Source organism: Martinezella rhizogenes (genome assembly GCF_007002745.1).
GTDB lineage: Bacteria > Pseudomonadota > Alphaproteobacteria > Rhizobiales > Rhizobiaceae > Agrobacterium > Agrobacterium cucumeris.
Window position 1 is genome coordinate 344,685 of the sequence record NZ_SGNY01000005.1, and the last position, 44,542, is coordinate 389,226.

41 protein-coding genes (1 of these 41 running past the window's edge) are annotated in these 44,542 nt (G+C 59.5%); 20 read left to right on the top strand and 21 right to left on the bottom strand.

All coding sequences use genetic code 11. The annotated features are described in order from the left end of the window. On the bottom strand, positions 1–1,226 hold the 5' portion of the coding sequence (locus EXN68_RS17280) for an NAD-dependent succinate-semialdehyde dehydrogenase (RefSeq protein WP_142842035.1). 253 nt of this gene lie to the left of the window's left edge; only the first 1,226 of its 1,479 coding nucleotides appear in the window; the start codon lies at positions 1,224–1,226; the stop codon falls past the left edge of the window. 121 nt (positions 1,227–1,347) lie between these two features. On the opposite strand from EXN68_RS17280, the gene EXN68_RS17285 reads away from it, so the two are divergent. Then, on the top strand, positions 1,348–1,815 hold the full coding sequence (locus EXN68_RS17285; RefSeq protein WP_142842036.1) for an Lrp/AsnC family transcriptional regulator: 468 nt from the start codon (positions 1,348–1,350) through the stop codon (positions 1,813–1,815). A gap of 157 nt (positions 1,816–1,972) precedes the next feature. Here EXN68_RS17285 and EXN68_RS17290 read toward each other — a convergent pair whose 3' ends face one another. Beyond that, positions 1,973–3,181 (bottom strand): MFS transporter, encoded by a 1,209-nt coding sequence (locus EXN68_RS17290; RefSeq protein ID WP_142842037.1) that lies wholly within the window; start codon positions 3,179–3,181, stop codon positions 1,973–1,975. A 137-nt stretch (positions 3,182–3,318) separates the two neighbouring features. After that, on the bottom strand, positions 3,319–3,732 hold the full coding sequence (locus tag EXN68_RS17295; RefSeq protein WP_142842038.1) for a tautomerase family protein: 414 nt from the start codon (positions 3,730–3,732) through the stop codon (positions 3,319–3,321). Positions 3,733–3,821: 89 nt separating this feature from the next. Between EXN68_RS17295 and EXN68_RS17300 the strand changes: the two genes are divergently transcribed. From EXN68_RS17300 to EXN68_RS17315, 3 genes are all read left to right on the top strand, one after another. Further along, a complete protein-coding gene (locus tag EXN68_RS17300; protein WP_142842039.1) occupies positions 3,822–4,664 on the top strand; it encodes a LysR family transcriptional regulator in 843 nt (280 codons plus the stop codon). Between the two features lie 192 nt (positions 4,665–4,856). Beyond that, the gene (locus EXN68_RS17305) at positions 4,857–5,060 is read left to right on the top strand and encodes a CsbD family protein (RefSeq protein ID WP_142842040.1); all 204 of its coding nucleotides are present in this window, start codon (positions 4,857–4,859) and stop codon (positions 5,058–5,060) included. Positions 5,061–5,299: 239 nt separating this feature from the next. Beyond that, positions 5,300–6,382 carry a hypothetical protein gene (locus tag EXN68_RS17315; RefSeq protein WP_142842042.1) on the top strand — a complete coding sequence of 361 codons (1,083 nt, stop codon included), beginning with the start codon at positions 5,300–5,302 and terminating at the stop codon, positions 6,380–6,382. Positions 6,383–6,438: 56 nt separating this feature from the next. Here EXN68_RS17315 and EXN68_RS17320 read toward each other — a convergent pair whose 3' ends face one another. Beyond that, positions 6,439–8,208, bottom strand: a complete 1,770-nt coding sequence (locus EXN68_RS17320; RefSeq protein WP_142842043.1) for a diguanylate cyclase — start codon at positions 8,206–8,208, stop codon at positions 6,439–6,441. 286 nt (positions 8,209–8,494) lie between these two features. After that, on the bottom strand, positions 8,495–9,346 hold the full coding sequence (locus EXN68_RS17325; RefSeq protein WP_237681424.1) for a ferritin-like domain-containing protein: 852 nt from the start codon (positions 9,344–9,346) through the stop codon (positions 8,495–8,497). A 177-nt stretch (positions 9,347–9,523) separates the two neighbouring features. Here EXN68_RS17325 and EXN68_RS17330 point away from each other — a divergent pair, with 177 nt between their 5' ends. The 7 genes from EXN68_RS17330 to EXN68_RS17360 are packed head-to-tail and all read left to right on the top strand — an operon-like array spanning position 9,524 to position 18,351. Then, positions 9,524–11,797: a NosR/NirI family protein gene (locus EXN68_RS17330; protein WP_142842044.1), complete on the top strand. Its 2,274-nt coding sequence runs from the start codon at positions 9,524–9,526 to the stop codon at positions 11,795–11,797. 23 nt (positions 11,798–11,820) lie between these two features. Beyond that, positions 11,821–13,734, top strand: a complete 1,914-nt coding sequence (gene nosZ / locus EXN68_RS17335; RefSeq protein ID WP_142842045.1) for a TAT-dependent nitrous-oxide reductase — start codon at positions 11,821–11,823, stop codon at positions 13,732–13,734. Beyond that, entirely contained in the window at positions 13,731–15,110 is a 1,380-nt protein-coding gene (locus EXN68_RS17340) for a nitrous oxide reductase family maturation protein NosD (RefSeq protein ID WP_142842046.1), read from the top strand. Before nosZ ends, EXN68_RS17340 begins: the two co-directional genes overlap by 4 nt. Further along, a complete protein-coding gene (locus tag EXN68_RS17345) occupies positions 15,107–16,027 on the top strand; it encodes an ABC transporter ATP-binding protein (protein ID WP_142842047.1) in 921 nt (306 codons plus the stop codon). Before EXN68_RS17340 ends, EXN68_RS17345 begins: the two co-directional genes overlap by 4 nt. Next, positions 16,024–16,851: an ABC transporter permease gene (locus tag EXN68_RS17350; protein WP_142842048.1), complete on the top strand. Its 828-nt coding sequence runs from the start codon at positions 16,024–16,026 to the stop codon at positions 16,849–16,851. Before EXN68_RS17345 ends, EXN68_RS17350 begins: the two co-directional genes overlap by 4 nt. Beyond that, positions 16,848–17,396 carry a nitrous oxide reductase accessory protein NosL gene (locus EXN68_RS17355; RefSeq protein WP_137087952.1) on the top strand — a complete coding sequence of 183 codons (549 nt, stop codon included), beginning with the start codon at positions 16,848–16,850 and terminating at the stop codon, positions 17,394–17,396. Before EXN68_RS17350 ends, EXN68_RS17355 begins: the two co-directional genes overlap by 4 nt. Beyond that, entirely contained in the window at positions 17,389–18,351 is a 963-nt protein-coding gene (locus tag EXN68_RS17360; protein ID WP_142842049.1) for an FAD:protein FMN transferase, read from the top strand. The genes EXN68_RS17355 and EXN68_RS17360 overlap by 8 nt, the downstream gene beginning before the upstream one ends. Before the next feature lie 379 nt (positions 18,352–18,730). On the opposite strand, the gene EXN68_RS17365 is transcribed toward EXN68_RS17360, so the two are convergent. After that, positions 18,731–19,126, bottom strand: a complete 396-nt coding sequence (locus tag EXN68_RS17365; RefSeq protein WP_142842050.1) for a hypothetical protein — start codon at positions 19,124–19,126, stop codon at positions 18,731–18,733. A 391-nt stretch (positions 19,127–19,517) separates the two neighbouring features. Here EXN68_RS17365 and catB point away from each other — a divergent pair, with 391 nt between their 5' ends. Then, positions 19,518–20,147: a type B chloramphenicol O-acetyltransferase gene (gene catB / locus EXN68_RS17370; protein WP_142842051.1), complete on the top strand. Its 630-nt coding sequence runs from the start codon at positions 19,518–19,520 to the stop codon at positions 20,145–20,147. Positions 20,148–20,243: 96 nt separating this feature from the next. Here the strand turns inward: catB and gstA are convergent, their stop codons facing one another. Continuing rightward, on the bottom strand, positions 20,244–20,879 hold the full coding sequence (gene gstA, locus EXN68_RS17375) for a glutathione transferase GstA (protein ID WP_142842052.1): 636 nt from the start codon (positions 20,877–20,879) through the stop codon (positions 20,244–20,246). Positions 20,880–21,029: 150 nt separating this feature from the next. Between gstA and EXN68_RS17380 the strand changes: the two genes are divergently transcribed. Then, positions 21,030–21,359: a winged helix-turn-helix transcriptional regulator gene (locus tag EXN68_RS17380; RefSeq protein WP_161991371.1), complete on the top strand. Its 330-nt coding sequence runs from the start codon at positions 21,030–21,032 to the stop codon at positions 21,357–21,359. A gap of 92 nt (positions 21,360–21,451) precedes the next feature. On the opposite strand, the gene EXN68_RS17385 is transcribed toward EXN68_RS17380, so the two are convergent. The 6 genes from EXN68_RS17385 to EXN68_RS17410 all read right to left on the bottom strand — a co-directional run bounded on the left by EXN68_RS17385 (position 21,452) and on the right by EXN68_RS17410 (position 28,656). After that, positions 21,452–22,699, bottom strand: coding sequence for an oxalate decarboxylase family bicupin (locus tag EXN68_RS17385; protein ID WP_142842053.1), 1,248 nt, complete (start codon positions 22,697–22,699; stop codon positions 21,452–21,454). 1 nt (position 22,700) lies between these two features. After that, on the bottom strand, positions 22,701–23,180 hold the full coding sequence (locus EXN68_RS17390) for a hypothetical protein (RefSeq protein WP_142842054.1): 480 nt from the start codon (positions 23,178–23,180) through the stop codon (positions 22,701–22,703). Positions 23,181–23,491: 311 nt separating this feature from the next. Next, positions 23,492–23,866, bottom strand: coding sequence for a response regulator transcription factor (locus tag EXN68_RS17395; RefSeq protein WP_142842055.1), 375 nt, complete (start codon positions 23,864–23,866; stop codon positions 23,492–23,494). Between the two features lie 66 nt (positions 23,867–23,932). After that, positions 23,933–24,589 carry a response regulator transcription factor gene (locus EXN68_RS17400; RefSeq protein WP_142842056.1) on the bottom strand — a complete coding sequence of 219 codons (657 nt, stop codon included), beginning with the start codon at positions 24,587–24,589 and terminating at the stop codon, positions 23,933–23,935. Continuing rightward, on the bottom strand, positions 24,582–26,162 hold the full coding sequence (locus tag EXN68_RS17405) for a PAS domain-containing sensor histidine kinase (protein WP_142842057.1): 1,581 nt from the start codon (positions 26,160–26,162) through the stop codon (positions 24,582–24,584). Before EXN68_RS17405 ends, EXN68_RS17400 begins: the two co-directional genes overlap by 8 nt. A gap of 199 nt (positions 26,163–26,361) precedes the next feature. Further along, positions 26,362–28,656 carry an FdhF/YdeP family oxidoreductase gene (locus EXN68_RS17410; protein WP_142842058.1) on the bottom strand — a complete coding sequence of 765 codons (2,295 nt, stop codon included), beginning with the start codon at positions 28,654–28,656 and terminating at the stop codon, positions 26,362–26,364. A 411-nt stretch (positions 28,657–29,067) separates the two neighbouring features. Here EXN68_RS17410 and EXN68_RS17415 point away from each other — a divergent pair, with 411 nt between their 5' ends. Beyond that, positions 29,068–29,586 (top strand): Dps family protein, encoded by a 519-nt coding sequence (locus EXN68_RS17415; RefSeq protein ID WP_142842059.1) that lies wholly within the window; start codon positions 29,068–29,070, stop codon positions 29,584–29,586. 19 nt (positions 29,587–29,605) lie between these two features. After that, on the top strand, positions 29,606–30,586 hold the full coding sequence (locus EXN68_RS17420; protein ID WP_142842060.1) for an alpha/beta fold hydrolase: 981 nt from the start codon (positions 29,606–29,608) through the stop codon (positions 30,584–30,586). A 277-nt stretch (positions 30,587–30,863) separates the two neighbouring features. Here EXN68_RS17420 and EXN68_RS17425 read toward each other — a convergent pair whose 3' ends face one another. The 7 genes from EXN68_RS17425 to EXN68_RS17455 all read right to left on the bottom strand — a co-directional run bounded on the left by EXN68_RS17425 (position 30,864) and on the right by EXN68_RS17455 (position 38,069). After that, positions 30,864–31,280, bottom strand: coding sequence for an organic hydroperoxide resistance protein (locus tag EXN68_RS17425; protein WP_142842061.1), 417 nt, complete (start codon positions 31,278–31,280; stop codon positions 30,864–30,866). Between the two features lie 149 nt (positions 31,281–31,429). Further along, a complete protein-coding gene (locus EXN68_RS17430) occupies positions 31,430–32,746 on the bottom strand; it encodes an ATP-binding protein (RefSeq protein WP_142842062.1) in 1,317 nt (438 codons plus the stop codon). After that, positions 32,743–33,483, bottom strand: a complete 741-nt coding sequence (locus EXN68_RS17435; RefSeq protein ID WP_142842063.1) for a response regulator — start codon at positions 33,481–33,483, stop codon at positions 32,743–32,745. The genes EXN68_RS17430 and EXN68_RS17435 overlap by 4 nt, the downstream gene beginning before the upstream one ends. A gap of 95 nt (positions 33,484–33,578) precedes the next feature. After that, a complete protein-coding gene (locus EXN68_RS17440; RefSeq protein ID WP_142842064.1) occupies positions 33,579–34,625 on the bottom strand; it encodes an alpha/beta fold hydrolase in 1,047 nt (348 codons plus the stop codon). 201 nt (positions 34,626–34,826) lie between these two features. After that, on the bottom strand, positions 34,827–35,585 hold the full coding sequence (locus EXN68_RS17445) for an alpha/beta hydrolase (protein ID WP_142842065.1): 759 nt from the start codon (positions 35,583–35,585) through the stop codon (positions 34,827–34,829). Positions 35,586–35,630: 45 nt separating this feature from the next. After that, positions 35,631–37,379, bottom strand: a complete 1,749-nt coding sequence (locus EXN68_RS17450; protein WP_193559531.1) for a cytochrome c biogenesis protein DipZ — start codon at positions 37,377–37,379, stop codon at positions 35,631–35,633. Positions 37,380–37,559: 180 nt separating this feature from the next. Next, positions 37,560–38,069: a cytochrome P460 family protein gene (locus EXN68_RS17455; protein ID WP_142842067.1), complete on the bottom strand. Its 510-nt coding sequence runs from the start codon at positions 38,067–38,069 to the stop codon at positions 37,560–37,562. Between the two features lie 375 nt (positions 38,070–38,444). On the opposite strand from EXN68_RS17455, the gene EXN68_RS17460 reads away from it, so the two are divergent. From EXN68_RS17460 to EXN68_RS17470, 3 genes are all read left to right on the top strand, one after another. Further along, on the top strand, positions 38,445–39,791 hold the full coding sequence (locus EXN68_RS17460) for an enoyl ACP reductase FabMG family protein (protein WP_142842068.1): 1,347 nt from the start codon (positions 38,445–38,447) through the stop codon (positions 39,789–39,791). A 106-nt stretch (positions 39,792–39,897) separates the two neighbouring features. Then, positions 39,898–40,413, top strand: a complete 516-nt coding sequence (locus tag EXN68_RS27920; protein ID WP_237681425.1) for a helix-turn-helix domain-containing protein — start codon at positions 39,898–39,900, stop codon at positions 40,411–40,413. Continuing rightward, entirely contained in the window at positions 40,410–40,802 is a 393-nt protein-coding gene (locus EXN68_RS17470; protein ID WP_237681426.1) for a HipA N-terminal domain-containing protein, read from the top strand. Before EXN68_RS27920 ends, EXN68_RS17470 begins: the two co-directional genes overlap by 4 nt. 411 nt (positions 40,803–41,213) lie before the next feature. Here EXN68_RS17470 and EXN68_RS17475 read toward each other — a convergent pair whose 3' ends face one another. After that, entirely contained in the window at positions 41,214–41,813 is a 600-nt protein-coding gene (locus EXN68_RS17475; protein WP_142842069.1) for a TetR/AcrR family transcriptional regulator, read from the bottom strand. 102 nt (positions 41,814–41,915) lie between these two features. On the opposite strand from EXN68_RS17475, the gene EXN68_RS17480 reads away from it, so the two are divergent. Together EXN68_RS17480 and EXN68_RS17485 are read left to right on the top strand one after the other, a co-directional pair. Further along, a complete protein-coding gene (locus EXN68_RS17480; RefSeq protein WP_142842070.1) occupies positions 41,916–42,539 on the top strand; it encodes a class I SAM-dependent methyltransferase in 624 nt (207 codons plus the stop codon). Continuing rightward, positions 42,532–43,551 carry an NAD-dependent epimerase/dehydratase family protein gene (locus EXN68_RS17485; protein ID WP_142842071.1) on the top strand — a complete coding sequence of 340 codons (1,020 nt, stop codon included), beginning with the start codon at positions 42,532–42,534 and terminating at the stop codon, positions 43,549–43,551. The genes EXN68_RS17480 and EXN68_RS17485 overlap by 8 nt, the downstream gene beginning before the upstream one ends. The last annotated feature ends 991 nt before the right edge of the window (positions 43,552–44,542 follow it).

Below are 44,542 nucleotides of genomic sequence, written 5' to 3' on the forward strand. Positions count from 1 at the left end.
TCCTGCTCATCGTCGAACGGCAATATGGCGGCGACCGGCCCGAAGGTTTCCTCGCGGGCGATCAGCATGTCGTCGGTAACGTCGGCAAGAACCGTTGGCGTAACAAAATTGCCGCCCAGAGGACTATCCTGCCCGCCGCAGACCAGACGTGCGCCGGCTGACAGAGCCTGGGCGGTCTGCTGACGGCATTTCTCGGCGACAGAAGCGCGTGTCATCGGGCCGATATCAATATCGGGTTCAAGCCCGTGGCCGACCACAAGTTCGGACGTCGCTTTGGCAAACTGGTCGATGAACCGTTCGTAAACTGCGCGTTGAACGTAGATGCGGTTTGCCGCAAGGCAGTCCTGTCCCGATGTGGCGAATTTGGCGCCGAGGCAGCCTTTGACCGCCTGGGACAGGTTGGTATCCTCGAACACGATGAAAGGCGCATGGCCACCAAGCTCAAGCGATGCTTTTTTGACCGTTGCCGCCGATTGTTCGAGGAGGATTCGTCCGACCTGCGTCGAACCGGTGAAGGAAAATGCGCGAACATCCGTGTGGTCCAGAAGGCGGCGCGCCAGCGGGGCGGCTTCGCCGGGCAGCACCTGTAAAACGCCTGATGGCATTCCCGCCTCTTCCGCAAGCTTTGCCAGAGCCAGAGCCGAGAGCGGCGTTTCCGGTGCCGGTTTGACGATCATGGTGCACCCGGCGGCAAGGGCGGCACCGGCCTTGCGGGTTATCATGGCGGAAGGGAAGTTCCATGGGGTGATTGCCACGGTAACGCCGATTGGCTGCATCTGCACGGACAGGCTACCGCCCTTCAAATGGCTCGGGATGGTTTCACCATAGGATCGTTCGCCTTCGCTCGCGAACCAGTCGAGAAAATTGGCGGCATAGGAAATTTCGCCAAGGGATTCAGAAAGCGGTTTACCCTGTTCGGCGGTTATGATGGTGGCGAGATCATCCGCGTTTTCACGCATCAACCTGCTCCACGCGCGCAGGATATCGCCCCGTTCGACGGGCAGCCGTTCGCGCCAGTCGAGAAAGGCCTTGCCGGCGGCATCGATTGCGACATCGACATCGTCGAGCGAGCAGGATGTCACGCTGGCGAGGTGGTCGCCGGTGGCCGGATCGATAACGCTCAGTTTCTCGTCACGCGCCACCCATGCCCCATCAAGAAAGGCACGATGCTCGACCAGATCGGGCCGATGCAGACTTTTTAGCGCCGCGCTGGCGATATCTTTCATGAGGAGGCTCCCTTTTTATTTGCAAGGAGCTTAACGGCGCGGCATCATCGAGCGGCGGCGTTTGTTCCTGTCGTTACGCAGGAATAGCGCTTAGTTTCTCATATTGACGCAGGAATTCTGCATGACCACCATAGATCGAGCCGACAGGGCGCTGCTTGACGCCGTGCAGAAGAACAACCGCCTGACATCGGAAGAACTGGCGCAGATCGTCAACCTGTCGCCCACGGCATGTCAAAGGCGGCTGAAGCGCCTGCGCGAGGAGGGGGTGATTGAAGCGGATGTGGCAATCATCTCACCCAAAGCCGTCGGGCGCGGCATCACCATGATCGTTCTGGTGTCGCTGGAGCGCGAGCGGGCGGACATCGTCGATCGCTTCAAGGCCGCCATTCGCGCCACGCGGGAAGTCATGATCGGCTATTATGTGACAGGCGACGCCGACTTCATCCTGGTCATCACGGCAAAGGACATGGAGGATTACGAGGCCTTCACCCGCCGGTTCTTTTATGAAAACCACGACATTAAAGGCTTCAAGACCATGGTTGTGATGGATCGGGTTAAAGCCGGTTTTGCCTTTCCAATCGAAGCGTGATTGGAGCGCCTCTGGTTTTCCGCTGAGCGTTTCGGGTGCCGTTTGAATGAACCCGCACCAGCGGTCTTAAACTCTTTTGAAGGAAAGCGTTAAAAACGCGCGTGCTGGCGTATGTAACGCCAGCACAATTTCTGGATCAGCTCCGGGCTCCGAATGATCAGTCGGGACGCTGCAGCAGAGCGAGACCGACCGTGGATGCGGCGAGGATGGCTGTGAGAGCCAATGGCGCAGTAGCCCCATAGGAATCAACGATGTAACCACCGAAAACCGCACCGATACTGATGGCCACCTGAAAAGAAACGACCATCAGGCTGCCGGCTGCCTCCAGGGCGTCGGGTGCGCCACGGGAAAGGTTGGTCGGCAGCACCACGGGCGCCATGCCGAAGGCAAGGCCCCAAAGGGCGACGAGTGCAAATGCGGCACTGGTATGAGCACCCCAGACAACGAGGGCGATCGTCGCAAATGCCATCAGGGCGGCGGTGACGATGAGTGCAAGGCGGATACTGGTGTCAGCCATTCGGCCGCCCAGCACATTGCCGATCACCGACGCGACGCCAAAGCCGAGCAGGGCAAGAGCAATCGGCGTGGTTTCAAGCAACGTCACCTGTTCGAGGAACGGACGCACATAGACCGAGCCGGCAAAATGCCCCGTCATCAGCAGCAGGATCGCAAGCATCCCCAATTGAACGCTGCGCCGCCGCGTCAGCCGCAGAACATCGGAAAGACTGTTGCTCGTACTTGCCGGCAGCGACGGCAGGCTGAGGATCTGCAGCAGCATGGCAATGATGGCAAGTCCCGCCGTCATCGACATGGCGATGCGCCATCCCAGCCAGTCGCTGATCAAGGCGCCCATCGAGGGTGCTGCGATGGTGGCAAGTGAAACGCCGAGGGTGACGATGGCCATGCCGCGCCCGGTGGAATTTGCGCCGACGAGCCGCGCCACGACGGCAACGGAAAGAGCCCAGAAGCCGCTGAGCGCGATACCCAGTCCGGCCCGGCCCACCAGCAATAGCCAGAAATCGGCAGCAACTGATGCGAGAATGTTGGAGCCGATCGCCAGCGCGCTAAGACCGACAAGCACGGTCTTGCGGTTCAGTTTGCCGATGAGAACATTGCTCAGCAAAGCCGTCACGGCGCCCACGGAAGCTGTCGCCGTGACGACCTGCCCGGCGGTTCCCTCGGTGATGCCTAGATCGCGCGCCATGGGCGTCAACAATCCCGCTGGCAGGAATTCGGCCGATACCAGCGCAAAGCTGGTGGCCGCCATCGAAAGAACCGCAAACCAGGTCGCAGCCGTCCATGCGGGTTCCTCGGCGGCCTCCAGGCCAATTGTTGCCCCATCAAATTCTGATGTCGTGTCCGTCATGGTGTCTCTCCTTGAGTTGGGAGAGTTTTAGACGAATTTTTCCGGATGATATGTATCTAAAAATCCGAATTTCATGCCTATTCCTCCGAAATTTGTGCGTTGCACAACATTCGGCACGTTGATCCAAAGTGATCCTTTCATCCTCTCACATTCGTGCGGCTGCGCGACCATCGCTGATTCTGGGTTTGCCCGCCATAACCATAGGCGTCGCCATCAACGGCGTGAACCAGAACATAGCTGGCCTCATGCACCGGGCCAATCAGCGCATTCATTTCGTCATAGACGCGCCGGACCCATTCGGTCGTTTCATCCTTGATATTGGTGTGGTCGGTAATCGAAACCTCGACATAAAAGGTGCCGATCTTCTGGTCTGCGACACTCGATCCGGCAATGATCCAGTCGGCGGGATCAGCACTTTCGACGAGGACTGCGGTGACGCCCGGATCCTTGTGCAGGATTTCCGCCGTGAGGCGAGACAGCAAGGCCGCGACCTCCTGTTTTGGGTCGTTTCCGTTCTGCGGTCTGGTGTATCGGGCTTTGATCATGGGCATTGGTCTATCTCCTTGTTGCGGGATGACCTTGCGCAAATTTCATCATAATGAGAAGATGATGATAAATATTCCATACATAGTGATTTCATATGATTGATCTCGAAAGCGTTCGCCTGTTCATTCTCTGCGTCGAACTCGGCAGCCTGACAAAGGCGGCCGAGGCGGCGGGAACCGTGCAACCTGTCGTCAGCCAGAAACTGAAGTTGCTGGAACAGCGCATCGGCAGAAGGCTGATCGACCGCTCGCCCCGCCACCTGCGGCTCACGGAGGACGGTCAGGTCTTCCTGCCGAAGGCGCGCGAGCTACTTGCCAAACACGAGGAAGCGCTTGTTTTCAGCGATGAAACCCCGCTGCATTTCAGCCTTGCCGCCAGTGACCACGCGATTGGCAGCCGTCTTTCGACAGCCATACGGGCGATGCGCGCGGCGCTGCCCGCCAATGCGGTGATTGAGGTGGAAATCGGCTTTTCGCGGCGCGCGAAGGATCGTTTTGCGTCCGGGCAGGCCGACGCCGCCATTATCCGGCGCAATGGCGGTGGCCCCGAGGGAGAAATCCTTCGCACCGACAGGATGGGATGGCGGGCCGCACCGGACTGGCGGCGGCGCGCAAACGGCGCCGTCCCGCTGGTTTCACTGGGGTCTGAATGCGCAGTCCGGGAGATCGCGGTATCGGAGCTTGGAAGGGCAGGCGTAGAATGGCGTGACGCCTTCACGGCCGGAAGCTGTTCGGTGTTGCATGAAGCACTTCTTGCAGGGGCGGGCGTCGCGCCGCTTGGCGACATCAGCGCCCGTGGGCTGCCCGACAGGGGTGCCGAGCTGGGACTACCTACGCTGCCGCCCTCCGACATCGTCCTGCTTTCACGAGCGCGAACACCAGCCCACGCGTCGGCAATCAGGGCGCTGGCCGCCGCCGTATCGGGCGCTGGCGACTAGGCAAGGCAGCCGGGGTCTCTTCCCTGTTCGGCTGTGGTCAATCTCTGGTGCGTCGTCCCGCTATTCACACATCTGCTCAGACTGCCTGCCCACATATTCCGCGATTGAAATGTCGCGCTGGTGATCTATTTCGGAACCTCTGCGATGTGCGGTCATTTACATGGTGTAACCACAAAGCAAAGGGAGGCCTAAATGGATTGGAATCGTGTCGAAGGTAACTGGAAGCAGATGAAGGGTAAGGTCAAGGAGCAGTGGGGCAAACTCACCGACGACGACCTTGACGTCATCAACGGCAAGCGCGAGCAGCTCGAAGGCAAGCTCCAGGAACGTTACGGTTACGAGAAGGATCGTACAAAGAAGGACGTTGACGACTGGTATGGTCGTCAGAACTGGTAACCAACAGACCCCGCTTCGGCGGGGTTTTCTTTATCCGAACCTGCCGTCGTGAAACTTTTTCAGGTGCTGCGAGTTTGGTCTGTAGAGCAATCAGCTCGCACCTGTCACCAGCACATAATCAACCGCTACGCGGAGGATTTATCGTCCTTTCGGAGGGGATACCCTATGAACTCTATCATCTATCTCGTCGGGCTCGTCGTAATCGTCTTGTTCATTCTTTCACTGCTGGGGTTACGCTAATGGTCGATTCAATCGGTACTGAAACCAATCGCAGCTATGTCGACTGGCCTGCCATTTTCGCCGGCGCGGTCATTGCGTCTGGGGCCATGGCGGTACTAACCACCTTTGCCGGCGGATTGGGTCTGAGTTCAATCTCGGTGGATGATGGCGGCGAGGTCAGCTCGATCTGGCTGATCATAACCGGCCTGTTCGTTATTATTTCCATGGTCGGTTCTTACATGCTGGGCGGCTACATCACCGGCCGTATGCGTCGTCCAGCCGGTCAGGCTGATCGAAACGAACAGACGGTTCGAGACGGTCTCAATGGCCTGGTGGTCTGGGGGATCGGCACGGTCGTCTCCGCTTTCCTTGCGCTCGGCGTGCTGTCCGGCGGAGCGAAAGCCGTGGGAAGTGTGGCGCAAACCGCAGTTGAAGCCACCGGATCGGCGGTTGGCGGAGTGGTGCAAGGCGCCGGTCAGGTCGCAGGCGGCTTGATTTCGGGAGCCGGCAGTGCCGCGGGCGGTATCGCGCAAGGTGCCGGTCAGGCTGCAGCGCCCAGCATCGAGCAGATGCTTCCGCAGGGCATGAGGGCAAATCCCATCGACTACTTCACCGATACATTGTTGCGAACGGATGCGCAGGCCACCCAGCCGCAGGGTGAGCAAACCGCTGGCGATTATCAGCGGCAGATCAGCGGCATTCTCGGTAATCTGCTCACGACCGGTGAGATTTCTGATGCAGACAGAACCTGGCTCACAAATCAGATCGCGGCTCGCACCGGCATCAGCCAGACCGATGCGCAGGCAAGGGTAAACGAGACGGTTGAACGCGTTCAGGCCGTGCGAACCGAAGCGCAGAAAAAGGTCGATGAAGCTCAAAAGCAGATCGATGACATGAAGGCCCAGGCTCAGAAGGCACTGGACGACGCCAAGACAAAGGCAGCTGATGCGGCTGAGAAGGCACGCGTTGCAGGCATCCTCACGGCATTCCTGCTGGCGGCTTCAGCCATTGTGGCATCTGCCGCGGCCTATATCGGTGCCGTTCATGGCGGTCGACATCGGGATGAAGGGCGGATTTGGGGCGGTCTCGCCTATCGGAAATGACCGGCTTTGAATAGCAGACAGGAGCCTCCAGCCTAACGGGTTGGAGGCTCTTTAGTTTATAGTTCGTCCGATGAAACCCACCGGTTTCGGCCTGTCTGCTTGGCGTTCAGAAGCGCGGCGTCCGCGCGTTCCAACACGCTGCTGACGGTCCCCGCATCCGGTGATGTCGCGATACCGATCGATATGGTGATTGGGTCAAGCAGGCGACCTCGGTAGGTGAAAGGCGCGCGCTCGACGGCGTGCCGCAGTTTCTCCGCCACCTTGATCGCATCTTCAACACCGGCAGCCGGCATGAGCACGGTGAATTCCTCGCCGCCAAAACGGAATAATTCACCCAGACCACCGATCGCTTCTGACAGGACCTGGGCAACATATTGCATCACTGCATCTCCGGCGTCATGGCCAAAGCGGTCATTGAAGCGCTTGAAATGGTCTATGTCGAGCATCAGGCACGCGAGATTTTGGCTTGGCTTCTCAATATGCCTGTTCAGTTCCTCATCAAGAGACCGGCGGTTCAGGAGACCCGTCAGGGCGTCCTGTCTCGCCATGCCGACCAGTCGCTGCCGAAGCTGGAGATTTGCGACGGCAAGGCCGACATTCTCGGCGAGGAGTTCCAGATATAGTCTCTCGGTCTCCAGTGTCTCGTTACCCTGCGGAATTTCAAGATATAACAGGCCAACGGTGTCACCCAGTGCCGTGAGTGGTATACACAAGCCTGTTCCGACGCTGCCCTTGATGTGATGGCAGGCTACGTCGTCTCCATCAGGGTTACTGGCATGGGGACGCCCGCGCCGGAGCGCCCAGCAATCGTCGATCGAAAACTCCGGAGCGGAAAACGACGGATTGGACCACTGCCCCGTCGATTGGAGAACCGAGCTGTGTTCTTTGATGACAAGCAGGCGCCCGGCGATGGCGGGGAAAATCTGCGGCATGAATTTCGAAACGACGTCGGACAATTCATCCTGATTTTGACATGCCTGAATCCGGTGCATCATTTGCAGGATCAGGTCCTTTATGCGCTGGTTCTTGCGGTGCTCCGCGTCAAGCCGGTCCCGCTCAAGGCCGTTGCTGCGGAAGATGCGTATGGCCTGGTTCATGTCGCCGATTTCGTCACGACGCCCCTCGTCGGGCACATCGATACTGTAGTCCTGCCTGGCAAGGCGCGTAACGATATTGCTCATCCGGATAAGCGGCGCGGCAACACGTCTGGTCAGGACGAAATAAAGCACGGCCACAAACATCAGGGCGGTGAGCGCAAGCATCGCCTTGGCGATCGATCCATAGAAATCGCTCCGGCTTTTTGCCTGGTCAACCGTTGCCTGTGAGCGGGCCGCGATACCCTCTCTCAAACCAGCGACGGTGTTTATAAGCCCCGCATGCAGCCGATAATGCTCATCGCCGAACAGGATCTGCTGTGCATCGTTCTGGCGGCCGGATCGATAGAGGCTGATGGCCTCACGCTCCATCCTGTCCAGCGCGTCAGCGCTCTTGCGGATCTCCTGAAATGAGCCTGCCTCTTCCGGCGAAACACCGAGCGCGGAGAGCTTATCCAGGGCGTTTTCGAGGTGCTTTTCCTGATCGTCGTCGACGTAGAATTTCGCCAGGTGCTGCTCGTCGCCGCGCATGACGTAAAGACGCGCCTCCTCGGTACGCTCGTCCGCAATGAGCGCCAGTTCCTCGGCAAGATCATTCAACTGGAGGTGATCCTGGATGGCCACCCGTTCTTGAGAAGCGCTTCTGGCTGACAGAATGAATGTGGTCGCCGATACCGTCGTGAGCACGAGGGTCACGGCATAGGCCAGGTTCGTGATGGTGCTAAGTCGCATGATGGCGCCGTGTGCTTGCCGCAAGCCATGATAACCGGGTGCGGCGAATCCAATATCAGAATCCGCTTATTTTAGTGCATCGCGTCAAAACGGGAAGTTAACCTGCTGGAGATTATCGCGTGAGCACCGATCGCCTGAAAATCCGCCAGGGATTTCACTTTCACATGGCGGTTTCGGCAGGGCTATCTCGCCCAGCGGCTTGTCGTGGTCAATCGCATCCGGTTGCACAATGCAGGTGAAGTTTCGAGTGCTTCTGCCGCCTGTTCGCGACGGGCGCTGAACGTCATCAAGCCGCGGAAGCGAGGCTGCGCAGGAAGGTGAGGCAACGGACGAGCTGCGACGCGGCGGTAGCGCAGAAATCCAGAGCCGGTTCGGATTTTTCGCAGTTCATCCCGTCGAGATAATAGTCGAGCAGGATGCCGCAAAGCGTAACCGGCTGACCAAGCACCAGATCCAGTTGCCCGGACAATCGTGGCTTGCGACGAAATGTGAGGCCGGGGATGGACCTGATCCGCGCCTGCGTTTCCTCGATAAATGCCCTTGAGGTCTGATCGTCCTGCCATTCTGCCACAGCTGTGAGGAGTTTTAAAAAATGCTCCTCCAGCCCGAGAATATCCGGCGTGTCTCCCGGTGGTGCGGCGACCCTTGCGGCATGAAACGCCTGCCGCCTTTCCCGGCGCATCGTCGCGACATGGCCGAGTTCCTCGCGCGCCATTTTTTCCGCCGCCTGCCGCACGTCGGCGCTGGGCGCCTGGGCGGCAACGTAGCTCCAGAACACAAATGCCCGTTCCTCGTTCCTGACGGCGGCCGAAAAAGCGCGGTAGGCGTCGAGCGTTTCTGGCGGCACCATATCGGCGCCTTCGGCATCGAACATGGGTGAAAGGTCCGGGGCGGCGATGGTGGCCGCGGTGTCGGTCGGCACCGTCTCGGCAGCCCATACGCCGACCTGACGCAGATGGGTTTCCTCCTCGGCAATCAGCCGTTCGAAAACGGCGGCAAGCGCCGGCTGGTTTTCATCCAGCATTCGTTGTCTGAGGGCGACATAGCCATCGATTGCTTCCTGTTCCATGCGGGCTGCGGTTTCCAGCACGGCGTGCATCGTCGTCAGAACGGGCGGTTCGGCATTCAGTCTAGACATGGGTTTCTCTTCAAAATCCTTGTCCCACACTGCCACATCAAACAACGCGGTATTTGTTCTGGATCAATGAGGCATCCGGCGGCGCGACTATTTTGCATTCAACCCACCGAGGCCCGACCGATGCGACATGGCCGAGCGTGGGAGTGAACGTCGTGTCGCACCCCGATGGAATGCCCAATGCCGAAAAATACTCATATCGGGAAACAAGGTCTGGCTGTTTTTCTTTCTTTTCTGATCGCGCTTTTCACCCTCGCAGGCCAGGCCTTCGCTGCCGGCAGTCTTGTCGATTATCTCACCAAGGTTCAGCCGGCGGAGCTGTTTGCCGCGGCCGACCGCTTCGGCGAGCCGGTGGGGGAGCCTGCCATCGTGCCCGTCTACAAGGGCAGTGATATCGCCGGTTACGCTTACCTCAACTCGGATTTCACCAATTCGACCGGCTATTCTGGAAAACCGATTCACATCGTGGTCGGCATTGACAGGGCCGGCGTCGTGCGTGGTCTGAAGCTTGTCGATCACAAGGAGCCGATCGTGCTGATCGGCATACCGGAAACCCGGGTGGTGGCTGCGCTGAATTCGGTGATCGGTCGCGATCTGGCCAAGGTCGCTACCGGTGCGGAACGCCCGCCACAGGTCGATATCGTCAGCGGCGCGACGGTGACCGTTCTTGTAATGGGCGACAGCGTCGTCCGCTCGGCGGTCAAACTCATTCGCAGCGGCAGGCTGGGAGATGGCACAAGTGCTGCAGTCGCGGCTGCGTCGCCGCAGCCGGTCAAAAAACTCGATGTTTCGAAACAGGAGGTTTCCGACTGGCAGACGCTGCTCGGCGATGGTTCCATTCGCGCCCTGCGCCTCAGTGTCGGTGAAGTCTCGGATGCCTTTGCAAAGGCCGGCCAGCCGGATGCGGCCCGGACACCCGAAGCGCCCAATCCGCAGGACCCGTTCATCGATCTCTACGTCGCTCCGGTCAGCGTTCCCGCCATCGGCCGCAGCCTGCTGGGTGAAGAAGGTTACGGAAGGCTGGTAAAACGCCTGAAGCCGGGTCAGTCCGCCATTCTCGTGGCGGGTGACGGCGCCTATTCGTTCAAGGGGTCGGGTTATGTACGAGGCGGTATTTTCGACCGTATCGAGCTGCTTCAGGACGGGCAGGGCATTCGCTTCCGCGATCGGGATCACACGCGGCTGACGCAGATCGCCGCCGAGGGCGCGCCGCATCTGCGTGAAATCGCCCTTTACGTGATCCCTGACAGCTTTGCCTTCGACGTGACGGAACCTTGGGAGTTACAGTTGCTGGTACAGCGCACCACGGGTGTGCGCGACAAGGCGACGATGCCATACGATCTCGGCTACACGCTGCCCGCCGGCTACGTCAGCATCGAGACGCCGGCAGCCCCACCCGTGGCCCCACCGGCAGCCGCAGCAACGACGCCGGCAGATGTGCCGTTCGATCTCGAAAACGCGCCGCTCTGGGTCAGCATCTGGGAAATGAACCGCGTCTCGGTCGCCATAACCTTTGCCGGGCTGCTGGTTCTCACCGCCATCTTTTTCTTTCAGGACTGGCTGGTCAAACGGCCCAGGCTGTTCGGCTGGATCAGGCGCGGCTATCTGCTTTTCGCGCTGGTCTGGCTCGGCTGGTATGCCAATGCGCAGCTTTCGGTGGTCAATGTCCTGACTTTCATCAATGCGCTGATCTCCGGTTTCCACTGGGATTTCTTCCTGTCCGCGCCGTTGATCTTCATTCTCTGGGCAGCGGTTGCAGCGGGTCTGCTGTTCTGGGGGCGCGGGCCCTTCTGCGGCTGGCTCTGCCCCTTCGGTGCGCTTCAGGAACTGACCAACGGCGTCGCGAAATGGCTGAAGGTGCCGCAGGTCAAGCTGCCATGGGGCCTGCATGAGCGCCTCTGGCCCGTCAAATACATCATCTTCCTCGGCCTCTTCGGCCTGTCGCTTTATTCGCTGGCACTGGCGGAGACCTTTGCCGAGATCGAACCCTTCAAGACGGCGATCATCCTGAAATTCGCCCGCGAATGGCCCTTCGTGATCTTTGCGCTGACGCTGCTCGCCGCCGGTCTTTTCATCGAACGTTTCTACTGCCGGTATCTCTGCCCACTCGGCGCAGCACTCGCCATTCCCGGTCGCCTGCGCATGTTCGAATGGCTGAAACGCTGGCCGGAATGCGGCTCGCCCTGCCAGCGCTGCGCCAAGGAATGTCCCGTGCAGTCGATCCACCCCGAAGGGCAGATCAACGTCAACGAGTGCATCTACTGCATGCATTGCCAGGAGCTTTACCAGGACGACCACCGCTGTCCGCACATGATTCAGGTGCGGCTGAAGCGGGAAAAATTCGTGGCGCTCTCCACCCCTCCGGAAAAGGGAAAAGAGCGTCCGAAAACCGTGGTTACCCACAAGGGCAAACCGATCGGCACAGATGAAGGAGTGGCTGGCGAACAGGCCTGAGCCACCATCAAAGGAGAGAAGACATGTCGGATCGAAATATCGAAACTGGCCTCAGCAGGCGCCAGCTTCTCGGCTCCACGGCGGTTGCCGCGGTGGCGGGCGCGGCGACGGTCGGCGGCGCGCTGGCGGTTTCCAGCATCACGGCGGCGCCGGCGCTCGCCGCAGGCGGACAGGCCTTCGAGGTCAAGCCCGGTGAACTGGACGAATATTACGTCTTTTTCTCAGGCGGCCATAGCGGTGAACTGCGCATTCTCGGCCTGCCGTCGATGCGTGAACTGATGCGTATTCCGGTCTTTAACCGCGATAGCGCCACGGGCTGGGGCCAGACGAATGAAAGCCGCAAGATCCTGACGGAAGGGCTGCTGCCTGAAACGAAGGAATATCTGAAGGACAAGGGCGACATCTACCTCAACGGTGACCTGCACCACCCGCATCCATCCTTTACGGAAGGCACCTATGATGGCCGTTATCTCTTCGCCAATGACAAGGCCAATACCCGCGTCTGCCGCATTCGCCTCGACGTGATGAAATGCGACAAGATCATCCAGCTGCCCAACCAGCACACCGTTCACGGCCTGCGCGTGCAGAAATATCCGCGCACCGGTTATGTTTTCGCCAATGGTGAGGACCGCGTGCCGATCCCCAATGACGGTTCGGTTCTCGATGATCACAAGCAGTATCACGCGATTTTCTCGGCCATTGACGGCGACACGATGAAGGTTGCCTGGCAGGTCATGGTCGACGGCAATCTCGACAATGTCGATGCCGACTATCAGGGCAAATATGCCTTCGCCACCTGCTACAATTCCGAAGAGGGCGTGAACCTTGAGGAAATGATGGCGAAGGATCAGGACTGGATCGTCGTCTTCAACCTGAAGCGCATCGAGGAAGCCGTCGCCAAGGGCGAATTCAAGGAAATGGGCGGTGTGCCGGTTGTGGATGGTCGCCATGGGTCGCCATTCACCCGCTACATCCCGGTGTCCAACGGCCCCCACGGCATGAACACCGCGCCGGATGGTATCCACGTCGTTGCCAATGGCAAGCTGTCGCCGACGGTCACCGTCTTCGACGTCCGGCTGTTCGACGACCTTTTCGCCGACAAGATCAAGCCGCGTGATACCGTGGTTGCCGAACCCGAACTCGGTCTTGGGCCGCTTCACACGGCCTATGACGGTCGCGGCAATTGCTACACGACGCTGTTCATCGACAGCCAGATCTGCAAGTGGAACCTTGAGGATGCCAAACGCGCCTACAAGGGCGAGAAGGTCAATCCGGTCCGCCAGAAGCTCGATGTGCAGTACCAGCCCGGCCACAACCACACATCCATGGGCCAGACCAAGGATGCGGACGGCAAATGGCTGATCTCGCTCAACAAGTTCTCGAAGGACCGGTATTTGAACGTCGGTCCGCTGAAACCGGAAAACGATCAGCTGATCGATATTTCCGGCGACGAGATGGTGCTGGTTCACGACAACCCCACCTTTGCCGAGCCGCATGACGCCACCATCGTCCATAATTCCAAGATCAACCCGGTCAGCATCTGGAGCCGCGACGACAGCTTCTTTGCCGATGCGGTCGCCCAGGCGAAGGCCGACAATGTCGATCTGCTGATCGATTCCGAAGTCATTCGTGACGGCGACAAGGTTCGCGTCTACATGACCTCGGCGGCGCCCGCTTTCGGTCTGGAAAGCTTCACCGTCAAGCAGGGTGATGAGGTGACCGTCTACGTCACCAATATCGATGAGGTGGAAGACCTGACCCATGGCTTCTCGATCATCAATTACGGCATCAACATGGAAGTGGCGCCGCAGGCCACGGCATCCGTCACCTTCAAGGCCGATAAGCCCGGTGTGTGGTGGTATTATTGCTCGTGGTTCTGCCATGCCATGCACATGGAAATGAAGGGCCGCATGCTGGTGGAGCCGAAAAAGGCATGAGGCATCCAAAAGATGCGGCGAGATGGGGGATGGTGGCGATTGTCGCCGCCATTCCCGGCCTGGCGGGTGCTGAAACCATCCGCCTTTCCGCTGCCGCGACCCCTATACTTCAACAAGCCATCGACCGTGCACAGACGGGCGACGAACTGGTGCTGGAAAGCGGCGATTTTTCCGGGCCTGTGATCATTGGCACGTCCATTACGCTGCGCGGCGAGCCGGGTGCGGCCATTCGCGGCGCCGGTCAGGGCAGTGTCGTCACCATCACCGCCGAAGACGTGATCTTCAGCGGCATTATCGTATCCGGCTCGGGCGGTTCGCTGGAAGACATGAATTCGGGCGTCTTCGTCGCCCGCACCGCCAAACGGGCGATTGTTGAAAACAGCCGCTTTGAAGGAAATCTGTATGGCGTCTATCTGCATGGCGCAGACGATTCCATCGCGCGCAACAATGTCATTATCGGTACTGGTGAAGGCCGTTTAAGCGAAACCGGCAACGGCGTGACCCTGTGGAACGCGCCCGGCGCACGCGTCACCGGCAACGACATCAGCTTCGGGCGCGACGGCATCGCCACCAATGCCAGCAAACGCAACGTGTTCAGCGGTAACCGGTTCAGCAATCTGCGATTTGCCATCCACTACATGTACACCAACGACAGCGAGATCAGCGATAATGTCTCCAGCGGCAATTCGGTGGGATACGCCATCATGTTTTCCAGCCGCCTGAAGATCACTGGAAACGTCTCCGATGGCGACCGGGACCACGGCCTGCTTTTGAATTACGCCAACAGTTCCACCGTCACCGGCAATACGGTGCGCGGCCATATGCAGCCCGCATCGCGCTGGAGCGAACGCGGCATCCGCTCGCAGGAACATGGTGTGCCGGCCGCCGATGACGAGACTGCCGCGGATACCTCGGGAATGCGACCCGGCCCGGAAAAATGCGTCTTCATCTACAATGCCAACCGCAACCGCCTGCGCGACAACCGTTTCGAAGGTTGCGATATCGGCATTCATTTCACCGCCGGTTCGGAAGGCAACATGATGAGCGGCAATGCCTTCATCGCCAATCGCAACCAGGTCAAATATGTCGGCACGCGTTATGTCGACTGGTCGGAAAAGGGGCGCGGCAATTACTGGAGCGACAACCCCGCTTTCGATCTGGATGGTGACGGCATAGCCGACAATCCCTATCGCCCGAATGATCTGATTGACCGCGTGCTGTGGACCGCGCCGCAGGCGCGGGTGCTGACCAGCAGCCCCGCCGTGCAGGTGGTGCGCTGGGCGCAGGCGCGGTTTCCAGCCCTTTTGCCGGGCGGGGTCACCGACAGTCATCCCTTGATGTCGCCGCCGCAGCCTCCCAGGGAGCCACGCTCATGAGCACGACCGTAAGCGTTCACGATGTGACCAAGACCTATGGCGGCAAGGTCAATGCCCTGCGCGAACTGAGCTTTAACCTTCATGAAGGGGAGACCGTAGCTCTGGTCGGCCACAATGGCGCCGGAAAAACCACGCTGATCAAATTGCTGCTCGGGCTTATTCGCCCGACGTCGGGGCATGTGGAGGTGCTGGGCGAGAACCCGGCGAATGGCGATTTCGCCGTGCGTCAGGCGCTTGGTTACCTGCCGGAAAGCGTGTCTTTCCACCTGGCGCTGACGGGGCGGGAAACGCTTGCCTTCTACGCCCGTCTCAAGCGGGTGCCCATGCAATCCGCCGACAGCCTGTTCGAGCGTGTCGGCCTTGCCGCCGTGGCCGCCGACCGGCCCATTCGTACCTATTCCAAGGGCATGCGGCAGAGGCTTGGCCTTGCCCAGGCATTGCTCGGCGCACCAAGGGTTCTGCTGCTCGATGAACCGACCAGCGGCCTCGACCCGGCCCTGCGGCGCAATTTCTACAACCTCGTCGATGAATTGCGGGCAGGCGGCGCGACGATCCTCCTGTCGTCGCATGCGCTGGGGGAACTGGAGGATCGGGCCGGACGCGTCATCATCGTCAATCGTGGCGTGCGCATTGCCGATGGCACGCTGGATGATCTGAGACGGATCGCCAGCCTGCCGTCGCGTATCCGTATCCGCCCGACTGGCGGGGGCGGAGCCGCAGCACCTGCCGATCCCGCGGCGCAATGGACCCCGACCGGAGACGGCGCTTACGAGACGGAGGTGGCGCATGCCGCAAGGCTGCCGCTGCTGCACCGCCTCACTGCGGCTGCTGCCGGTATCGAAGCCCTGAGCCTCATCGAGCCGACGCTCGATGATCTCTATGCCCATTTCCTGAACAGCCAGGAGGCCGCGTCGTGAGCAACATCCTGATCATTGCGGGAAAGGAAATTCGCGAAGGCATGCGCAATCGCTGGGTGCTGGCCACGACATTGCTGCTGGCAATGCTCGCCCTGACGCTGACGTTTCTCGGCAGCGCGCCGACCGGCAATGTCGGCGCCAGCCGCGTGGATGTGGTCATCGTCAGCCTCTCCAGCCTGACGATCTTCCTTGTGCCGCTGATCGCGCTGCTGATTTCCCACGATGCCATCGTGGGTGAGGTGGAGCGTGGCACCATGCTGCTGCTGCTCGCCTATCCGGTGGGGCGCAGCCAGATCGTTCTGGGCAAATTTCTCGGCCACATCGCCATCCTCTGCTTCGCCACCACCTGCGGATATGGCACGGCGGCGCTTGCGCTGGCGCTGATGGGCGGCGCGACCGGCCTTGAGGGCTGGCTGTCGTTTATTTCCATGACGGCATCGTCCGTGCTGCTCGGCGCGGTCTTCGTCGCCATCGGTTATCTCGTCAGTGCGCTATCTTCGGAGCGCAGCACGGCCGGCGGCGTGACGATCGGCATCTGGCTGTTCTTCGTGCTGATCTACGACATGGCCCTGCTTGGCGGGCTGGTGGCGGCGCAGGGCCGTTCGCTGCCCGGCGGATTGCTGGATTTCCTGCTGCTCGCCAATCCGACGGATGCCTATCGGCTCCTCAATCTCGGCAGCGGCGGGGCGGCGGCCCTTTCCGGCATGGGCGGGCTTGCCAAAAACTCCATTCTCACCGGTGGCGTGCTGCTTGCCGCCCTTTGCGCCTGGACGGTTGTTCCGCTCGGCCTAGCTTCGCTGTTTTTCTCAAGGAGGGACGTATGAAAACGGTCCGTTTTGCCCTTGTTCTTGTGGCTTCGCTGCTGCTTGCCGCCTGCGAAAATGAGCAGCAGGCGGAAACGCCGCCGCCCTTTTCGCTCACCGCCGAGGCCATGGGGCGATATTGCGGCATGAACGTGCTGGAACATGCCGGGCCGAAGGGGCAGATCATCCTGCGCCAGATACCGGAAGCCATATGGTTCTCTTCAGCCCGGGACACGGTGGCCTTCACCATGCTGCCGGACGAACCGAAGGAGATCGCGGCGATTTACGTGTCCGACATGGGCAAGGCAGCAAGCTGGGAAAAGCCCGGCGCGGAAAACTGGATCGACGCGCGCAAGGCCTTCTTCGTGATCGGCAGTTCCCTGCGCGGCGGCATGGGCGCGGAGGAAGCCGTGCCCTTTTCCGAAGAGGCGGCAGCAAGGCAATTCGTCGGCAAGAACGGCGGCGAAGTCGTTAAATTCAACGATCTGCCCGAGAATTACATTCTTGGCGCCGGTGGCGAGGCGGCGGACGATCCGGCCGCGGAAGGGGCGCATGATCATGGATAACAAACCAGGCCGCCGCCGCTTCATCACGCTCATGGCTGCCTTTGCGGGCCTGCCGCTTTTACCTGACAGGGGTTTTGCCTCAGTCTCCCCCGTTGTCTGGCGGGGACAGGCACTCGGCGCGCCGGCAACGCTTGTGCTCAATCATCAAAACCCTGCAGAGGCGGAGCGCCTCCTGCGCAGGGTGGTGGTCGAGGTGGCGCACCTCGAGAGTATTTTCAGCCTGTTTCGGCCGGAATCGGCGCTGAGTGAGCTTAATCGCACCGGTGCCCTTGCCGCGCCGCCCTCCGAAATGGTGGAGCTGCTGGAATTGTGCCGCAGCTTCCACGGGCTTGGGGACGGACGTTTCGATCCGACGATACAGCCGCTCTGGCTGCTGCATGCCCGGCATTTTTCGAGCGACGGTGCCGATCCCGCCGGCCCATCCGCACGGGATATGAGAAAGGCATTGGCGCTGGTGGGCTTCGACAAGGTAAGTTTCGACGCGAACCGTATTGCACTGGGGCAGCGCGGCATGGCGCTGACGCTGAACGGTATTGCCCAGGGCTATATTACTGACCGCATCGTTGCCCTGTTGCGGGATGCGGGTGTGACCAGCAGCCTGGTGGATATGGGCGAAAATCGCGCCATCGGCAATAATGCGCGAGGCGCGCCGTGGCGCATCGGTCTTGCGCAATCGGAAGATGCCACCCTTCCTGACATGGTTCTCGACATCACCGACCGTGCCGTGGCGACCTCGGCGGGCGCCGGGTTCCAGTTCGACCGCGCCGGCAATTTCAGTCATATCCTCGATCCGCGAACGGGCCTCAGCGCGCGCCGTTATGCGCGGGTCTCGGTGGTTGCCGACGATGCGGCCACGGCCGATGCGCTATCGACCGCCTTCAGCCTGATGGACGAGCGGGAGGTGGAAACGCTGCGCGCATCGCTTCGCAATGTCGAGGTGTATCTGCGCGCCTGAACCCGCAGGTTTCAGAAGCGGTTTTCCGGACGTGGCGCGTGTCGCGCCGCGAGATTGAGGTCGTGCATCGCCATCAGAACCAGTGTCGAGGGATCGTCACTTCCCGGTCCCGCAGGCCTTTTGCGGCAATATTGGCCTATGCCGGAGATGCAAGGAGCACGCCAGCAAGTGCCAGCCGGAAAGTGCGTGTCGCCTGCCAGCCCGTCCGATCCCGGCGCCCCGCCGATCAACGTGGCGGAAGAGCCGGAAATCCGGCACCGTTCCGGAAAAACGGCTGCCATGGCCGGCCTTTGGGGCGGCATCGGGGAGGGAAGGAGAGAAACCCATCTGCCGGCCCGCAGGACCTCAGGGCTGTCGCAGGGACACGCCTTTCATGCGGTCAGGCGGAAAGAGGTGGTGCGCGCGGCGCGGCGCTCATCAGAAGAACGGATGGCCTGAACGCGGCCGTATCCGCCACGAAACCTTCACCGGTCTCGATGAGGAGCGGCCTGCCGGTCATATCGGCCGGTTGCGGCAGCAGGATGCCGGCCACGATCCGGCAAACCTCGCAGAGGGGAACAACGGCGTGCCGGTCGGGGTGGGACTGGCCATCGTCGTGATCGAAAATGTGGCAAAGATCCGGCAGGCTGCCATCAGGCAGCATATAGGCGGAGATTTCAGTTGCGGCGAAACCGGCTTCTGTCACCGGCACGCGATGGGCGAAACCGATGGCGAACAGGGCAAGAGCGCACAGAATGCGCATCCCCTTCTGCCATGTCGTCGCCTTTGTGATCATTGCCGGAATTCCCGCCCGAACACTCTCTGAAATTCGCTTTATATTCCCATCCCGTCGATTCACCCGAGACGGACAATTGTCACGGCGGGGATGACATGACGTTACGGAGGTACTCTGTGGCATCGCGCGTGCTTCGTCTGTGCGATAGGTCAAACAGCTCCAAGTTTGGTGACGAGCGCCAGGCGATTTCCCGCACACTGCCGGTCAGCATGGCTTGGCCTTCGAGGCTTTTTGCGCTAATCACACCGGATGATAAAAACCTCGAGTATCACCTGCATCTAGCTCCCGCCGCAGCGCGAGGAGCATCGAGCGGGAAGCCGGCCGGCTTCACGCTTGGCGTCGGCTTGCCTGAAGGCAGGCGAATGCGAACACATGCAGTGAGACTAACTCGATGGAAAATTATTTCGAAAGCCCCTTCCGGGGCATCACGCTCGACAGGCAGGTAAAGAACCCGAACCTTGTCGTCGGTAAATACAGCTATTATTCCGGCTATTATCACGGCCACAGCTTTGAAGATTGCGCCCGTTATCTGCTGCCGGATGAGGGTGCGGACAGGCTGGTGATCGGAAGCTTCTGCTCAATCGGTTCAGGCGCCGCCTTCATCATGGCGGGCAATCAGGGCCATCGGAACGAGTGGATCAGCACCTTCCCGTTCTTCTTCATGCCGGAGGTGCCGGAATTCGAGGAAGCCGAGAATGGCTATCTGCCGGCGGGCGACACCGTCATCGGCAATGATGTCTGGATAGGTTCGGAAGCGATCATCATGCCCGGCATCAAGATCGGCGATGGCGCCGTCATCGGAACCCGGGCGCTGGTGACGAAGAATGTCGAACCTTACGCGATCGTCGGCGGCAACCCCGCCAGAACCATTCGCAAGCGGTTTGATGACGATGACATTGCCCGCCTGCTGGAGATGAAATGGTGGGAGTGGCCGGCGGAAAGGCTCAAGGCCGCAATGCCGCTCATGACCAGCAGCAATGTCGCGGAGCTGTATCGGTTCTGGCAGTCTGACATTCTGTAGATATAAAATTGCCGGCTCGTCTGCTTGAGGCGGGCCGGCGATCGCTCCTGACCCAGGAGCTGTTTCCGGATATGTGAAGGCCAGACACCCACTCTGTCAGTGCAATTCCAGGCCTTCCTGAAGAATGGATTTTTGAACCGCCTCGCGCCCCTTCACGCGGCTGTACCAGGCTTGCAGGTTATGCAGGTGATCGAAGTGGATTGGCGCATTGTAATATGATTTCAACCATGGGGCCTGCCCCCAACCCGCCAGGGCAAACAGATAAGCATCAGCGACCGTGAACCTGTCCCCCATCAGAAAATCCTTGTCCGCAAGATGCTCGTTGATCCACGCGAAGCGTTTCTCCAGCTTCGGCCTTGCCGTCTCGATATAGTCACCAGCCTGACGCGCATAAAGGAGCGGGATGAAGCCCTTGTGGATTTCGGTCGAAAGAAAGCTCAGCATCTCCTGCAGCCTGTAGCGCGCAAAGGTTCCATTCGCCGGCGCAAGGCCCGCCTCGGGCTTCTGGTCTGCAAGATATTGAACGATGACGGGACCTTCCCGCAGCACGTTGCCGTCTTCAAGCTCCAGCGCCGGAATATAGCCATGCGGGTTGATGTTGTAGAAGTTCTTCCCCTGATCCGTTGTGCGATCATTCTGATCGACCTTGATGAATTCGACGTCGAGACCCAGCTCGTTTGCGACGATATGGGGAGAAAGCGAGCAAGCGGCGGGCATGAAATACAACTTCATTCTGATAGGTCTCCATGGATTTCGGCACCATTCTTCCGTTGCAGGAAAGGCGTGACTTCCATGTAGGTCAGGCGGTATAAAAACGTAAGAACGCAAAAACTTGTCATCTAGGTACATAAATTATACCTGGTGCAGCTGAAAGGCTAACCGATGAAGGACACCGTATCGGGCTGCTCCGTTGAACAAGCCATGCATCTGCTCGGCGGGCGCTGGCGTCTGCTCATCGTGTCTTATCTCGTGGACGGGCCGAAGCGGTTCAACGAACTCAGGAGACTGGTGCCGGGCATTTCCCAGAGAATGCTCACCCTCGATCTCCGCGCACTTGAAGACGCAAAACTCGTGGCGCGCACGGTCTATCCGACCACGCCAATCAAGGTGGAATATGCTCTGACGGAGGAAGGCCGGCGGCTGGAGAAGGTGGTGGCCGTTGTTCAGGAATTCGGCCTGTGGCTGAAGGCGCGGGACGCTGCGTCAAGTTGAATGGCCATTCGGGTCAGATGTCGCCTTGTCTCGGTAGGCAAAGACCGGCGGATCGGACATGCCGAAATGCCGGTCTTTGGGCTCATGGATGTTCAGCCCGGCATCATCGCCGGCTGGTTTGCGGGAAATTTTGCCACATCCTCAATGCTGACATTGAGATGCTGGGCCACCAGCGCCGGCGGGGTGTGCGTGAGCCATGAGGACAGGCTGACCTCCTGATATTCGGCAGTCTTGAAGACCGCGACGAATTGCAGGTCGGTCGTCCCGGTATTTTCGATGATGTGGCCCTGGCTTCTTTTCACGTAACCAATATCGCCGGCGCGGAAGTCGGCCGTCTGGCTGCGCGGGCCCGCGTCGAACACGGTCATCCGGCCTTCGCCCTTGATCCAGTATTGCCATTCATCCGCATTGGGGTGCCAGTGCATTTCGCGCACACCGCCGGGCTTGATCGTTTCAATGGCGGCGGCGATGGTTTTGGACACGGTGAAGGCGCTGCTGTCCGCAAGGCGAATAATGCCCGCGGCATTTTCCTTCAGCGGTTTTGATGCAGCGAGTTTATAGGTGAACGGGAACGGGGGAAGACCGGCACCGGCAACGGCCTCCTGATCCCCGGAGAGCGGTCCTGGCTCCTTGCCCTGGAAAATCCAGAGGTTCTGCAGCGGAATGTTCCGGAACACGTCCTGCGCGACGCCGAAATTCTTGGCCAGCAGTTCCGGTGAGGTATGCGCCAGCCAGTCAGTGAGAAGCAGGGTGCCATATTCGGACTGATCGCCTTCATCGAATACGATGACGAATTCGCATCCTTCAGGGCCAAGCCCCTGCAGCGAATGAGGGTAACCGGCCGGAAAATACCAGAGATCACCGGCCTCGACATCCTGTACATAGGCGCGGCCCTGCGTATCGAGCACCGTGATGCGGCAACGCCCATTGGTCATGATCGCCCATTCTGCGGCGCGGTGCCAGTGCATCTCGCGAATGCCGCCCGGTCCCAGCCGCATGTTGACGCCGGACACGGCATCCGAAATCGCGAAGTCCGACTTGGTGACCTGGCGTGCCCATCCGCCGTTCTGGATACGTTTGGCGGCATTGTTGAACGAGCCCCAGAAGAGCTGCATGTCGCCCACATCGGTTGCCGGCGGGCTCTGGAAGGATGGGAACTGGTCGTTGATCGCGGGGTTCTTCGGGCCGGGATCGCTGAGGCCCGCGGCATTGGCATTGATTGCGCCTTCGGCGGGCTGATCAGGATTGCCGAAAGATGCTGCTCCGGCCGTGCTGGCGGCAAGAGCAGTGCCGCCGACGGCGCCGATTGCGAGGACTGCGCGTCTGGTCAATGTTTCCATTTCAGAACTCCTTGTTCATGGCGAATTGGGCCGAGGTGTCGGCCGAGGTGTCGATAGAGCGGGTCTGCGATGCGAGCTGGAGCACGGCGATGCGGTCGATCAGCTCGGCATTAAAGAGGCGGTGTTGCAGCTGGCAGAAGGCTTTTGGATCGAGCGCGTCGCGCCGGTCGGTTTTCCGGGTGGTGCGGGTGGCGATGCAGGATGTCTTGTCCAGTGCCGGAACAGCCTGTGTGCCTTCGGACGTTTCACTGAGCGCCGGCACGGGAGCGGAAAGTCCGCCCAGCCTGTCAATCGTCTGCGGTGTGAGGATGCGGAAGGCGCTGGCTGATGCGACGTCTTCGGAGACTGCAAGCACCGGTTCGCTATTCCTGATCAGGAAAGCATTGCCACCGAGCACGGCAACCGTACCCAGTGCCAACACCGCTGCGACTTTGAGACGACGGGGTCTCTGCTGGTCGGCATTCTTGCTGATGGAGGTCATGCCCTGCTCCTAAAAAGGGGTGATGGTGTCGTCAGGAACGTTCGGTGGGGAAGCGCTTGACTGGAGCAAAGGCTACGGCGGAGGAGCGGAGCCGGCATCTATACAGAGGTCTAGTTCGTATAGCGGAAGGTGTTGGCGGCGGGGTAAGCGCCGAGAGGTATCCGCTCAACGGCAATGCCTGCCCGGACGCCAGGCGTCGGAGCATGAAGTGGCGACGGATTTTACCTGAGAGGATGCAGTTAAAGCGATGGAAGGCTTGCCTGCGAGCGGATATGGGCTGGCTCACTTGCCCGGTGGCGAAGCGTCAGCCGTCAGGACGGCCGGGCGAGAACGGATTCCAGGCATCCGATCAGACTGACGATGTTCACCGGCTTGCCGAGAAAGGCCAAAGCGCCACCGTTCAAGGCCGCATTCCGGGTGCGCTCATCCTGATAGGAGGTGACGAAGATCATCGGCGCATGCTCGCCGCGCCGGTTCAACTCACTCTGCAATTCGATGCCGGACAGTCCGGGCATCTTCACATCCACGATGATGCAGTCGATGTCCGTCTGCTGCTGCGCTTCCAGAAAGTGTTCGGCAGAAGCATACAGGCGGCATTCGTAACCGAAGGACATGATGAGATCATCCATGGCTTCGCGAATGGCGGGATCGTCGTCGACGACGGCAATGACGGGAACGGGGGGCAATGAAAGCGACCTTTTCTGTTTTTCTTTCATCTTCTATGCGCGCGTGCCCCTGCGAAAGATACCATACTAAGATACAGGTGGCCTGGGCTTCTCGCCGATCAGCTCTGCTTTCCGCACGAGGTCGGCGACCGATCTGGCCTCCATTTTTCGCATGACATTGCCACGGTGCAGTTTCACGGTAACTTCGCTGATGCCGAGTTCATAGGCGATCTGCTTGTTCATCAGGCCGCGGACAACAGCGCCCATGACCTCGCGTTCCCTTGGTGTCAGCTGTTCGGCAAGGGAGGTGACGGCCTCATTCTGGGCGCTTTCGCGGCGTTGCGACGCATCCCTTTCCATCGCTGCCGCAACGGCGTCAAGAATGTCCTGTTCCTTGAAGGGCTTGGTCAAAAAATCGACGGCGCCGGCCTTCATCGCCCGTACGCTCATGGGGATATCGCCGAATCCGGTCATGAAAATGATCGGCATCCTGTTTCCGACGCGTTCCAGCTGCATCTGGAAATCAAGGCCGCTTATGCCCGGAAGCCGCACATCAAGCAGCAGGCAGCCGGGCCGGTTCAGATTGGCTTTTTCGAGAAAGGCGGCAGCGCTGTCGAAAGCTTCGGCATCGAATTTCATGGAGCGGAAAAGATCGGTGAGTGCTTCGCGCATCGACAAATCGTCGTCGACGATGAACACGATGGGTGATGGTGGCTCCTTTGCCGACTTGCGCAATTCAGGCATGTTCCATCTCCTGGCTAACCGGCATGGAAATGGTAAAGACCGCCCCGCCGAGAGGATGATTGTCACCGGTAAGCCTGCCGCCCCGTGCTTCCAGTGTCGTGCGGCAGATGGAAAGCCCCATGCCCATTCCGGTCTCCTTGGTCGTGAAAAACGGAGAGAACAGCTTTTCCTTCATCTGCACCGGGAAACCCGGTCCATTGTCGTGAACGGCAATATGGATATTGTCGCTGTCTTCGCGCTCCTTTCGCACCGTAATGGTGCGATTATCGGTGCCCGCCTCGTCCATGGCCTGAATGGCATTGGTGAGAAGGTTGATGAGAACCTGCTGCAACTCGATCCTGACAGCCATTATCAGCGGCGTGGCGGTTTTTTCCACATATACCGTGGTTCCGCTGCGTTCCAGCTCATGTTCCAGAAGACTGAGCGTTTCATCGATGAATTCATCCAGGTCGAAGGTTTCCATCTTGCCGCTCGTATGGGCGAGCAGGCTGCGTGTGTTCTGGATGATTTCACTGGCGCGCTGCCCATCGCGGATCATGCGTTCGGCCGACCGGCGGGCGGCGGCAATATCCGGCGGATCGCGATCGAGCCACCGCAGCAATGTCTGCGCGTTGACGATGATGGCGCCAAGTGGCTGGTTCAGCTCGTGGGAGAGCGATGCGGACATGGCGCCGACGGCCGCCGCCTTCGAGGCCTTTGTCAGCTCCGCCTGCGCCTCCGCCAGTGCTTTCAACGCCATTTCGCGCTGGGTGATATCCACCATGCTGACCACCACACGGTTGAAGGAGGCCGCTTCCGCAGGAAAACTGATGGAAAGAAGCACCAGCTTGTCTTCGCCGGTGTCTGTGCGCACCACCACCTTGTCTTCGAAGACAGGCCGGTTGTCGATGATCGCCTGCAGGACATCGACGAATTTGCCGGAAGAAGAAACGACCGATTGCTGGAGAGTGCCGCGGATTGAGGAGTCGTAACCCAGCATTTCCTTTCCGGCCTCATTCGACGCAACGACGGTTATGAGATCGATGCAGTGCTGCGCAAAGTCCGGATTGGCGCGGGCATGGGCGCGCATGTCGGTGATGCCCTGTTGCTTGAGGCCCATCAGTAGGGCGTGAAGTTTCGAATAGTCGCGTTCCCAGAGTGCGACGCGCGTGCGGTCGAAGATAGAGCGATAACGCTCTTCGCTTTCCTTCAGTGCCGTATTGACCGACACCATCGCTAACCGGGCGGTCTCCGTTTTCAGAAGCAGCACGGTCGTGACGGCAAGCGCTGCAAGGGCGACGACCAACCGAAGGGCCGACTGGAAATCCGCGTCCTGCGCATGGGTCGCTGCATAGGACAGGAGGGAGAGAATGGCGCAGGCGCAGGAGATCGCGATCAGTCCCGACCAGCTTACAGCCTGCGCGGCCAAAAGCATCGTGATGACATAGAGGACGGCAATCGCCCCTTCTATGTCGGTATAGGTATCGACGTAAAATACCGCGGCCGCCAGCGCCAGCGCCCCAAGGCCAAAGGCCAGATGGTGCGTCCCGCCTTCCGGCTCACGCGCGCGAAACATCCTTGACGCAATCGACATTGTTCCCCCGATGCGATTTTTGCCGACAATACGGTTTTTTCAGCACAACCTGACCTATACATAGGTCTTGGTTGTTTCCGTCGTCCAAGCATCAGGATAGCGGGAAATGGGTGCGGTGTTATATGCAAAAATCTGCATGTAATACCTTTCGTCCACAGGCGCGCACCGATGTCTACGGTGCGCGCGTGCGCTTCGCTGGTCAGACCGTTGCAGCGCTTACGGTGATTGGTACGCCCTTGTAGGAGGGTGTTCCAGAAAGACGGTCGTAATGGCCGAGCGCCACCACCGCATTCATCTCGGGATAATAACCCGCGGCCGAACCCTTCGGGATATTATATTCGACGGCGGTGAAACCATGCACGAGGTGGCGTCCCTCGCTGTCTTTGCCGATGCCGTGAATGTCGATGCTGTCGCCATCCTTCAGGCCACGTTCGGCAAGGTCGTGCCGGTTCATGAAGATAACGTCCCTTCTGCCAAAGACGCCGCGATACCGGTCATCCATGCCATAGATCGTCGTATTGTACTGATCGTGGCTGCGGATGGTGGTCAGCACAAGGGCGTCGGGATTGGAGATGCGCGGATCTTCCTCAAGCCCGGTGGCGAGGAGGAAGTTGGCCTTGCCGCTCTCCGTATTCCAGCGACGGAATGAGGCCGCGACATCAAGGCGGAAACCGCCTTTCACCCGGACCCGGCTGTTGAAATCCGTAAAGTCGGGGAAGACCTTCTCGATCTTGTCGCGAATGCGGTCGTAATCGGCAATCAGCCAGTCCCAGTCAATTCCGTGACGATTTCCGATCGTCGCCCTGGCGATGCCGGCGATGATGGCGGGCTCTGACCTCACCAGTTCACCCGGCGGTTTGAGGAAACCGCGGGACGCATGCACCATCGACATGGAATCCTCGACTGTGACCGCCTGCGGACCGGACGCCTGGCTATCCAGATCGGTTCGGCCGAGACAGGGCAGGATCAGTGATGTTCTGGCGGTCAGAAGGTGGGAGCGGTTGAGCTTCGTCGCGATGTGGACGGCGAGATCGAGTTTGCGCATGCCCTTAAAGGTCGCGCCGGTGTCCGACATGGCGACAGCGAGGTTTCCGCCAAGACAGATGAGCGCCCGGGATTTTCCGGCGATGATTGCCTCCACGGCCTCTATGGCATTGTGACCCTTCTCCGCAGGGGGGCGAAAGCCGAAAGCGCGCTCCATGCCGTCAAGCAGCGCCTTGTTCGGGATCTCGGTGATGCCGACGGTGCGATCCCCCTGAACATTGGAGTGGCCGCGAATGGGCGCGATCCCGGCGCCCGGACGGCCCATATTGCCGCGCAGCAGCAACAGGTTTGCGATCTGCTGCACGTTGCCGGTACCCTTGGCGTGCTGTGTAATGCCCATGCCGTAACAGATGATAACGTTCGAGGCTTTCACATAAACACGGGCGACGCTGTCAATCGCCTCTTTCGTCAGCCCGCTGACGGAGCAGATCGTATCCCAGGAGGTGGCGTCGATATCGGCGCGCAGCATGTCGAGGCCGGCGGTATGTTCCTCGATGAAGACCCGATCGAGCAACCCGTCGCCGCCGTTCCTCAGGCTCTCCGCATCCAGTTCGAACACCGCCTTCATGATGCCCTTGAGGGCTGCGAGATCGCCGCCGGTGCGCAGCTGATGGTAGGCGGAGGCGATCGGCGTCGAGGAGAGCGTCGCCATTTCGATCGGGTCCTGTGGGGCGGCAAAGCGTTCCAGCGCCCGTTCCTTCAGCGGATTGAACACGACGATCGGTACGCCGCGTTTTGCGGCATTATGCAGCGTCGTCATCATGCGGGGATGGTTAGTGCCGGGATTGTGGCCGAAGCTGAAGATCGCATCGGCATGATCGAAATCCTCCAGCGTCACCGTGCCTTTGCCAACGCCGATGGATTTCGGAAGGCCGACGCTGGTGGCCTCATGGCACATGTTGGAACAGTCAGGAAAATTGTTCGTCCCGTAGGCGCGCACAAAAAGCTGGTAGAGAAACGCGGCCTCGTTGGACGCCCGGCCGGAGGTATAGAATTCCGCCCTGTCGGGATCATCGAGCTTGTTGAGTTCCCGCGCGATCAGGGTGAATGCCTCGTCCCAGGCTATCGGCTCGTAGTGATCACTCTCGGTATTGTAATGCAGGGGAAGGGTCAGCCGGCCGGCATCCTCGAGCTTGTGATCCGTCCATTGCCACAATTCGGAAACCGTATGTTGTGCGAAAAACTCGGGTCCGGATCGTTTCGCCGTCGATTCCCAGGTGATGGCCTTCGCGCCGTTTTCGCAGAACTCGAAGGACGAGGTGTGTTTGGGGTCGGGCCAGGCGCAGCCGGGACAGTCGAAACCCTCGGGCTGATTTGCCTTGAGCAGCGTCATGGTGCCCTGTGCGACGATCTGCTGATGCGCGAGCGTTTTCGCAACAGCTTTCAACGCGTCCCAGCCGCCAGCTGGATGATCGTATTTTTCAATACCTTCCGGCCGTTCTTCTGCCATGTCGGAATTCCTTCGATTTGCAGATTGACGATTGTCGTGCCCGCTGACGCTAACGCAACTGCGGAAGAGTAAACATCATACTCAGGCATAGGTTGCCTGCTCGCTCGAGGTCGGAACGAAAAAGGCCGCCTCCTGCGGCGGGGGCGGCCTTGGCGGATTGGGAGGGGAGATCCGCGGCTCCGGGGAGGGGACCCGGAGTTCATGGCTTCTGCGAGCCAATCGCCCTGGGGCGGGGCGACAGGCCAAAACTATCCCGGGTCCGAACCTGCCGAAACTACACTTAGGTATCGGGTGGACTGTACCAGCAGCCGATTTCTCCAGAGCCATCCTTCTTTCTATCTTCGGTGCCGATCAGACAGCCGCAACAGGGGCGCTCAACAACGGGCGGTCGATTGCAAAAGGAGAACGATCATGGACACGACCACAATTGCCAGACACCGCAAGCTTCCACTCGCAACGCCGACCGACCTCGGCGCTGAAGCGACCCGCGACATCGCCGCTGCTCTCGCCGCGCTTCTGGCGGATGTCTTCACGCTCTACATCAAGACCAAGAATTTCCACTGGCATGTTTCCGGTCCGCATTTCCGTGATTATCACACCCTGCTGGACGAACAGGGCGCCCAGATATTTGCGATGACCGACGACATTGCCGAAAGGGCGCGCAAGATCGGCGGCACGACCATTCGCTCCATCGGTCAAATTGGCCGGCTTCAGCGCCTCCTTGATAATGACGCAGACTTCGTCACGCCCGAAGATATGCTCGCCGAGCTGCGCGAGGACAACAAGCAGCTTACCGCCATCCTGCGGCAAACGCACAACCTCACCTCCGACCTCAACGACCACGCCACCACCAGCCTGATCGAAAACTGGATTGACGAGACCGAGCGCCGGACCTGGTTCCTGTTCGAAACCACCCGCCGCGCGCGGTGAAACCAGGCAAGAAATCCAAATGACCGACAATCCTGTCGAGCTGGCAATTTCCAGACGGCAGGTTCTGCTGGCCGGTGCCGCGCTTTCCACAGCGATGGCCATGCCGTCGATCGCATTTTCAAAATCCATCCCATCCCGCAACGAAGGAGCATTTCCAATGACCGAATCATTCGTAAAGACCAAGGACGGCGTCGATATCTATTTCAAGGACTGGGGTCCGAAGGATGCCCAGCCGATCGTCTTCCATCACGGCTGGCCCTTGTCCTCCGACGACTGGGATGCGCAGATGCTGTTCTTTGCCCAGAACGGTTACCGCGTTGTGGCCCACGACCGTCGTGGCCACGGCCGTTCCCAGCAGGTGAGCGACGGCCACGATATGGATCACTATGCCGCCGATGCATCCGCCGTCGCCGAACATCTCGATCTCAGGAATGCGGTTCACATCGGCCACTCGACCGGTGGCGGTGAGGTTGCCCGTTATGTGGCCAAATTCGGTGAGCCGCAGGGCCGCGTTGCGAAGGCGGTTCTAGTCTCCGCCGTTCCCCCGCTGATGCTGAAGACGCCTTCCAATCCCGGCGGCCTGCCGATCGAAATCTTCGACAGCTTCCGCAGGGGCGTGGCCGAAAACCGCGCCGAGTTCTTCCTCGACGTCCCGACCGGTCCCTTCTATGGTTTCAATCGGTCCGGTGCCAAAGTCTATCCCGGTGTCATCCAGAACTGGTGGCGTCAGGGCATGATGGGTAGCGCCAAGGCCCATTATGACGGCGTCAAGGCCTTTTCGGAAACCGATCAGACGGAAGACCTGAAAGCGATCACAGTGCCGACGCTCGTTCTCCACGGCGATGACGACCAGGTCGTGCCGATCGCAGATTCCGCTGAATTGTCTGTCAAACTTCTGAAGAATGGCACGCTGAAGGTATATAAGGGGTATCCGCACGGCATGCTGACGACCCATGCTGATGTCATCAATCCGGATTTGCTCGCCTTTGTGAAAAGCTGATCACCGCAAAAGGTCGCCGTCGGCCAAGGTTGATGGCGGCCAATGTCTCGTGCGCGGCTTGCCTGGATTGATCAGGGGGATGGCAGGAAGAAGTGGAAATGCGAAAACGGCTGCGGTGGCCGCCGAGCCGTTTTCTTGTGGTCACATCGTTGAAACCGCGCCCAGAAGTCCCGAAAGCGGCGAGGGCTCGTCAGATGTTGCATCATAGATGCACGGTGCTGCGAATATCGCCGCAAACACGATGGCTATGACAAACGCACGGGCGGAAACAACAGGCTTAAGCGAGCTTGAGCGTAACATCGATGTTCCCCCTCGTTGCCTTCGAATAAGGGCAGATCTGATGGGCGTCCTCGATGATCGCCTGCGCGACGGGGCGATCAATGCCGGGCAGGCTGATCGACAGGCGCGCCTGCAGAAAGAACTCGCCGCCCGTCGTGCCGAGGTCAACTTCCGCATCGACGGTGGTGTCGGCTGGGAGCCGGAGCTGGTGTTTCGCCGCTGCCTTTGTCATGGCGCCGATGAAACATGCCGACCAGCCGGCCGCAAAAAGCTGTTCGGGATTTGTACCCGGCTTTCCGCTGCCCGGAGGCGAGAGCTTGATGCCGAGCGCGCCATCATCGCTTTGTGCCGATCCGTCACGTCCGCCGGTCGTACGGGTCTTGCCGGTATAAAGAACAGTCTCGATTCTGGTCATGGGAGGCTCCTTTCATTTGCCGCTGCTGCGGCGTTTCGTGATAGGAGCTTTTTGATGGATCAGCGTATCCGGCATGTTTCCGGAAACTGCGAAACTGTATCGAAACGTATCGGCGTTTCGTCGCGGGTGATCGTCGGCCCGCATTCCCGTCAGGGAAAAGCCACTTCGGCCGCAAGCCCGCCGCCCTGCCTGTTATAGAGGCGAACCGAGCCGCCGATCGTTCCGGCGAGCTGCTGCGCGATCGCCAGTCCGAGACCCGTTCCGCCCGTGTCGCGGTTTCGCGATGTTTCAATCCGGAAGAAGGGCTGCATGGCATTTTGCAGCATCTCGTCGGGAATGCCGGGCCCACGATCAAGCACTGTGATAACCACCGTACCTTCGTCACGCCTGTCCACTTTAATTTCGGCACTGCCGCCGAATTTGAGGGCGTTATCTATGAAGTTCGTCAGGATTCTTCGCAACGCATGTGGCTTTGTCGACGCTGTGCCGCGCACCATGCCGGCAACCGAGACGGCTTTTCCGGTATCCTGGTAGTCGTAGGCGATGCTGTCGATAAAAGAGGCCAGATCGATACGGGATGATTTTTCGCCGTTGCCGTGAGCGCTGCGTGCGTAAGCGATGCCATCCTGCACCAGACGTTCGATTTCACGCAGGTCGCTGACCAGCTTCTCCTTTTCCGGCGTATCGTCAGCCATATCGGCCCGCAACCGCATCCGGGTGATGGGCGTCTGCAGGTCGTGCGAGATCGCCGCGAGAATTTGGACGCGCTCCTCGAGATATTGCGCGACCCGATCGCGCATGGCGTTGAACGCGCGGGCGGCGTGGGCAACTTCGCTTGGTCCGCTCTCACTCATCGGCAACCCCTTTTCCCCCGGTTCCAACGCTTCCGCTGCCGCGGCAAGCGTGCTGAGCGGTCTGGTCGTCTGTCGCACTGCAAACCACGTGCAGAGCAACAGAAGCGCCATCTGGGCGGCGAAGACATAAGGCAGCCATTCCGCCAGGGGCATGACGCCGCGCGGTGTCACGTCGATTGTCAAAGGTGCCCCGTCCGATAGCGTCAAATGCGCCTGAAGCCGCTTGCCGTCCCCGGGAATGGACTCGACCCTCACGGGAAAACGGTGTCCCGCCGCCTCCTCGATCCTCTGCGCAATTTCGGCGCCGTGGCCGGACATGTCCGAGACACCGGGAAGCCCGGGGCCGAGGACGAGTTGATAACTGCTGCTGCTCAGGCGATGCACCCACTGCGCCCGCTCATTCGCAGGCAGGCGGTCGATGATGGCGATCGATACCGCCAGATCCTGCTCCAGAGTGCCGAGCATGACCGCCTTTGCCGACATGTATCGTTCGGCAAAGAGGATGCTGAACGACAGGCCGTAGGCGATGGCAAGGCCGGTAAAAAGGATGATGAAAAGTCTGGAGCGCAATGAGCGCGGCCACCAGGCGGTGAGCAGGCGCGGGCCGTTCATACCCTCGGCTCCGAAATTTCCACGGGCACCGCAAAGACATATCCTTCCGCCCGCACCGTCTTGATGTAGACGGGTTCACGCGCGTCATCCCCCAGCCGCTGGCGCACGCGGCTCACGAGAAGGTCGATCGACCGGTCGAAAAGCTCGGCATCGCGTCCCTGGGTCAGATTTAACAGCTGGTCACGGTTGAGGACGCGCTGGGGATGATCGATGAAAACCCTGAGAAGCCGATACTCAGCCCCGCTCAAGGCAACGGTCGTGCCCTCCCTGTCCAGCAGGTGGCGGCCCACGGTGTCGAGGCGCCAGTCACCGAAGGTCAGGAGCTGCCCGGCCTCGCTGATCTGCAGATTGGGAGGCAGCATCCGCGTGCGGCGCAGGATGGCCTTGATCCGGGCAAGAAGCTCGCGGGCAGCGAAGGGCTTCGAGAGATAGTCGTCGGCGCCCATTTCGAGCCCGATAATGCGATCCATCTCGTCATCGCGGGCGGTCAGCATCAGCACCGGCGTGGCTTTATGTTTCCCCGCCCGCAACTCCCGGCATAGAACCAGCCCGTCATCGCCCGGCATCATCACGTCGAGCACGATGAGATCGACGGTATTACCGTCAAGAAAACTTCTCATCTGCCGTCCATCGGCTGCCACGCTGGTACGCAGGCCGTTCTTCTTCAGGTAGCTGGAGACCAGTTCCCTGATTTCCCTGTCGTCATCCACGACGAGGATATGGTCGATATGTTCCATTGGATGCTTTCGTCGTCCGGGCGGTTCGAGTGGCCCGCTACCGCGTCCCCTGTTGTCATGTGCAGTAAGACAACGGTTCGCGGGCGTCGGCAAGTTTAAAGCTTTGCGACGTCCAGAACAGCCCTGGCAAAAGCCTCGGGGGCTTCCTGCGGCAGGTTGTGGCCGATGCCGCCGCTGATATTGCGATGCTGATATTTGCCGGAAAACTTCGATGCGTAGGCGGAAGGGTCCGGATGCGGCGCGCCGTTGGCGTCGCCTTCCAGCGTTATTGTCGGCACGGTGATGACGGGCAGTTTCGCAAGCTGGTGCTCGTAATCATCGTACTTGGCTTCCCCGTCTGCCAGGGCAAGCCGCCAGCGGTAGTTATGGATGGTTATGGCCACATGGTCGGGATTGTCGAATGCGGGTGCAGAACGATTAAAGGTCTCGTCGCTGAATTTCCAGGTCGGAGATGCCGTCTGCCAGATCAGGCGCACGAAGTCGCGGGTGTTGGCGGCATAGCCTGCACGACCGCGTTCTGTCGCGAAATAGAACTGGTACCACCAGGAGAGTTCCGCCTTGGGCGGAAGCGGCTTCCTGTTGATCTCCTGGCTGCCGATAAGATAGCCGCTGACCGATACCAGCCCGGCGCAACGCTCGGGCCAGAGAGCTGCCATGATGTCGGCGGTGCGAGCGCCCCAGTCATAACCGGCAACGACCGCCTGTTTGACGCCGAGTGCGTCGAGGAAAGCGATCATGTCGACCGCAAGCGCCGCCTGCTGTCCGTTGCGTGCCGTGTCGTTCGAGAGAAAACGGGTCGTGCCATAACCGCGCAGATAGGGGATGAGTACCCGATATCCTGCCGATGCAAGAACGGGTGCGACATCGACATAGCTGTAGATATCGTAGGGCCATCCATGCAGCAGCAGCACGACCGGGCCGTCTGCAGGGCCGACTTCTGCATAACCGACACTGAGTACGCCTGCTTCAACCTGCTTCAGGGCACCAAAGGAGGTAGCTCCGTCGCGTCTGGTTGATGGCTGAGGCGGAAGCGCTTCGCCCTTGGCATGAGCAAGGCCTGCTGCCCCGAATTCGACGGCGGCAACCGTCATTGCGGCAATGCCGAAGAAGCGCCGACGCTGGAAATTGATCTCGGAATTCATTGCTGTCTCTCCTGTCCATGTTGGATGTGGGCAGGTAACGCCGTGCGTGTATCCTCGATGTGTCCCAAGGCGGACGAATGTGAATGGTTTTGTAGCAGGGCGCATTCCGGATACAGACTGATACATTCGGTTCGCCCTCCGAAAGCAATCAGCCGCCCCGGTGTCCGGAGCGGCTGTGCTGAAGTTCGATGCGGGCGCCGATTATTTCGCGGATTGCCGGGCGGCCTGTTCGATGACGTCAGCGACCTTTTCGGGCTGGGAGGCGAAGACCGCGTGGCTTGCCGCAATCTCGGTCACCACACTGCCGGCGCGCTTGGCCATGTCACGTTCCAGATCGGGGTTGATCGACCGGTCCTGCGTTGCGACAATCGACCAGCTTTTCTTGGTTTTCCAGGCCGGTTCGCCGGCCTTGGCGGCAAAGGCGGCCTTGGCGGCGAAGACTTGACTTCTTGCCATGAAGGCGGCGTCCTCATGCGGCAGGTCGCCGGCGAAATCTTGTGCAAAGACGGCCGGATCGAGATAGAGGAACGCGCCATCCTTCGTCGGCTTGATGCCTGTGCCGGCGGGCGGTTTCGAGCCGGCGAGATCGAGAAGGCTCTCTCCTTTTTCGGGCTGGAAGGCGGCGACATAGACGAGCCCTGCAACATCCGGCCGGTTCCCCGCTTCGGAGATCACCATCCCGCTGTAGCTATGCCCAACCAGCAGGCTGGGGCCCTGTTGGAGATCGAGGACCCGGTTGGTGGCTGCCACGTCATCGGCAAGAGCGGTTATGGGCTCCTGCACGATCGTGACGTTGAAACCGCGACTTTGAAGGATGTCTGTCGCCCTGCGCCAGGCCGAACCATCGGCCAGCGCGCCATGGACGATGACGATATTCTTCACCTCTGCCGCCTGTGCGGCAAAAGCGATCAGTGCGGTTGCGACGGCAAGCGCGAATTTTGGCACTAGACGATGGTGCATCATGTTTCTCCTTTGGTTTTGATGGAAAGGGAAGGAAAATCCGGGTCAGCCGAACGTGAAAGCATAGGCCTGTACGCCGGGGTCGAGGAAACGGATGGCGAAGGTTCGCGCTTCGACGGTGCCGGACTGGCGGACGAGCTGGTAAAGGCGGGTTGAGGTGACCGTGCCATTGCCCTCGGCATCCGTGTCGGCGCCATGGTCCTCACCCGGCGGATGCCCGTCGATGGTGACCTGGAAACGAACCGGTTTTCCTGCTGCGTCCGGCCCAAGGACCAGATGCAGGTCACGGGCGTTGAATCGATAGGTGATGCCGCCATCAGCCGCATCAAGTGCCGCCGCCTCCGCGCCAACGGTCCAACTGCCGGAAAGCCCCCATTCGTTGAGCGCCAGCGTAGTGACGGAATAGTCGCGCGGCATGTCTGTACGCATCGCCTCGTTCGAAGCGAAGTTTCGAGCCTGCCGGTAGCCTACATAGGTTTCACCCGAGCGTATGTGCCCGATATCCGCACCGGCTTCCGCCCCTGTCGCCAGCGGATTCACCGGTGCGGTGGCGGAGGCGCTGCTGCCGGCTTCGCGCAACAGGTCCTGGATCGCCTCTTCGGTCTGCCGGTAATCGCCCTCGCCGAAATGGTGGTAGCGGATCTGACCCTTGGCATCGATAAGGTAATGCGCCGGCCAATAGCTGTTATCGAAGGCGCGCCAGATCCTGTAATCATTGTCAATTGCCACCGGGTAGTCGATCCTGAAGCCGGCGACGGCCTGCCTGACATTGTCGATCTTCTTTTCGAAGGCGAATTCGGGGGCGTGAACGCCGATGACGACGAGGCCCTGATCCCGATATTTCTCCGCCCAGGCACGCACATAGGGAATAGTGCGGATGCAGTTGATGCATGAATAGGTCCAGAAGTCGACGAGGACAACCTTGCCATGCAATTGTTCGCGTGTGAGCGGCTGGGAGTTGAGCCACTCGACGGCACCATCAAGCGATGGCGCCTTGCCCTCAATCGGCAAACTCGACCGGGCCGTGGCAGCGCCATCAGCCGCCGCCGTCGCCACCTCAGGCGCTTTGGTGGTGTGGAGCCGATTGAGCACCTGCTGTTCGAAGGATGCCGTGCTTGCATAGGAAATCTGCGCCAGGAAACCCGTATCCAGCCCGAGGGCGATGACCGCGACGCCGGCAAGCACCGCCGCGCCGAGCACCTGCCGGATACGCTCGCTGAAACCCAGTGAGCGTTTCATGGCCGCAAACACCTTGCCTCCGACCAGTATGGCGACGGCAAGCGAGGTGACTGCGCCGGCGGCATAGGCGGCGAGCAGCAGGCTGGTTTCCAGATTGGCCCCCTTCAGGGCCGCGCCTGTCAGTACGAGCCCGAGGATCGGTCCGGCGCAGGGTGCCCATAACAGGCCGGTGGCGATGCCGAGCGTCAGGGAGCCCGCGACCGCCGGCATTGCCCCGGGCTTGCCAGCAGCATTGGCGAGCCGGTTGCCCAGGTCGACGACCGGGCGGGTGATGATGCTGGCAGCATGGGGCGAGACGAGCGCGACACCGAAGACCGCAAGCAGCGCAAGCGCCCCGAACCGGCCATATTCATTGGCGCTGATTGCCCAGCTGCCGCCCACGGCGGCCAGTGTCGCAACGGCGCAGAAGGTTGCCGCCATTCCCGCAAGCAGGGGCAACGTGCTGCGCAGGAACGGTTGCCCCGCCCGCGCAAAAACGAAGGGGAGAATGGGCAGGATACAGGGGCTGAGAATTGTCAGCGCCCCTCCGAGATAGGCAATGACCAGAAACGTCATCATCTTTTCCTTTCAGGCGGGAGTTCCGGCTTCGAGCGGCGAAGGCCACCCGGCGATGGCGCCAATTTCCGGGCCTCACGTATCCCTGATGTGTCGGGGCCTCGGTGAATTTGTAATCGAGTGTAAAAGCCGCCTCCGGCGCGCGGCTGCGAAAGCGAACCCGAACAGCCCCGTCTCGGGTTACGGCGCATATCGCGTGAAGACGAAATCGTGGTCCTTGACGTTGCCCTCGTGGCAGGCGAGGCAGGTCTCATGCTGCGCGGCATCCACCGGCTTGCCGTCAACAAACCGCCCGAAGCCCCAGCCGTGGCTGCCGGTATATTTTTTGGAGTCCTTCACCATCACCTGCACGGTGGTTGCCGCTCCCGGCACGGTGGCCGGCGGAAACTCCGTTGACTGCTGCCGCTTATAGGCAAGCTTCACCAGTATCGAGCCGTCGGGAAAGGGCAGGGTCTTGGTCCTGTAGGCGTTGACGGCGATATCGTTTGCCAGAACAGCGCGAAGCTCGTCCAGCGGCGGCGCTTCCTGTGCGGGTGCGATGAACGTCCAGTCACGGTATCCTTCGGGGAGTGTAACGCCGTAGATGGGGGAAGCGTTTTCCGGCGGCGTTTTCGCCCGGCTTGAATAAACGCTGCCAAAACCTGCTGCCGCAACCGAAAGGGCAACGGCGAAGAAAACCTGCTTCTCCATGAAAATCCTGCCTGATCCGAAAAAGATCAGGCAATGATCTGCGCCGCAGGTATCCGGCATGTTTCCAGAAACCTGCCTTTATGTATCAGATCGTAGCAGGGTATGCGCCATTCCATCTGTGGCGAGATCAGTTTTCCCTGCGAAGCGTTTATTCCCCGTGTCGCCGCTTGCGAAGCGAGCCCGCTTCGCTGTCGGCGCGCTGATCGCCCGCCACCCCTGCATTCCCCTGAATTGCAGGCACAACAGCGGCCAACTTCACGTTTTGAAATAATCGGTCACCGAAAATGAGTTTCCATTCCGTGCGTGTGCGGTCATGTGTTTGTGAAGTTCGTATGAGCCATTGTTCTACGACACACGAATCAAAGAGCTGACAGTATGGAAAACCCGTTTGCACTGAATCATCTTTCCGAGAACACGGTCTTCCGTAAAGGCGATGTTTTCGTCCTTTTCGGCGAACTGTTCGGCCGCGGATACGCGACCGGCCTGCTCGATGAAGCCAGACGGGCTGGAATGGAGATTGTCGGGATCACGGTCGGGCGGCGCGACGAGAACAACGTGCTGCGGCCGCTCAACGCCGAGGAACTGTCTTCGGCGGAGGCCCAGCTGGGCGGCAGGATCATCAACATCCCTCTCATGGCGGGTTTCGATCTGGATGCGCCCGAAGGCGGCCCAACGCCCACCGATCTCCTGGCAAATATGACGCTTGAGAGCTGGGAACATGACAAGCTCGACTGGGATTATGTCGGGCAATGCCGCGATATCGCCACTGCGCGTTTTAAGGAATCGCTTTCAAAAGTCATGGCCGTTCTCGATGGCATGATCCCCGCCGGCCGCAATGTTTTCTTCGCCCACACAATGGCCGGAGGCATCCCGAAGGCGAAGGTGTTCCTGGTCGTGGCCAATCGAATCTACAAGGGAACCGGAGCCCGCCACATGTCGTCGCAGACCCTGCTCGACAGTGATCTGGGAAAACTCATCCTGCAGAATTTTGACGAGGTCTCCGCAAACACCTTCCGCCATCTCATTGATTTCAGCGCGGCGATCCGCGAGCGCGTCGAAGCTTCGGGCGGACAGGTGCGATACACGGCCTATGGTTACCACGGATCAGCCGTCCTCATTGACGGAAGCTATCGTTGGCAGACCTACACCAACTACACGCAGGGTTATGCCAAGATGCGGCTCGAAGGCATTGCAGAGGAAGCCTGGGCGAGAGGCATCAAGGCAACTGTCTATAACTGCCCCGAAATCCGCACCAATTCGTCCGATGTGTTCACGGGTATCGAGCTGCCCCTTATTCCGCTGCTGCTTGCATTGAAGAAAGAAAACGGCGGCCAATGGGCAGACGAACAGTGGCAGGCCTGCGAGCAGTTGCTGGCCGATGGCTTAACCATGGAAGACGTCTTCGGCAAGATCGCCGCCATGCAGGCCAGCGAGGTCATGCGTCCGTTCTATGATTTTTCGGCCTGGCCCATGGCAAACAGCCAGGCGCAGGCTGATTTGACCATCGGCACCTCCAATGAGATCACCCAGATGCATCGCGACAGAAAGGTGATGATCAGCGACCTCCTGAGCGGCCTCGTTGTGAAGGCAACCGGGCAGCTGATTTTCGGCGAAGCGTCTGAACCCTCCGGTCCTGTCCTGTGGCTCAACCATGATATCGTGGCTCGCCGACTGAACACTTCCCACGCGCATTCGAAGTCTGCCGCGCCGCTTGTCGCTTAGGGAATGGAAACCTTACCCCTTGAGGTGACGTGAAGGCTTCCAGGCATCGCTTGGAAACTGGGTGTTTTAGCCATTTAGCGATGAATCTTTCGGTGATTGTCATGCCTTGGATATTGCCAAACAGCGTCAATCCGAGCGTCGGTACCTTCTGTCGTGCCGCTGCTCGCGACGGCGGCTGCGCCACCACTTTCACCTTCCCGGATACGGCTGTTGCGACCAGTTTCATCATCAACTTGCGGAAATATATAAATGCCATTATTTTGGCATTAAACCTCCATATCCGCAGTTAGGTGACAATATGTTGGCATTTAACCTGTCTTCGCCGGCGGAAATTATCAGGGGTCTGGCGGACAGAATGAAGCGCCGAAGGATCGAGCATGGATTGACCCAGCGTGGACTGGCTGCAAGATCGAATGTCTCTTACGGATCGCTGAGGCTATTTGAAGAGACCGGAAAAATCTCCCTCGAAAGTCTCGTGAAAATTGCGTTTGCCCTTCAGGCGGAGGCTGAGTTCGAAGGCTTGTTTCCAGCTCGGCCGCCGCAGAATATCGAGGATGTCATTGACCGTCCTCTCAGGCAGCGTGTGCGCCGGAAGTTAAGTTCAAGCCAATCCAGCAGATGAGCGTTTATCTGGAGCTCGAAGGGAACGAGAGAAAGTTCGGCACGCTTGCCTGGAGTGGCAGGGAACGGAGGGTGTATTTCGAGTACGCGGCGGAGTTTCTGGCTGCGCCCTTTTTGATTTCACCATTCCATATGATGGCCTCTGCTGAATTGATTGCAGCGCCTCGCGATCCGTTTGACGGGCTTCATGGGCTATTCAATGACAGCCTGCCGGGTGGGTGGGGCCGTCTGTTGCTGGATCGCCGTCTCCAGCGGGCCGGCATCGACTATACCCTGCTTACTCCGATCGACTGTCTCTCGGCAGTGGGTCGAACGGGAATGGGGGCACTCTCATACGTTCCTGAACTGCCAGACGATCAGAAACAACAGAGCGTCACTGATCTCGATTAATTCGCTGATCAGGTGGAGTTGGTGCAGAGTGAAATGGACGTTGCCGACATGGATAGCTTGCAGGATGGTCTGGCGACGATACCAAAGGGGACGCTTACCGTGATGACAAGCTGTCACGCTTAGTTGTGGGCGATAAAGTTTCCAAGGATTTTGCTGTGCTCGAAAAGTGAATGTGTCCCAACTTAGGCCATTGTCATCATTTGGTTTATCGACAACAGCAGAAGGAAGTCCGTCAAAATTGCTGAACGGACGTCTTTCTATGAATGGGCGAAATGACGCTGGAAGCGCTCCGGCTGTTGGTGCCGGAAAGCCTTGGTCTGCATAGGGTAATTGTTGTCTAAAACAGCCTTTAGTTCGTTTGAGACGACAATCGTTTGGCGGCTTTGCGCCAAGAGCGGACGTCCGTTTCTCTCAAACCTCAGCTTGAGCCGCACCGTCGATAAGCATCCGCAATAGCGGTGCAATCAGATCGACAAGGTCTTCGGGATCGGCTTCCGTGAGGGCGGACAGGCCCATCATTTGCCGCATCACCTGAAACCCAGCGACGATCGACAGGATCAGTGCCGCACGTTCAGGAACCAGGTTTCCTGTGAGTGCATTCTTCATCGTCTTGTGATGTCCCGCCTCGATCTGTTCCCTGCCTATCTCAGCGGCCCGCTTGCTGGATGACGAATGAAACATGATCAGGAACCCATCCAGTGGCGTATCCTCACCGCGCGTGATGCTTACAAGCGCCTTCGCCATTGTTCGCGCCAGATCGGCTGATGCGAGATTCTCGCGCGTCAGGATCGTCGGGGACGCCATGGTCAACGCGACGACTTCGGCAAACAGTTTCTCCTTCGAACCGAAATACCTGTTCACCAGCATCGCGGTAACCCCGGCGCCGGCGGCGATCTCGCGCACGCCAGCGCCGTCATAGCCCTTTTCAGCGAACGCGCGCCGGGCCGACGTCAGGATTGCATCCCGCGTTGCGGAAGCACTTCTCTTCGCTTTCGCCGCATCTTTTTTCATTCGGCATCTTTCATGTATACAACTGTAGACTTATCTCATTCCTTGAGGTATACACCCGTAGACTTTTCCGATCAATCGTGAACAATCTGGACGCCAGGGAAGATGATCTTGAACTCGACATCCGCCATTTCCGACGGTCTCTTCTTCCTCAAGGCGTGGCTGCGCCGACCGCTTGGCGTTGCTTCGGTCACGCCGTCAAGCCGTTCGCTTGCCCAACTCATCACGCAGGAGATCGACGGGAATGCAGGGCATGTCATCGAGCTAGGCCCAGGCACTGGGGTGTTCACGCGCGCGCTGCTGGGCCGAGGCGTCAGGGAGGACAAGCTTGTGCTCGTTGAGCGAGAGCCCTGCTTTGCAGACATGATGGCGGACAGGTTTCCCGGCGCAACGGTCCTGAAAGCCGACGCAGCCCGCCTTGGAAACCAGCGTATGGACGCCCAATGCGGAGCCGTCGTCAGCGGCCTGCCGCTTCTCTCCATGCCGCCGCGCCAGGTGATGGCGATCCTGTCGGGCAGCTTTCGGCACCTGCGCGCCGGCGGCAATTTCTATCAGTTCACATATGGCCCCAGATGCCCTGTGCCCCGTGTCATTCTCGATCGTCTGGGCCTGAAGGCGACGCTTCTCGGCCGCACCATTCACAACCTGCCGCCCGCGGCGGTCTACCGTATCAGCAGACGGGGAAAGCTTCCTCTCTGGCTCGGAAAATCAGGAGATATCCATGAGTGAAACCGTATTGGTCACCGGAGGAACCGGCTATGTCGGCGGCTGGTGTATCGCCGAGCTGCTGAAGCGCGGCTATCGCGTTCGAACCACGGTGCGTTCCTTGGGCAAGGAATCGCAAATCCGCGCTGCCGTTGCGCGCGAGGTCGAGGCCGATGCGAACCTGACGGTTCATGCCGCTGACCTGCTCAATGATACCGGCTGGGATGACGCGATGGCGGGTTGCGACTACGTGCTACATGTCGCGTCGCCGCTCACCGGCGCTGCGAGTGGCGATCGCTATGGTCTGGTCGCACCGGCCCGCGACGGCACGCTCAGGGTTCTGAAAGCCGCGACGAAGGCCGGCGTGAAACGTGTTGTCATGACATCGGCGGCCGCCACCGCTCGGCAACCGTTGAGCCGGGACGTCGTCAGCGACGAGACCATGTGGGCCGATCCCGACGATCCGCAGTTCGACGCCTATCGCGTCTCGAAGATTCTCGCCGAGAAAGCCGCCTGGGAATTCGTGACGGCGCAAGACGGAGCGATCGAATTCACCACCATCATGCCCGGCGCGATCTTCGGCCCCATCCTGTCCGCCGAAACGACGGGATCGGTCGATATCATCGGCGGATTGCTAAAAGGACAGCCGAAGGTCCTGCCGAAACTCGGCTTCTGGATCACCGACGTCCGCGATCTGGCGGATATTCACATCCGGGCGATGACGTCTCCACAGGCAAAGAACGAACGCTTCATCGCAACTGGCGACTTCCTATGGATGGGCGACATAGCGGCCGCCTTGAGGCATGGCCTCGGCCGACAGGCGACGAATGTCCCGACCAAGAGCCTGCCTGTCCTCCTTACGAAATTGCTGATTCCATTCAATTCGCAACTTAGGACGATCGCGCCTCTGGTCGGCAGGCGGTTTCGACTGTCGACGGACAAAATAAGAAAGGTTCTCGGCTATACCCCGCGTCCGGCCGCTGACACGATCATCGACTGCGCAAGAAGCCTTCTGGATGTCCGGGCGGCCGCCTGATGACCGCTTCGGGCCATAAGTAGACATAATCATGCTAGCTTGATGATGAAGCTAAAGTGAAAAGTTGTTTTGACTGGCTGCCGTGATTGCTGCCTGCATATTTCGACTTGAAAGGATATATATTTTCAACGAATTAACGCTGTTCCCCTAGCTTCTTTAGCTTTGGGGAAAGATTTTTGTTTCCCCGTTCGTCCCCGCCTTGTTTGCCTGATTTATATTGCCCTTGTTCCGTGATGAACCGGGAGACATTCCGGTTTTGAAACTGAACCAGCGCCGGCTGTGAGAGAAAGACGTCAATCTCATATTCGGGGTCTGACAGGCAAAGTCCTCTGGCAATGACCGGAGGAGAGATAGAATCTGGTTGTGGTGGGCCTTTCTATTTCTCCGAACGCATTGGCTGAAGGACTCGCTTTGCAGGCATAAAGCGCTGATGCGGGGCACTGATAAGTGTCTTTATTTCCCACAGGTGGCAATTTTCAGTGCCCCGTTGCAATGCCCATCGAGCTGAAAGGCTGGTGGAAAAAGAGATGAAGCTCACAACACGGTCGCAACTGTGTCGCGTGACAGGAAAGGTGTGTCCAAATGAATCTCTATGAAATGTACGTCATTGTTACTCGGGCAGATACTGCGCTGATGAGGAGGAGGCTGGCACGATCTCTTTATGCCAGGGCAAAGCTTCGAAATCGGAAGCTCAAGAAGCAATATTTACACAATCAGAAGGAGAATTTTGATTCGATGGTCGATAGGAAGAGGGCAGGCCAGTCGCGGTCTGGGCGACTTCCGTAAATATATATTTATATAATAATCAATGCGGAAACATATAAAATATATGCGCTGGTGGATTGTATATTTTTGACTGAAGACGGATGAGAATCTGCGGGCAAAACCGATTTTACTGACCTGCAATTTGCGGATTGCGGACCAACTACGCATAAATATATGAGTTTTATGTTGAATTTACTGATTTGAGTGGAGAATTGTTATGCGTGGA

Bases quoted from the DNA above. Each gene is read 5' to 3' on its own strand.
- EXN68_RS17285 (WP_142842036.1), top strand. From the start codon at position 1,348: ATGACCACCATAGATCGAGCCGACAGGGCGCTGCTTGACGCCGTGCAG.
- EXN68_RS17290 (WP_142842037.1), bottom strand. From the start codon at position 3,181: ATGACGGACACGACATCAGAATTTGATGGGGCAACAATTGGCCTGGAG.
- EXN68_RS17295 (WP_142842038.1), bottom strand. From the start codon at position 3,732: ATGCCCATGATCAAAGCCCGATACACCAGACCGCAGAACGGAAACGAC.
- EXN68_RS17300 (WP_142842039.1), top strand. From the start codon at position 3,822: ATGATTGATCTCGAAAGCGTTCGCCTGTTCATTCTCTGCGTCGAACTC.
- EXN68_RS17305 (WP_142842040.1), top strand. From the start codon at position 4,857: ATGGATTGGAATCGTGTCGAAGGTAACTGGAAGCAGATGAAGGGTAAG.
- EXN68_RS17315 (WP_142842042.1), top strand. From the start codon at position 5,300: ATGGTCGATTCAATCGGTACTGAAACCAATCGCAGCTATGTCGACTGG.
- EXN68_RS17320 (WP_142842043.1), bottom strand. From the start codon at position 8,208: ATGCGACTTAGCACCATCACGAACCTGGCCTATGCCGTGACCCTCGTG.
- EXN68_RS17325 (WP_237681424.1), bottom strand. From the start codon at position 9,346: ATGTCTAGACTGAATGCCGAACCGCCCGTTCTGACGACGATGCACGCC.
- EXN68_RS17330 (WP_142842044.1), top strand. From the start codon at position 9,524: ATGCCGAAAAATACTCATATCGGGAAACAAGGTCTGGCTGTTTTTCTT.
- nosZ (WP_142842045.1), top strand. From the start codon at position 11,821: ATGTCGGATCGAAATATCGAAACTGGCCTCAGCAGGCGCCAGCTTCTC.
- EXN68_RS17340 (WP_142842046.1), top strand. From the start codon at position 13,731: ATGAGGCATCCAAAAGATGCGGCGAGATGGGGGATGGTGGCGATTGTC.
- EXN68_RS17345 (WP_142842047.1), top strand. From the start codon at position 15,107: ATGAGCACGACCGTAAGCGTTCACGATGTGACCAAGACCTATGGCGGC.
- EXN68_RS17355 (WP_137087952.1), top strand. From the start codon at position 16,848: ATGAAAACGGTCCGTTTTGCCCTTGTTCTTGTGGCTTCGCTGCTGCTT.
- EXN68_RS17360 (WP_142842049.1), top strand. From the start codon at position 17,389: ATGGATAACAAACCAGGCCGCCGCCGCTTCATCACGCTCATGGCTGCC.
- EXN68_RS17365 (WP_142842050.1), bottom strand. From the start codon at position 19,126: ATGATCACAAAGGCGACGACATGGCAGAAGGGGATGCGCATTCTGTGC.
- catB (WP_142842051.1), top strand. From the start codon at position 19,518: ATGGAAAATTATTTCGAAAGCCCCTTCCGGGGCATCACGCTCGACAGG.
- gstA (WP_142842052.1), bottom strand. From the start codon at position 20,879: ATGAAGTTGTATTTCATGCCCGCCGCTTGCTCGCTTTCTCCCCATATC.
- EXN68_RS17380 (WP_161991371.1), top strand. From the start codon at position 21,030: ATGAAGGACACCGTATCGGGCTGCTCCGTTGAACAAGCCATGCATCTG.
- EXN68_RS17385 (WP_142842053.1), bottom strand. From the start codon at position 22,699: ATGGAAACATTGACCAGACGCGCAGTCCTCGCAATCGGCGCCGTCGGC.
- EXN68_RS17390 (WP_142842054.1), bottom strand. From the start codon at position 23,180: ATGACCTCCATCAGCAAGAATGCCGACCAGCAGAGACCCCGTCGTCTC.
- EXN68_RS17400 (WP_142842056.1), bottom strand. From the start codon at position 24,589: ATGCCTGAATTGCGCAAGTCGGCAAAGGAGCCACCATCACCCATCGTG.
- EXN68_RS17405 (WP_142842057.1), bottom strand. From the start codon at position 26,162: ATGTCGATTGCGTCAAGGATGTTTCGCGCGCGTGAGCCGGAAGGCGGG.
- EXN68_RS17410 (WP_142842058.1), bottom strand. From the start codon at position 28,656: ATGGCAGAAGAACGGCCGGAAGGTATTGAAAAATACGATCATCCAGCT.
- EXN68_RS17415 (WP_142842059.1), top strand. From the start codon at position 29,068: ATGGACACGACCACAATTGCCAGACACCGCAAGCTTCCACTCGCAACG.
- EXN68_RS17420 (WP_142842060.1), top strand. From the start codon at position 29,606: ATGACCGACAATCCTGTCGAGCTGGCAATTTCCAGACGGCAGGTTCTG.
- EXN68_RS17425 (WP_142842061.1), bottom strand. From the start codon at position 31,280: ATGACCAGAATCGAGACTGTTCTTTATACCGGCAAGACCCGTACGACC.
- EXN68_RS17430 (WP_142842062.1), bottom strand. From the start codon at position 32,746: ATGAACGGCCCGCGCCTGCTCACCGCCTGGTGGCCGCGCTCATTGCGC.
- EXN68_RS17435 (WP_142842063.1), bottom strand. From the start codon at position 33,483: ATGGAACATATCGACCATATCCTCGTCGTGGATGACGACAGGGAAATC.
- EXN68_RS17440 (WP_142842064.1), bottom strand. From the start codon at position 34,625: ATGAATTCCGAGATCAATTTCCAGCGTCGGCGCTTCTTCGGCATTGCC.
- EXN68_RS17445 (WP_142842065.1), bottom strand. From the start codon at position 35,585: ATGCACCATCGTCTAGTGCCAAAATTCGCGCTTGCCGTCGCAACCGCA.
- EXN68_RS17450 (WP_193559531.1), bottom strand. From the start codon at position 37,379: ATGACGTTTCTGGTCATTGCCTATCTCGGAGGGGCGCTGACAATTCTC.
- EXN68_RS17455 (WP_142842067.1), bottom strand. From the start codon at position 38,069: ATGGAGAAGCAGGTTTTCTTCGCCGTTGCCCTTTCGGTTGCGGCAGCA.
- EXN68_RS17460 (WP_142842068.1), top strand. From the start codon at position 38,445: ATGGAAAACCCGTTTGCACTGAATCATCTTTCCGAGAACACGGTCTTC.
- EXN68_RS17470 (WP_237681426.1), top strand. From the start codon at position 40,410: ATGAGCGTTTATCTGGAGCTCGAAGGGAACGAGAGAAAGTTCGGCACG.
- EXN68_RS17475 (WP_142842069.1), bottom strand. From the start codon at position 41,813: ATGAAAAAAGATGCGGCGAAAGCGAAGAGAAGTGCTTCCGCAACGCGG.
- EXN68_RS17480 (WP_142842070.1), top strand. From the start codon at position 41,916: ATGATCTTGAACTCGACATCCGCCATTTCCGACGGTCTCTTCTTCCTC.
- EXN68_RS17485 (WP_142842071.1), top strand. From the start codon at position 42,532: ATGAGTGAAACCGTATTGGTCACCGGAGGAACCGGCTATGTCGGCGGC.